Raw genomic sequence first — 42,881 nt, 5'->3', positions numbered from 1 at the left:
AACACCTCCGGTCACTCCGCCCGTGACGCCTCCGGTCACTCCGCCCGTGACGCCTGCTGATCCTGTTGCAGCCCAGCCGCTGCCGACCACGGGTAACGCGATTTCGTCAATCAATGGCCTTTCAGGTTATAGCGGCTTCTCTGCCGGCCTGCTTGACCTGTTCAACGCCTCAAAAACCATTACGACTCAGGCCGAGGCCAACCGGGTCGGTGAACAGCTGTCCCCTGCTCAGAACAGCATGGCGTCAGCGGCCACCTCGGCCGCCTCAATGGATGCGCTGGGCGTGGTGGGCACGCATCTCGATGGCCTGCGTATCAATCCGGGGGCCAGTGCACGCGGGATTGCCACGGGAGATGACAGTCTGGAGTGGGCGGTATGGGGTAAACCTTTCTACGGTAGCGCGCGACAGGGAATGGTCGATGACGTCAGTGGCTATCGTGCACACTATGCCGGCCTGGTGCTGGGCACAGATCGTCAGTTGCTGGATAGCTGGCGCGCCGGTGCAGCCCTGAGTTACAGTCGTACCTCGGTCAAAGGTGCGGACAACCTGAAGGGAAGTCACAGCGATGTGGACGCGTGGGGCGGGATTCTTTACGCCACCTATAGCGGTGACCCATGGTTTGTTAACCTCAGTACCAGCCTGACACGTCAGACCTATGACAGCCAGCGCGCCGTCGACTTTAGCGGCTTTAACGACAGTGCCAGTGGACACTTCCACGGGCAACAGATCGCCGTGAAGAGTGAAGCTGGTTATCCCTTCCTGCTGAGCGCAAACACGACCTTAACCCCGCTGGCCAGCCTGAGTTACAGCTATCTGCATCAGGATAGCTACCAGGAAAATAGTGGCAGCGGCAGTGCCCTGACGGTTGAGAGTGCACACAGTCAGTCAGTTGAGAGTAGCCTGGGGGCGAAGCTGTCACACAACTGGTCAACGGCTGCAGGCGATCTTTCACCGTTTGTTCAGTTGATGTGGACTCATCAATACGATCGTAGCCGCATGACCACGACATCAGGCTTCAGTGCAGACAGTTTGGGTGAAACCCGCTTTACCTCACAGGGTGCCAGCCCGGCGGCCGACAGCGCGGAAACCAGCGTGGGCGTCGCACTGGCCCATGACGATGATCTGACGCTGGAAGCCCGTTATGATTTGCAGACCGCCCCGCACTTCCAGGGTCAGACCGTCAGCCTGCAACTTCGTAAACTGTTCTGATTAGCCGATGAAACTTACGTTACCTCTGGCATCGGTGTGTTGCAGCCTGCTTCTTGCCGGCTGTACTTCACAGAACAGGTTAGCGACCGCCGATGCCATCGCGCATCAGGCGGGTTTGCAGCCGGGTGAGATCCACGCTGCGCCTTTTGTCCTGCGCTGGTGGGGGCGGATTAGCGATCCCCACCAGCCGGTTCATCTGTATATTGAAGGGGATGGATTTGCCTGGGTGACGCCCGGCCAGCCCTCGCGCGACCCTACCCCGCTGAACCCGGTTGCACTCAAGCTGGCCGCTGTGGATAACGCGGCAAACGTAGCCTACCTGGCACGCCCCTGCCAGTATATCCCCATGACCCGTAACCCTGCCTGTAATCAAAGCTGGTGGACTGACCGCCGTTTTGCTCCAGTGGTGATCGATACAATAAACAACGCCATCAGCCAGATACTGCGCTCGGCCCCCGGACAGTCGCTGGTTTTAGTGGGATATTCCGGCGGGGGGGGCATCGCAGCGCTGGTGGCTGCGCGGCGGAGTGACGTACTGTCGTTGCGCACCGTGGCAGGCAATCTGGATATGGATGAAGTTAACCGGCTTCATCATGTCAGTCCGATGCCGCTGTCGCTGAATGCCAGAGCCGTTGCCACCAGGCTGGCTACCCTGCCGCAGATCCATTACTCAGGCAACGACGATCGGGTTATCCCAGAAAGCGTGACTGAGGGCTACGTCAGTGCCAGCCACTCGACCTGTGTAAAGGGGATCAGCGTGCCGGGCATGACCCACGGAGGGGACTGGGACAGACTCTGGCCCACACTGTTAATGCAGCCGCCAGGCTGCGAATAGATAAAAAAAAGCCTGATGGCTAACCATCAGGCTTTTTTATTAACGCAGGGCGGGCAGATTAGTGCACTGTGCCTTCTGCTTTGCGCTTTTCAGCACTCAGGAAGTGGTAAGTGAGCTGGTTTTTGTCTTTATCCAGCGCTACCGACACTGACCCCCCGTCAACCAGTGAACCAAACAGCAGTTCATTAGCCAGCGGTTTTTTCAGGCTCTCCTGCACGGTACGGGCCATCGGGCGTGCGCCCATTGCCTTGTCGTACCCTTTTTCTGCCAGCCAGTCCCGGGCTTCATCACTGACTTCCAGCGAGACACCTTTTGCATCCAGCTGTGCCTGGAGTTCGACGATAAACTTGTCGACCACCTGGTGGATAACCACCTGATCCAGATGTTTGAACCAGATAATGTTATCCAGACGGTTACGGAATTCTGGTGTAAAGATCTTTTTGATCTCCTCCATGGCATCCGTACTGTTGTCCTGCTGGATCAGGCCGATAGATTTACGCTCCGTTTCCCGAACCCCGGCGTTAGTGGTCATCACGACCACCACATTACGGAAATCCGCTTTACGGCCGTTATTGTCGGTCAGCATACCGTTATCCATGACCTGCAACAGCAGATTGAAGACATCCGGATGTGCTTTTTCGATTTCATCCAGCAGCACGACCGCATGGGGATGTTTAATCACCGCATCGGTTAACAGCCCACCCTGGTCAAAGCCCACGTAACCCGGAGGCGCACCAATCAGGCGGCTAACCGTATGACGTTCCATGTACTCAGACATATCAAAACGTAGCAGCTCGATGCCCAGCGCTTTAGCCAGCTGAACGGTGACCTCGGTTTTACCCACGCCAGTCGGGCCGGCAAACAGGAAGGAACCGACCGGTTTGCGATCCTGTCCCAGGCCTGCACGGCTCATTTTAATGGCTTCAGTCAACACCTCAATGGCATTGTCCTGCCCGAAGACCAGCATCTTCAGACGATCGCCCAGCGTTTTCAGAGAGTCACGGTCAGAAGCCGACACGCTCTTCTCAGGGATCCGCGCAATACGAGCCACCACCGATTCAATGTCGGAAACGTTAACGGTTTTCTTGCGCTTGCTGACCGGCATCAGTCGTGAACGGGCACCGGCTTCGTCTATCACGTCAATAGCCTTGTCAGGAAGATGACGATCGTTGATGTATTTCACCGCCAGTTCCACCGCTGCGCGTACCGCTTTCGCCGTGTAACGGACGTCGTGATGCGCTTCGTACTTCGGTTTCAGGCCGTTAATGATCTGAACCGTTTCCTCTACGGTAGGTTCGGTAATATCAATTTTCTGGAAGCGACGCGCCAGCGCACGATCTTTTTCGAAAATATTACTGAATTCCTGGTAAGTGGTTGATCCCATCACCCGGATCTTGCCACCCGACAGCAGTGGTTTGATCAGATTCGCGGCATCCACCTGGCCACCCGATGCCGCACCTGCACCGATAATGGTATGGATCTCATCGATAAACAGAATGCTGCTGGTGTCCTGCTCAAGCTGTTTCAGCAGGGCTTTGAAGCGTTTTTCAAAATCGCCGCGGTATTTGGTGCCAGCCAGCAGTGAACCGATATCCAGCGAGTAGATGGTGCAGTCCTTCATCACTTCCGGGACATCGCCCTGCACGATACGCCAGGCAAGGCCTTCCGCAATCGCCGTTTTACCAACACCTGACTCCCCCACCAACAGCGGGTTATTTTTGCGACGGCGGCACAGCACCTGAACAGCACGTTCCAGCTCTTTATCACGGCCGATCAGCGGATCGATACCGCCTACGCGGGCAAGCTGGTTAAGGTTGGTGGTGAAGTTTTCCATACGATCCTCCCCGCCTGCCTGCTCTTCATTGACCGGATTTTCCGCACCCGATGCCGGACCCGGTTCATCTTTGCGCGTGCCATGAGAGATATAGTTCACCACATCAAGACGGCTGACTTCATGTTTACGCAGCAGATAAGCCGCCTGCGACTCCTGTTCGCTAAAGATGGCGACCAGTACATTTGCCCCCGCCACTTCGCTGCGGCCGGATGATTGCACGTGGAAGACAGCACGCTGCAGTACGCGCTGGAAACTGAGCGTCGGCTGTGTGTCGCGCTCCTCTTCACTCACCGGTAAGACCGGGGTGGTTTGTTCAATGAAGGCTTCGAGTTCCTGGCGCAAGGCCACGATATCCACCGTACAGGCTTCCAGTGCCTCTCTGGCCGACGGGTTACTGAGTAAAGCCAGTAACAAATGCTCGACGGTCATAAACTCATGTCGGTGCTCGCGCGCTCTGGCGAAAGCCATATTTAAACTGAGTTCCAGTTCTTGATTGAGCATAGGCACCTCCCCCATTAGATCGCCTTATTCAGGCTTTTTCCAGCGTACAAAGCAACGGATGCTCATTTTCCCTGGCATATTTGTTCACGTGAGCGACCTTGGTCTCTGCGACTTCCGCAGTAAATACACCACAAATCGCCTTTCCCTGGTAGTGAACCGCGAGCATCAGTTGCGTTGCACGTTCAACATCATAAGAAAAGAACTTTTGCAGAACGTCAATAACAAATTCCATAGGCGTATAATCGTCATTATTCAGAATAACTTTATACATCGAGGGTGGCTTGAGCTCCTCGCGGACTTTGTCGTCTGCAAGTTTTTCAAAATTCAGCCAATCGTTAGTCTTTCCCATACCTGTCCAGAGTGATCAACATGACTTACTTACGCCACACTACCATTATTCAGGTTAGGAATAACATGAACATAATGTTGTGCAGCGCGATTGAAATGGCGTACTGAAATCATCAATCGCGACCTTCATCACAAAATTTCCAATAGCGTTAACTGCTTCAAATTTTGATGATTTCATCTCCGTTTCCTCCCCTCGTTTGCTTGACCGTTGGAGCTAATTCTCTACAGTACAAGCACAGGCTGGATGCGATTTAACCAGCCATCAGGTCAAAAACCTGAACACCTCACTCAATTTTGAATGTCTTGCGAGGGATGTAGAAGCATGGAGACGGGTACTGTTAAGTGGTTTAATAACGCCAAAGGCTTCGGTTTCATCTGTCCGGTGGGCGGCGGCGAAGATATTTTCGCACACTACTCAACGATTAAGATGGACGGCTACAGAACGCTGAAAGCCGGGCAACAAGTCCAGTTTGATCTGCATCAGGGGCCAAAAGGCAATCATGCCAGCCTCATCGTCCCTGTGGAAGAGGCCATCGCCGTCAGCGCGTAATCCCCTTCCTTCATTCTGTACAACCCTACGATAAAATGCCAGCCAGCGATGCTGGCATTTTTATGCTTACGCCTGACGAATTATCTATATGGGTTGCGATACGCCTTTTTCAAGGCGCATTACCCGGCAACCCTTCAAATGCCTCTGCGCCGCGGCTAATCTGCGTTGCCCCGCGCCAGCCGCTGCACGCGTGAAAACATGCTGCGCAGCAGTTCAGGCACAGAATCCGTTCCCCGTGAGGCGGCCTCTGCTGCCACTGCAATCGCCAGCTCTGGCTTGGACGCATGCTGAATAGCTTTAGCAATAATGCGCCGCAGGTTGAGTGGTGTCCCCGCCGGCAACCCGGACATACGATGATAAACTGCTGCGAATCCCTGCTTGTACAGGAAATGCTCCATATCCAGTGCGGGTAATTGCGTCAGGTAATGATCTTCGTGCCGATCGCCTTGCTGTAACATGCCACGGGCCGTGGCGGCATACTTCCGGCCCGCATCGTCACCATCGGTCAGCACATGCCACGTAATCCCCATTCGCCGGGCAAATTTTAACAGCGGGCGTAAACCGGATTGGGCAAACTCAATCACCTTTATCCCTTCTGCGGCAAAGTGGTAGCCGCACTGCCTGGCCAGCTCGTTCATCACCCAGACTTCCGTCTCGCCTTCCACCAGCAGCCAGCAGCGGGCAAACAGCGAGGACGGGCGGTTAAAACGGATGTGGAAAGCAATACGGCGGCTGTCTTCAGCACTCATGCCTGACGGGCCAATGCGCCACGCAGCCACGCGTCCGGGCTCACGCACCAGACGGCATACCTGTTCTACCGGTACCTGTGACAGCAGTTCGCCAGAGTTGGTGGTCACCATTTTTTGCAGCGGAAGCAGGGACAGCAGCTCCCAGGCAACGGACAGCATGATGGGATGCAGCCGGGTCTCCGGATCTTCCAGCACCAGCAGCGGACGCGCCTGTGCATCCAGCTCCCGGGCATCCCGCGCCTGTACCAGCAGCGCAAACAGCCGCAGCAATATCAGCCGGCGGCTGCGGTCGCCGCCGGCAATCAGATGATTCATCTCACCCAGATGCCGCCAGCCGCTGCCTGACTCACGCTGCAGGTGAGAAACCCGGGTTCCCGGCAGTGAAGCCTGCGGTGACTGAACAGAAAAATAGTGTTCCACCAGTTGCCGGAGTGTGTTGACCCCTTCGCGCAGAGCACTGTCGGACAGATTTTGTGGGCCCGCCCCCCCCTCGCGCAGCAGATCTTCCATTATACTGGTCAGTTCGGCAAACGGCGCGGCGGGCAAGGTCGCTGCCGCGTCATGAGGTTGACGACGACTGAAACGCGCATCACGCAGGCGCAGTACCGGGTGCAGGCGGATAAGCGTTTTGATCGCCGCCAGCGCACGCTCATCCGTAAGCAGCGGCTGGCTGCAGGCATCAACAAACTGGCGGTGGGTGATCACCTCCCCGGCGTCAGGCTGATGTCCCGTCATTTTCAGCGTCAGACGCCGTAATCCGTCTTCACCACACCACCACAGCGGGGCGAAGACCTGATAGTGAAGGGCATCCGCCTCCCCCGCTTCGCGTTCACAGAAGGTAAACACCACCTGCAAATCCCGCTCGCGGCGCGCTGCATCGCCCTGTGCAAAATGAAAATCGTGGGGCCTGAAGGCATAAAGATCGGGCTGAGGTGCCAGCAGGAGAGTCAGCGCATCCAGCAGGCTGGATTTCCCCCAGGCATTTTCCCCGATCAGGACATTGGTTCCCTCCAGTGGCAGCGACAGCTGACTGATGCCACGAAAGCCGGTAACGGCCATATTTTCCAGAATCATCTTCGCCCCTGTTATCCCGGTTTTAATCAGAATGGTTGGCCAGTGGCTGTCGGTCAAGCTGCGGGGAAAAATCGTTTTTCAGGCCGTCCCCTTTGCGCCAGATCAAAGCCAGGTGGGTTAACGGCACAAGCCCCTTGTATCCGCCGCCGGGATCTCTTACATAAGATGCATATTAAATACATCTTATAAAAGGTGAGATCATGTTCTGTATTCAATGTGAGCAAACAATGCGTACACCAGCCGGTGACGGCTGTGCCTACGCGCAGGGGATGTGCGGTAAAACAGCGGAAACCTCTGATTTACAGGATCTGCTGGTCGCAGTCCTTCAGGGGCTTTCAGCCTGGGCGCTGCAGGCACGCAGTCTGGGTATTATCGACCATGAAGTGGACAGCTTTGCCCCGCGCGCGTTTTTTTCCACACTGACGAACGTCAACTTTGATTCACGGCGTATTGTGGATTATGCGGTTGAGGCCATTGCGCTACGCGATCGCCTGCAGCAGCGCTGTGCCGACGCGGGCGGCAGTCGGTTGCTGGATCATCCGCTGGCCTCACTGGCCCTGGCCAGCCACGAGATAGCCGGGTTGCAGCAACAGGCCGCGCAGTTCGCGTTGAATGTTGCCGGCGTCAACGCCGATATTCTCGGGCTGCGCCTGCTTTGTCTCTACGGGCTGAAAGGGGCTGCGGCGTATATGGAACATGCCCACGTCCACGGGCGCTTCGACAACGATATCTATGCTGAATATCATCAGATTATGGCCTGGCTGGGAACGCAGCCATCGGAGATGGCTGATCTGGTCAGCTGTGCCATGCAGATTGGCAAAATGAACTTCACCATCATGGGGATGCTCGATGAAGCGCAAACCACCGCATATGGCGATCCGCAGCCCGTCACCGTCAACGTCCGACCGGTGGCCGGTAAAGCCATTCTGATATCAGGCCACGACCTGAAAGATCTGCAGATCCTGCTGGAGCAGACCGCCGGCCGTGGCATTAACATTTTCACTCACGGCGAAATGCTGCCAGCACACGGTTACCCGGCGTTAAAAAAATATCCGCATCTGGCAGGCAATTACGGTAGCGGCTGGCAGAATCAGCAAGCGGAATTTGCCCGTTTTCCCGGCCCCATCGTGATGACCTCCAACTGTATTATCGATCCGCTGGTGGGCGATTATCAGCATCGTATCTGGACGCGCAGTATTGTCGGCTGGCCTGGCGTAAACCACCTTGAAGAGGATGACTTCTCGGCGGTGATTGACCAGGCAGAATCGATGCCGGGGTTCCCGTGGAGTGAAATTCCCCATGAAATCACCGTCGGTTTCGGCCGAAAAGTGCTGCTGGAGGCCTGCGACAGCGTCATTGACCTGGTCAGCCGTAAAAAGCTGCGCCATGTGTTTCTGGTGGGCGGTTGCGATGGCAGCCGCGACCAGCGCAGCTATTACACTGATATGGCGCTGGCGATCCCGGATGACTGTCTGATCCTGACGCTGGCCTGTGGAAAATACCGCTTTAACAAACTCGATTTTGGTCATATTGAGGGGCTGCCACGTCTGCTGGACGTTGGCCAGTGTAACGACAGTTATGCGGCCATTATGCTGGCGGTAAAACTGGCGGAGAAACTGAACTGCGGTGTGAACGACCTGCCGTTATCACTGTTGCTGTCCTGGTTTGAACAGAAAGCTATCGTGGTACTGCTCACGCTGCTCTCCCTCGGAGTAAAAAATATCCGTACCGGCCCGACGGCACCGGCGTTCCTCACCGACAATCTGATGGCGCTGCTGCAGAAAGAGTTCGGCATGATCCCGGTCAGCAGCGTGGAAAACGATCTGGCTGGCATTCTTGGCCACGCGGAGTAACTGATGAAATCACCGAATCTGTGCCCCTGGCGTATGCAGGTGCATCATGTGCAGCAGGAAACGCCGGACGTCTGGACGCTGGCGTTAATTAATCACGATTTTTATCGCTGGCAGGCAGGTCAGTTCGCGCTGGTCAGAATCGGCAACAGCGAGGAAATGCGCGCCTATACGTTGTCCTCCACCCCCGGGCAAAGCGCCTTGATCACGCTTACCGTGCGGCGCATTGAAAAGGGTAAAGGGTCGGACTGGCTGACCCGGCAGGTGCGCCCGGGCAATGATATCTGGCTGTCCGATCCACAGGGAGATTTCAGCTGTCAGCGCCACCCCGCCAGTCACTATCTGTTTCTCGCTGCGGGCTGCGGCATCACGCCGGTGATGTCGATGTGCCGCTGGCTGCAGGCGCAACGCCCCGGCTGCAGCGTGCAACTGATTTACAGTGTTCGTTCGCCGCAGGATGTGATTTTTGCCCGGGAACTGAGCGCCATGCAGCCGTGGTTAACACTGACTCTGTTTGCAGAACACGCCGCCACGGCAGAGATGCAGTCCGGGCGACTTGATCGTGCCCGCCTCGCAGCCCTGGTGCCAGATATGGCCCGGCGTACGGTGATGATCTGCGGCCCCCAGCCTTATATGAATGCCCTTCAGCAGGATGCGCAGGCGCTGGGGGCAAAAAAAATTCTGACTGAACAGTTTACGCCGGTGAGCGAAGCGCCGGTGGGATCCGCTCAGTTCACCCTGCGCAGCCCGGCGCTGATGCAGGGGGGCGCCTTTCCCGCCGGGTGGTCGCTGTTAACGGCCATGGAACAGCATCAGCAGCCGGTCGCCGCGGCCTGCCGTTCGGGTGTCTGTGGTTGCTGTAAAACCCGCGTTGCTGAAGGGAGCTACCACACCACCAGCGTTCAGACCCTGAGCGACAGTGAGATTGAGGCCGGCTTCGTGCTGGCCTGCAGCTGCTACCCACAAAGCGATATTGTCCTCGCCTGACGCCCTGCTCCCGTGTGAAATAAACGGTTTCACACGGGATTTCCCCGTTTCCTGCATCCTAAACTAAGCTTGTTTCAGCCAATTTGACCTTTCTGTTAAAGGACATCCCCACCACTGAGGAGAGAAGCATGAAGCAAACTGTTGCCGCGCTGGTAGCGAAAACACTGGAAAGTGCAGGCGTGAAACGTATCTGGGGGGTCACCGGCGACTCGCTCAACGGCTTGAGCGACAGCCTTAACCGTATGGATACAATCCGCTGGATGCCAACCCGTCATGAGGAAGTCGCCGCCTTTGCTGCGGGTGCGGAGGCACACCTGACCGGCGAGCTGGCGGTATGCGCCGGCTCCTGTGGCCCCGGTAACCTGCATCTGATTAACGGTCTGTTCGACTGCCACCGTAACCACGTGCCGGTACTGGCCATCGCCGCTCATATTCCTTCTGCAGAGATCGGCAGTAATTACTTTCAGGAAACTCATCCTCAGGAGCTGTTCCGTGAGTGCAGCCACTACTGCGAACTGGTTTCCAACCCCGAGCAACTGCCGCAGGTTCTCGGCATTGCCATGCGCAAAGCGATCCTGAACAAAGGGGTCTCTGTGGTGGTGCTGCCGGGCGATATTGCCCTGCAGATGGCCCCGGAAGGTGCAACGGCGGACTGGTATCCCCCACATCTGCCGCAGGTTCAGCCGGTCAGTGAGGAGCTGACGAAGCTGGCGTCGGTACTCAACGCGTCAGGTAATATTACTCTGCTGTGCGGTAGCGGCTGTGCCGGTGCCCACAGTGAGGTCGTGGCGCTGGCAGAAACCCTGAAGGCCCCCATCGTTCATGCCCTGCGCGGTAAAGAGCACATCGAATATGATAACCCTTACGATGTGGGCATGACCGGGCTGATCGGCTTCTCATCGGGTTATCACGCCATGATGAATGCCGATACGCTGCTGGTGCTGGGCAGCCAGTTCCCTTATCGTGCGTTTTATCCGGCCGATGCAAAAATTATTCAGATTGATATTAATCCAGGCAGCCTGGGCAGCCACTGTCATCTGGATATGGCGCTGGTCGGGGATATCAAATCGACGCTCAATGCCCTGCTGCCGCAGCTGACGGTCAAGACGGAGCGCGGCTTTCTGGACAAGGCGCTGGAACACTATGGAAAAGCGCGGAAAGAGCTCGATGACCTGGCGACGGCCAACGATAAACTGCCTGTTCATCCACAATATCTGGCGCAACAGATCAGCCGCTACGCCAGTGAGGATGCGATCTTTACCTGTGATGTGGGCACGCCGACCGTGTGGGCAGCCCGCTACCTGAAAATGAACGGCAAACGCCGCCTGCTCGGCTCCTTCAGCCACGGCTCGATGGCGAATGCCATGCCGCAGGCGATTGGAGCCCAGGCGATCGACCCCAACCGCCAGGTGATCGCCCTGTGCGGGGACGGTGGCTTCAGCATGCTGATGGGCGACTTCCTCTCACTGGCGCAGTTAAAACTGCCGGTGAAAATCGTGGTATTCAACAACAGCGTGCTGGGCTTTGTGGCCATGGAGATGAAATCCGGCGGTTATCTGACCGACGGTACCGATTTGGAAAATCCCAACTTCGCCGCCATTGCCAACGCCTGCGGGGTAAAAGGCATCCGCGTTGAGCAGGCATCCCTGCTGGACGATGCGCTGCAGGAGGCGCTGGCGCACGACGGCCCGGTGCTGGTGGACGTGGTCACCGCCAAAGAGGAGCTGGCCATGCCGCCGCAGATCAAACTGGAACAGGCCAAAGGCTTCAGCCTGTACATGATGCGCGCCATCATTAACGGCCGCGGTGATGAACTGGTTGATCTGGCTAAAACCAACTGGCTACGGTAAAAGAGTGAGAGGCTCTTTTTGACGGACGCTGCGGCGTCCGTTTTACCGTTGACAGGAGAACAAGCGTGATCGACCTGCGTAGTGATACCGTGACCCGCCCCACTCAGGCCATGCTGAGTGCGATGATGTCAGCCGAAACCGGAGACGATGTTTACGGCGACGATCCCACGGTCAATAAACTGGAAGCGGAAGTTGCCCGTCTGAGCGGTAAGCCCGCTGCCCTGTTCCTTCCCAGTGCAACCCAGGCCAACCTGGTCGCCCTGCTCTGCCACTGTCAGCGCGGCGAGGAATATATTGTTGGTCAGCTGGCACATAACTACAAATATGAAGCAGGTGGCGCTGCGGTGCTGGGGGGCATTCAGCCTCAGCCAATCCTCGCGGCCGCTGACGGCACGCTACCGCTGGACGTTGTGGCGCAGTTTATCAAGCCGGATGATGTACATTTCGCCATTACCCGCCTGTTAAGTCTGGAAAATACGCATAACGGTAAGGTGCTCCCGCTGGCGTATTTACAGCAGGCATGGGCGTTTACCCGTGAACGTCATCTGGCGCTACATATTGACGGTGCGCGCATTTTCAACGCGGCCGTCGCGCTGGACGTACCGCTGGAGGCCCTCGCCCGCTATGGTGATACGCTGACGGTCTGTCTGTCGAAAGGGCTGGGTGCTCCGGTGGGAGCCATGCTGTGCGGCAGTGAGGCGTTTATTCTGCGGGCCCGACGCTGGCGCAAGATGACCGGGGGCGGGATGCGCCAGGCGGGAATACTGGCGGCGGCGGGGCTGTATGCGCTGGAGCATCACGTGGCGCGCTTAAAAGATGACCATGATAACGCCGCGTGGCTGGCTGCTGCGCTGCGGGATATTGGCGTTGACGTTACCCGCCAGGATACCAACATGGTGTTCCTGCGCCTGCCGGAGGCACAGGTTGCCACGCTGGGCCCCTGGATGCGGGAACGCGGTATTCTTGTCAGCCCTGGCCCGGTGACGCGGCTGGTGACCCATCTGGACACCGATCGCCCTGCGCTGGAGCAGCTGGTCAGCCAGTGGCAGGCCTTTTTAGCCACATCGTAAACTATCCTGCACCATATTTTTCCACCAGCGCGGCGGCGATGGCTTCAGTTTCGGCATCGGCAATGCCACTGTAGTCAGCAGGACGAAAGTGCATCTGAAACGCCGCGATCAACGCCTGCTGCTGATACGGTTTCATCTGCGGCGTTACCTCGTAGCCATAGCTGGACAGCAGGCTCAACAGGCGGGTCTTATCCACCCGCTGCGCCGGCGGTCGTCCTGCCAGCCAGAACGTCACCCGGGCCGCATCAGGCCAGGCACCCACCCCCTGGCGGGCAAACGCTTCCCAGGGAAATTCCGGGCCGGGATCCTGCTTGCGCATCGGGGCGATATCGCTGTGTGCTACCACGTCCTGCGGCAGGATGCCGTAGCGCTGGATAATATCGCGCATCAGCGGAAGCAGCGCATCCATCTGCGACTGCGGGAAAGGCTGCCAGACGATCGCCCGCCCCTCGCGATGCCAGCCCTGATTCTCCAGCTCAATGCCGATTGAGGTATCATTCAGCCGGGTGGCACCGCGCCAGTAGCTCTCACCGGCGTGCCACGCCAGCATCGACTCCGGCACCAGACGCCACACCAGAGGCTGGCCGTCATATTTCGGCGGTTTTGCCGGCAGGAGATAGTGTGCACTGACGCTGCGATCGGTAAGCGTATTCAGCGAACGCGGAAAATCCCCGGCGGTGTAGTGGATAACCAGCACTTTCACGCGCGGCCGTGCGCCCCAGGCCTCCTGCCGCGTATCGACGGTGTACCCCTGTTGTGGCAGCAGCCCTTTTGGGGTAATAGAGGTATAAATAAAGACAGCCAGCAGCACCAGCAGCGGCCGGATAACAGCAACTGGACGCATCAGTGACGCAGTTTAACGGCAGTACCGCTGACGCTCACCATCAGCATACTGCTGTCTTTCCCTACGGTTTCATAATCAATGTCGATACCCACTACGGCATCCGCACCGAGGGATTTCGCCTGCGCTTCCAGTTCAGAAAAAGCAATCTCGCGGGCTTTGCGCAGCTCTTTCTCATAGGCTCCGGAGCGCCCACCGACGATATCGCGAATGCCGGCAAAAAAGTCGCGAAAAATATTGGCCCCGAGAATAGCTTCTCCAGTCACAACACCACAATATTCAGTAATGGGCTGGCCTTCCAGCGTCGGGGTAGTCGAAAATTTCATACAGCTCTCCATGTGTCATGTACGCTTCGTTCTTTTCACTCAACTGAGCGGCTATACTTAATGATAAAGCACACCCGCTGATAACAATAAGGAAATCAAAATGAAATACCAGCCCTTTGCTGTCGTGGTTCCCCTCGCACTCCTGCTGAGTGCCTGTACCACCGTCGAACCCGCTTATAAGGATATTGGTACCCGGGTAGGGCCATGTGTTGACGGCGGCCCGGACAGCGTAGCGCAACAGTTCTACGATTTACGCGATCAGCAGCCTTCTCAGGGCGTGCCGGATGCGCAACTGCTGGCAAAATACCGGCCTCTGCTCAGTAACAAACTCTATCAGTTGCTGCTCAAAGCACAGAATGAACCGAATAAAAACGCACAGCTGACGGGGGATATCTTCTCCAGCCAGCGCCAGGGGCCGACGGAAGCCAGCGTGGCGGACGCCTCGACCATTCCGAATACTGACGCACGCAATATTCCGCTGCGTGTAACCCTGCAGCGTGGCGACGTTCGCTGGCAGGATGAAGTTCATATGGTCCGTGAAGGCACCTGCTGGACGGTCAACGATGTGCGTTATCTCGGCAATAATCCCCATCTGTCGGGCGGTTCGCTGGGTCAGCTGCTGCAAAAATAAACCCTTTGTGCGTGCCGCGCATCAGCGGCACGATCTCGCGCACACATTTGCATAACAACATCGATACATCGAAGCCAAAACCGTTACATCACGCTATGTTGTGCTACTATTCAATCACCCTGCCCGCATAAATAAATTTTAACGCACAATGATTGCATAACTATGCTGTCGACGTTAAGATTCGCGGCATCAATTGCTATTCACTTTTTGCGCATGAGTATTCAACTAAACGGTATAAACTGCTATTACGGTGCCCATCAGGCGCTGTTCGACATTCAGCTGGCTTGCCCACAGGGTGAGACGCTGGTACTTCTGGGCCCGAGTGGCGCCGGGAAGAGCTCACTCCTGCGCGTGTTAAACCTGCTGGAGATGCCGCGTTCCGGCACGCTGGAGATTGCCGGTAATCGCTTTGACTTTACCCGCCCGCCTGGCGACGCCGCGATACGCGAACTGCGTCAAAATGTGGGTATGGTCTTTCAGCAGTACAATCTCTGGCCTCACCTGACGGTCGTTCAGAATCTGATCGAGGCGCCCTGCCGCGTGCTGGGTCTCAGCAAAGCACAGGCCCATGATCGTGCGGCCAGGCTGCTCGATCGCCTGCGTCTTACGGCTTTTGCTGACCGCTACCCGCTTCACCTTTCAGGCGGTCAGCAGCAGCGCGTGGCGATTGCCCGTGCGCTAATGATGGAACCGGCCGTTCTGCTGTTTGATGAACCGACCGCGGCGCTGGATCCGGAAATCACCGCCCAGATCGTCAGCATCATTCGTGAACTGGCGCAGACCCAAATTACCCAGGTGATCGTGACCCATGAAGTTGAGGTGGCGCGTAAGACGGCCAGCCGCGTGGTGTATATGGAGAACGGTTATATCGTCGAGCAGGGTGATGCCAGCCGCTTTACACAGCCGCAAACCGAGGCGTTTGCCCACTATCTTTCGCATTAATTGCAGGACATAACGATGAAAAAAATTGTCATTGCCGCGCTGTTAGCCGGCTTCAGCCTGAGCGCCAGCGCGACCCAGACCCTTCGTTTTGCCACCGAAGCGTCTTACCCTCCTTTTGAGTTCGTGGATTCTGATAATAAGATCCAGGGCTTTGACGTGGATCTGGCCAACGCGCTGTGCCGCGAGATCGGCGCCGAGTGTACCTTTACCAACCAGGCTTTTGACAGCCTGATCCCCAGCCTGAAATTCCGTCGTTTCGACGCCGTCATGGCGGGAATGGACATCACACCTGAGCGTGAAAAACAGGTGCTGTTCACTAAACCGTATTATGAAAATTCCGCCCTGTTTATCACTCAAAAAGATAAAGTGGCCAGCGTCGATGCGCTGAAAGGAAAACGTGTCGGTGTGCAAAACGGCACCACGCATCAGAAATACCTCGGTGAGAAACTGGCAGACATTAAGGTTGTCCCTTATGACAGCTATCAGAATGCGATCCTTGACCTGAAGAATGGCCGTATTGATGCCGTATTCGGTGATACTGCCGTGGTGAACGAATGGCTGAAGCAAAATCCGAATCTGGCCCCGCTGGGTGAGAAAGTAACGGATAAAGCCTACTTTGGTACTGGCCTGGGCATTGCAGTTCGCCAGGGCAATACGGAACTTCAGGGTAAATTCAACGCGGCGCTGGACAAGGTGAAAGCCAACGGCACCTATAAAACAATCTACAGCAAGTGGTTTGCGCAGTAATTAATGAACGAATTTTATACGCTTGCCAGCGCCGCCGGAATGACCGTCGGCCTGGCTGTTTGTGCGCTGGTCGCAGGGTTAATCCTGGCGATGATTTTCGCCGTCTGGGAATCGGCGCGCTGGCGTCCCCTCGCCTGGCTTGGCACCGGCCTGGTCACCCTTTTTCGTGGCCTGCCGGAAATTCTCGTGGTGCTGTTTGTCTACTATGGCGCTTCACAGCTGCTGCTCACACTCTCTGATGGCTTTACCCTCAATCTGGGTATCGTGCAGATCCCCATCCAGGTCGCCATTGAGAATTTTGACGTCAGCCCGTTCCTGTGTGGTGTGATCGCGCTGGCCGTGCTCTACGCCTCCTATGCCTCACAAACCCTGCGCGGCGCGCTAAAAGCCGTACCGTCAGGACAGTGGGAATCAGGCCAGGCGCTGGGGATGAAAAAAACCGCCATCTTCTTCCGACTGATTATGCCGCAGATGTGGCGCCACGCGCTGCCGGGTCTGGGCAATCAGTGGCTGGTGTTGCTGAAAGATACCGCGCTGGTATCGCTGATTAGCGTTAACGATATTATGTTACAGACCAAAAGTATCGCCACACGTACCCAGGAACCTTTTACCTGGTATGTCATTGCGGCGGGGATCTACCTGCTGATCACCCTCGTCAGCCAGGCGGTATTGAAACGGATTGAGCTGCGGACTACGCGTTTTGAACGGGGTGACTGCTGATGCTGAGTTATTTCCCTGAACTCCTGAAAGGTCTGAATACCAGCCTGCTGCTGACGGTGACGTCCCTGCTGCTGGCGCTGGTGCTGGCGCTGCTGTTTACCGTGATCCTGGCGCTGAAAGTGCCGGTGCTGAACCTGGTGACGCGGGGGTATATCACCCTGTTTACCGGAACGCCGCTGTTGGTGCAGATCTTCCTGATCTATTACGGTCCGGGTCAGTTCCCGGCGATTCAGAATATTCCCTGGCTGTGGGCTCTCCTTTCTGAGCCCTGGCTCTGTGCGCTGCTGGCGCTGTCACTCAACAGCGCGGCCTATACCACGCTGCTGTTTCACGGTGCGGTCCGTGCTATTCCCGCCGGGCAATGGCAGTCCTGCGCGGCACTGGGCATGAACCGCCGCGATCAGCTGCGCATTTTGCTGCCTTACGCTTTTAAACGTGCACTCTCTTCTTATTCCAACGAAGTGGTGCTGGTATTTAAAAGTACCTCGCTGGCCTACACCATTACGCTGATGGAAGTGATGGGACACGGGCAGTTGCTGTATGGCCGCACGTATGACATCGGGGTGTTCGCCGCAGCCGGGGTGATTTACCTCTGTGTGAACGGACTGCTGACCCTGATGATGCGCCTGATTGAGCGCCACGCCCTGGCGTTTGAACGGCGTAACTAAAACGGGCGAGTGCGTTGTCAGGCGCGGCCTCACCGGCAACGCAGAATAAAAAGCCCTCACCGCCTTTTAATCAGCCGATAGACCGGCCTGCCCGTCAGGGATACTGGTCAGGATAATGAGACCTTAAGGAATAAACTGATGAAAAAACTCGTTCTGGCAGCCCTGCTTGCCAGCGTTGCCTTTGGAACCCAGGCCGCAGATAAGATCCGTTTTGCCTCCTCGGCGACCTATCCTCCCTTTGAATCCCTGAACAGCGATAATCAGATTGTTGGCTTTGATATCGACCTGGCCAATGCGCTGTGTAAGCAGATGCAGGCGGAGTGCAGCTTTACCAATAATCCTTTTGACAGCCTGGTGCCTGCGCTGAAGTTCCGACGCTACGATGCGGTGATCTCCGGGATGGACATCACCGAAGAGCGCAGTAAGCAGGTCAGCTTTACGCAGCCGTATTACGCTAACTCAGCAATTATTATCGCCAAAAAGGGCCGCTTCACTCGCCTTGAGGAGCTGAAAGGAAAACGCGTCGGGATGGAAAACGGCACGACCCACCAGAAATATCTGCAGGATAAGCATCCTGAGATCACGGCGGTGGCCTACGACAGCTATCAGAACGCTATTCTTGATCTGAAAAATAACCGTCTGGATGGCATCCTGGGCGATACTGCTGTCGTCGGTGCCTGGCTGAAGACCAATCCTGACCTCAGCTCCGTCGGAGAACATATCACAGACAGCAGCTACTTTGGGACGGGTCTTGGCATTGCCGTGCGCAAAGATAATGAGGCGTTACTGAATAAGCTGAACACCGCTCTGGACGCGCTGAAAGCCGACGGGACGGTGGAGAAACTGAATAAGCAGTGGTTCCCTGAATAATCAGATGGACTGACAGGGGTCGCAGTTCCGTCCTCACTGGCTGGGTTCGCACCGTTGCAACGGCCGAACCCAGCCAGGGTTTTTCATCTGCGGTAATAACGTTTTTTCCGGTCGCACTGCCTGTTAACCGTTTACACCCGCTGTAACAGCGTCAGCACCTCGTAATGCGCGGTGTGTGGGAACATATCGAACATCTGCACCCTGACAATACGGTAAGCTGGCAGACGGCCTATATCCGTAGCCATCGTCTCTGCGTTGCAGCTGGAGTAGAGTATCCAGGGCGGCGCCATCTTATCCAGATAGTCACACAGATCCGCACCAATTCCCCGGCGCGGGGGATTGACCAGCACCAGCTCAGGCACACTGCCCTCTCCGGTGGCAAAAGCGGTGGAGTCCAGCGCCGCGAAGCTGACCTTTTCCAGCCCCATCTGCGCAGCAGAACGCTGAGCGCAGGCGATCGCCGCCTGACTGATCTCGATGCCAGTCAGCGTCATATCAGGTGTGGCGCAGTGCAGGCCAAACCCACCGACGCCGCAAAACAGATCCCACATCGTACTTACCTGCAGCGCGCTGACCCATTCACGGGCCGTCGCGTACAGCGCAGCGGCCACAGCGGGGTTGGTCTGGAAGAAGCTCTTAGGCAGGATGGACAGCGGGACATCGTTGAGCTGCTCGGCAAGCACCTGGTTTTCCGTCAGCGGGATCTCCTCTTCGCCTTCGAGAATGGCCATCGCCACGGGCTGTATATTGGCAGAGATCGCCACCAGCTGTGGCAATGCACGCTGGAGTTCAGGCAGCGCAGCGCGCAGCTGTGCCAGCTTGGTGGTCGAACGCAGTACAAAGCGCAGCATCAGCTGACCAGTATGATGACTTTCTGTGAGCAGAATATATTTCAGTTCACCACGCCGGCGCGCGACGTTGTAAGGCGTTAACCCGGCGCGGGCGATAAATGGGCGCAGTTCAGCAAATACGCTGGCAAAACTGTCAGGATAAAGCGGGCAGTCGGCCAGATCGACCGGCGTACCATCGCGGTGCAGCATACCCAGTAGCGGACGTTCCACGCTGCCGCTGACCACCATTTTGGCCTTATTGCGGAATTTTTGCTGCGCCGACACCGCAGGGGGCAGCCATTGTCCCACCGGATGCGCTTCCAGCAGCTGCTGCAGGTGAGACTGTTTTTGGGCAAGCTGCCGGGGATAAGGCGTTTCCAGCCACTGGCAGGAACGGCAGCGGCCGGCGTCGTAAAGCGCGCAATACATGATGAAAGCCTGATAAGGGAAGCGAAATGCAGGGGCGCAGTATAGCAGCGAGGGGTTACCGATAAAACTGCCGGCTGCTCTGTGGCACGAACAGCAGCAGCAGGATCAGCATATCAGGGAGTTTTTGCCCCAGCAGGGACTGAATGATCTGGCGGCCACTGTCCCGATTGATACTGAATATTTCCGGATAGATCCAGCCCATCGATGCGATAAACATATAAACCACCACCACCAGCTGCGCCAGCAGAAACCCCCAGCGTCCCCAGCTACGTCCGCGCATCAGCGCAATCGCACAGCGCAGTTCAATAAAAAAAATCAGCTGGCTGGCAATAAAAATCAGCGTGGAATCCCAGGCCTGTGCGCTGCGGTGAATAAAATTCATCAGTTCCAGAAATCCCAGCTCGTTGAACAGCAGCATCACGCCCAGACAGCGGGTGGCAATAATGGCAATACCGGCAATCCACACCGGGACCGGGACAGGCCCCGCATCGCGCAACAGGATCTTATCCTCTCTCAGCAGTGCTGACATTTTTCTCTCCCGCTCTGCCGGAGGTATGCCCTGAAGGCGAACAGCTGACCCGTTTTGGTGTTTTACAATTGCGCTCACCAGAATATTCCCACTAGAAAGAGAAAAAAGTGTCTTTTAAATTCACTGTGCCAATAAATAATAGCCTGATAACGGGATGACGTTCGCCAGATTAACCGACGACACGACTTGTTATCTTAAAGATTAATTTCTTTAATACATCCTGGCATGATATCTGCCGTACTGATCCGGCAGATCACTGTTTATCGGCAGTCACCCCCCTTATTTTTAGCCTGGGTAACAGAATAATTCCACTGCCGGGAGCGAAAAGCACCCGCAGGCTATTTTGCCTGATTGTTGATAGCCGTGAGGAAGTTAATCGCTGTGCCTGCAAATAAAATTAGCGCATCCGCTGAAGAGCACGCAACCGGCTCATCGGCCTGCCGCTAAGGGTTGTCAGCCAGATGTATTTTTCCGGTGAGGGTTTGCACAATAGCGCTAAGCAGCCTGACGCCTGTCGCAAAATAAATCTCAGCTTAGGATGATGAATAATCCCTTCCCGGGTGTTGCGGCGGCTCTGCGTAAAGATTCCCTCTTTTTAATGGGATCCCGGTACAGTTAAGGCAATGCCTGCCTGGCGTCTCTGACGTAGCGACGACATAATGGCCGCTGCGGATATTGCCCCGCATGATGAATGCCTCAGTGGCGATGTGAGTAATGAGAGTCATTGCGTAACACAAGCTGAACGGAGTGAAATAACGTGTCAAAAGTATTAGAACATTACCACTACCTTCATGAGATCCCGGAGCTGGGTTTCCAGGAGTTTAAAACTTCGGCCTATATCAGCCAGCAGCTTAAGGCCGCCGGATACGCAGTACAGGATAATTTTAATGCTACTACCGGTATCGTAGCGGTACTGGACAGCGGTATACCGGGCCCGACTCTGGCATTACGCGCAGATATGGATGCGCTGGGGCATATCATTGACGGCGTCCCCTGCGCCCGCCATACCTGTGGTCATGATGGCCACTCCGCCGTTGTGCTGACGGCCGCGCAGGAGCTGATGGCCGAACAGGCCATTAAAAAAGGCCGTCTCAAACTGATTTTCCAGCCTGCAGAAGAACTGGGCACGGGCGCACTGGCGATGATTGCCGGCGGCGCGATCGATGATGTGGATATGATCCTTGGTTTCCACGTGCGCCCGGCGCAGGAGTGTGCCGTCGGCACGGCGATCCCGGCCGTGTACTATTCCGCCTGCGTGACCGTCGAGGCGATCATTCACGGTCAGACGGCGCATGGCGCCCGCCCGCACCTCGGCGTCAACGCCCTGGATGCCGGCGTCAGCGCGGTACAGGCGGTTAACGCCATCCATCTGGCAGCGGACAGCATGTGGAGCGTCAAAGCCACCCGCTTCCTCTGCGATGCGGGCGTGACCAATTCCATCCCGGATGAAGCGCGGGTGGTGTTCGATCTGCGCACGGCAACAAACGAGGATATGGTGACGTTGCAGGATCGCGTGCGTCGGGCGATTGAGCACAGCGTGGCGGCCTTTGGTGCGCAGGCGGAGGTGCAGATCCTAAAGGCGATGCCTGCGGCAGAGATTGATGACGAGATGAGCGCATTGATCGCCGGGGCTATTGTTGAGGTGCTGGGTAAGGAGGCGCTGATGGCTCCCCGCGCCACGCCGGGCAGTGAAGATTTCTTCCACTACCCGGTGGAGCGTCCATCGGTGAAAGCCGGATTCTGGGGGCTTGGCACCGGGTTACTCCCCGGGCTGCACCATCCTGATATGCACTTTGATCTGAATTCACTGCCGGTGGGGATTAACATTTTCAAAGCCTGCGTGAAGAAGGTTCTGGGATAATTCGCCCCGGAACACAGCGCTTACTGGCCGCAACCCAGGATCAGCCACAGCGGTGTGCCCTGCAGGGTACGCCCTTTTGGTTCGGTCGCCCCCTGCAGATAATGCACGCCGGGTGTGATGCAGACCTTTTGTGTCGCATCGCCCCCGTTACCGCAATGATTAATGCCCGCTGCGCGCCCGCTGAATATCCTTCAGCCGCTGCTTCTCTTTACCCGCCATCAATCGCCAGGCAATAAACCCGACAATCCCGACCACCAGCAGGATCAGCGTTGCCAGCGCGTTAATCTCCGGGTTAATGCCACGGCGAACGGTGGCAAAAATCTGCATCGGTAAGGTATTGGCCCCCGGCCCGGTCACAAAGTTGGAGATCACCAGGTCATCCAGCGACAGGGTGAAGGCCAGCAGCCAGCCGGTGACAATCGCCGGGGCGATCATGGGTACGGTGATGACAAAGAACACCTTCAGCGGCGTGGCCCCTAAATCCATCGCGGCTTCTTCGATGGAGCGATCCAGCTCGCGCAGGCGAGAATTGATCACCACCGCAACGTAGGCAGTACAGAACGTCACATGCGCCAGCCAGATGGTCAGCATTCCACGCTCGGCAGGCCAGCCAAAGGCATTGCTCATCGCCACAAACAGCAGCAGCAGTGACAACCCGGTGATCACATCCGGCATCACCAGCGGTGCGGTGAGGATAAAGGCAAAACCGGTGGAGCCCTTAAAGCGCCCGAAGCGCACAATCACCATGGCCGCAATCGTTCCCAGGATCACCGCCGCCGTGGCCGATAACCCGGCCAGAGAGAGGCTAAGGGTGACGGCGCGGACCATCGCATCATCATTAAACAGCACGTGATACCAGTGCAGGGAGAAGCTCTCCCACGCCGCCAGTTGTGATGAGTTAAAGGAGTACACCACCAGCAGCAGCATCGGCGCGTAAAGAAACACGAAACAGACCACGAGAATGGCCGTACGCCATTTTGAGCGAATAACCGGTAACTGACTCACGCTTTTTCCCCCATCTCTTTGTTCTGATGTTTATGGAACCAGATAATGGGCAGGATCAGGATCAGCAGAATAATCACCGCCAGCGCCGAAGCCACCGGCCAGTCATGGTTATTAAAGAACTCCATCCACACCACGCGCCCGATCATAATACTGTCAGGGCCGCCCAGCAGCTCAGGGATCACGTACTCCCCCACTGCCGGAATAAACACCAGCATCGATCCGGCAATAATCCCGCCTTTGGTCAGTGGCACAATGACACTCCAGAAGGTTTTTAGCGGGCGGGCACCCAGGTCGAGCGATGCTTCCACCAGTGAGTAATCAATCCGCGTCAGGGCGGTGTAGATCGGCAGCACCATAAACGGCAGATAGCAGTACACAATCCCGATATAAACCGCCAGGTCGGTGTAAAGAATGGTGAGGGGGTGATCGGTGATCCCCGTCCACATCAGGAACCGGTTTAGTAAGCCGTTATTATTGAGGATGCCCATCCAGGCGTACACCCGCACCAGGAACGAGGTCCACGAGGGCAGGATCACCAGCAACAGAAGAATATTGCGCGTTGAGGGCGATGCATGCGCTACGGCCCAGGCCAGCGGATAACCAATCAACAGGCAGGCAATGGTGGCAATCCCGGCCACCTTCAGCGAGTGCAGATAGGCGAGGATATACAGCGGATCGTCGGTCAGCGTCAGGTAATTGCCGAAGTTCAGCGCCATGGTCAGCTGGCCGTCGGCCCAGCTTAACAGGTCGGTATACGGCGGGCTGGCACGGGCGATATCAGCAAAGCTGATCTTCAGAACAATCAGAAACGGCAGTAGAAACAGCAGTGCCAGCCAGAGGTAAGGCAGCCCGATAATCAGTTTACGTCCGTGTGCCGTTTGCAGGCGCGTCAGCAGCCCTTTAAAGCCGGTTTGCTGGCCGCTTGGCGGTTTAGTCTTACGTTCAGAATATGGGTTCATGATTTACACCGTTAAGACCACACAGCTATCGGCATCCCAGCAGAGACGCACTTCGTCACCCCAGGTCGGGGTATCCTTACGAAAGCGATAGGCGTTTTGCAACTGGGCGCTGATCATCTGTCCACTGCGCAGGCGAACGTGATAAATCGACAGATCACCGAGGTAGGCGATATGCACGACTTCCCCGACCGCAAAGTTACAGCCATCCGCCGGAACCGCTTCGCACAGCATGACTTTTTCCGGACGCAGCGCCACGGAAACCGGTACGCCATCGACCACCGAGACATCCGAGGCGACTTTCAGCGGATGGACAAGCCCCGGGCAGTCGATAATCAGCCCATCGTCCTGACGGTCACGCAGCAGGCCTTCGAAGAGATTAACCGACCCGATGAATTCAGCGCTGAAGCGCGTGGTCGGATGCTCATAAATCTCTTCCGGCTCGCCCATCTGCACGAATTTGCCCCGGTTCATGATCGCAATACGGCCAGCCATAGTCATCGCTTCTTCCTGATCGTGGGTCACCATGACGCAGGTCGCCCCGACACGCTCAAGAATATCCACCACTTCATGCTGCATACGGTCACGCAGCTTTTTGTCCAGCGCACCCATCGGTTCGTCGAGCAGCAGCAGCTTCGGGCGTTTGGCCAGGCTACGGGCCAGCGCCACGCGCTGACGCTGACCGCCGGAAAGCTGGTGCGGCTTGCGTCTGGCATATTCCTGCATATGAACCAGAGCAAGCATTTCCGCCACGCGTTCAGCAATCACCTCTTTCGATAAGCGGTCCTGCTTCAGGCCGAACGCAATGTTCTGCTCTACCGTCATATGGGGAAACAGCGCGTAGGACTGGAACATCATATTGATCGGACGCTGATACGGCGGCACATGGGAGAGATCCAGGCCATCCAGCACAATCTGCCCCTGGGTAGGCGATTCGAAGCCAGCCAGCATGCGCAGTAGCGTTGACTTACCGCAGCCAGAGGGGCCAAGCAGAGCAAATATCTCGCCTTTATAAATGGTGAGGTTCACATCATCCACTGCGTGCTGACCGTCGAACGATTTGGTCAGGTTACGGATTTCCAGCAGCGGCGTTAGCGCCTTATCTGCTTTGCTTTCAGGACGGGGGATTGCGTCGTTCACGACCATGATACTCCGGCGCTAAAAAGGGGGGAACGGTGCGGTGCCCCACCCCTAAAAATGACAAAACAGAGGCCGGTAATCGCGCCTCTGCTGCTTAACAAGTGTAAAACGAGGGTGCGTTACTTACCGCTTTTAACTTTAGTCCATGCACGCGTACGCACACGGTCAAGTTTTGGCTCCTGCACCTTCAGGGTAAACAGTTTTGCCATGGTGTCTGCCGTCGGATAAATCCCCGGGTTATCACGGATGGCCGGATCGACAAACGGCAGGGACGCTTTGACGCCGCTGGCGTAGAACACTGTATTGGATATCTGGGCCATCACTTTTGGCTCCATCAGATAGTTAATAAACTGATAGGCCTCATCGACGTTTTTCGCATCTTTAGGGATAGCCAGCATATCGAAGAACGCCAGCGCCCCCTGTTTGGGAATGCTGTAGGCAATATTCACGCCGTTCTTGGCTTCGACAGCACGATTTTTTGCCTGCAGGATATCCCCGGCCCAGCCAATAGCCACGCAGGTGTTTCCGTTCGCCAAATCGTTAATGTACTGAGATGAGTGGAAGTAGCGAATGCTGGGGCGCAGTTTCAACAGCAGGTCAGTCGCTGCGGTATAATCTTTCGGATCGCTGCTATTAGGATCTTTGCCCATATAGTTCAGCACGGTAGCAAAGATTTCTTCCGGTGCATCCAGGAAGGATACGCCACAGCTTTTCAGTTTTTCCAGGTTTTCCGGCTTCAGTACCAGATCCCAGCTGTCGACAGGGGCATCTTTGCCCAGCGCCGCTTTCACTTTTTCAACGTTGTAGCCGATGCCCGTGGTGGCCCACAGGTAAGGAATGGCGTATTTGTTGCCCGGATCGTGCTGCTCAAGCTTTTTCATCAAATCCGGATCAAGGTTTTTATAATTTGGCAGTTTGCTTCTGTCCAGCGGCTGGAACACGCCTGACTGAAGCTGTCGCGCCAGGAAGCTGGAGGAAGGAACGACGACATCATAACCGGTATTACCGGCCATCATTTTGCCTTCCAGCACTTCGTTGGAGTCGAAGACGTCATACACCACTTTAATACCGGTTTGCTTTTCAAAATCCGCTACGGTATTGGGCGCAATATAATCAGACCAGTTATAAACGTGCAGCGTCTTATCTGCAGCCAGTGAACCCGCAGAGACCGCCATCAGCGCGCCCGCAACCACAGCTGACAACCATTTTTTACGTTGGTTGAACATTTTCCATCCTCCTGAACAGAGATAAACTAATGCCGGGCAGGCGAACCGGTGAACACCTGCCTCTTAATACAGGTTAGTACCTTAAGAGAACCAGAGTGAATCAATATTCATTCTGTTGTTAATACTAAAAACCTATATATCTGGGGACGTTGCACGCTTGATGCAGCCACGCAAGAATAGCCCCACTATCAGGCCCAGACCAGCCCCCAGGGTAAAAAACGCCTTTTATCGATTTTTTATGCATGTTTCCTCTCTGTGATATGCCATTCATGGCATAAACAGCGACTAATATCTGGCAATAAAGGGCATAGTGCAGAATAAAAAGCCGTGTGGATACTCAGGGATAAGGTGATAAAAGCAGCGTTTGCGGCAAAAAAGGATGGGAACGTTTTGGCGGGATGAAAACAGGCGGGAGATAGCTCCGCCTGCTGGCAAAAATGAAGGTAAAAAAGGAGGGGTTAATGCAGCACGGAATGGCCATCAGCCATGAGTGTCCGGTCCTCATCTTCCCCGATCATCAGCAAATGATTGGCAAAGGCTTCCATGACAATCATGGAGATCTGTTCTTCGCTCTGCTTCATAAAATGGACAAACTGGCTGTAGGTCAGCCCCGCCGTTGTACTCACTGACTGGCAAACGATCAGTTTTGGCAGGTTATCGTCCTGAATATCCAGGAACGCCTTTACCGTCAGGGAGCTGGCGTTGATTTGCGACAGGTCCGCAAGCAGTGGGATCAGCGCCGTAGGTTTCACCTCGGCAAGCGCCGAAAACAGGATCACGTTGTCCACCAGATCCAGTTTGGCGTCAAACACCCCGTCAAAATTCTGCATATGCGGCAGATGAAGTGCCTGGCATGAATCACACTCAAACCAGGTAATGCTTTGCTGATCCAGCCAACGTCGCAATACGTCGAGATCCGGAACGACGAGTGAATCCATATTGTTTGTCTCTTGCCGCAATAAAATTGCGTTCTAGCTTACGGAAAAACGCCGCTAAAAACCATAATTACGACAGAAATATGACGCCAGTGACTGCTTTTAAGGATTAACCCAGAGGGGGGCCCCATGGGCAGCCCCCCTCACTGCAGAAAGCTGTCGGGCGTAGCAATAACGAAATAAAAGACCTTAGCGGGGCGATGCCTGAGCTGCAATTGTCAGGTTAATCGCAACCCGGTCATCCACGATACCCACCAGGTGATCAACGTTAAATGCGCTGCGGGAAATGGCCGTTGAGGCATGAAGGGCGAGGGTCTGCATACCCGGCGATAATATCCCATGATTATCCAGCGAGGCCTCCATCACTACCGGACGACGCACATCTTTCACTGACAGCATGCCAAAAATTCTGAACTGCCCCTGTCCCAGTGCTACCACCCGAATGCTGGTAAAGCGTATCCAGGGGTAGTGTGCCGCATCAAAAAACAGCGCCCCTTTAAGCTGGCTGGTCAGCAGGATATTGGACGCCACCAGCGTGGCCACCGGGATTTTCACTTCGATGTGATCCTGCCAGTCGGCAGCAGGATCCAGTGTGACCGTCCCGGTCACTCCCTGAAGTCGGGCCTGTGAGAAGGCGTGGCCGAACGCGCGCCATGACAAACCAATCGCCGTTTTATCCGTTGAAATAGCATAGGTTGCTGGCGCCGCGTACAGCGCCGTACTCATCAGCAATAAAAAACTCAGTAAATACACAGGGCGAGTCATCGGTGAACCTCCGTTTAGCAGTCATAGCGTAAACACCTGACCACGCCATTCTATTCACCGATTTATGCGCATGGTGCTGCAGCGCCGGGTTGCCCGGCGCTAACGATGCCCTTTATCCGCCGGTTTTCAGGCAAAAACCGGGCTGGGCCTGCGCCTCAATCCATCCGATCATCTTAGCGGCTATATTCAGTCCCGTGGTCTTTTCAATCCCCTCCAGTCCGGGAGACGCATTCACTTCCATCACCAGCGGACCACGGTGAGCGCGCAGAATGTCCACACCAGCCACATCCAGTCCCAGCGTCGCGGCAGCTTTGATCGCTATCGCGCGTTCAGCAGCGCTGATCGTTACCCGCCGGGCCTGGCCGCCGCGATGCAGATTCGAACGGAAATCGCCCTCTTTCGCCTCGCGTTCAATCGCCCCCACCACCTCTCCGCCAATCACCAGGCAGCGGACGTCGCAACCCCGTGCTTCTTTGATAAACTCCTGCACCAGAATGTGCGCATTCAGGCCGCGAAATGCATCGATCACGCTTTCAGCAGCCTGACGGGTTTCAGCCAGTACCACACCAATCCCCTGCGTGCCCTCTACCAGCTTGACCACCAGCGGTGCGCCGCCCACCATTTCGATCAAATCCCGGGTATCGTCCGGTGAGTGAGCAAAGCCAGTGACCGGCATGGCAATCCCTGCCCTCGCCAGCAGTTGCAGTGAGCGCAGTTTGTCCCGCGCCCGGGCAATTGCCAGTGATTCATTGAGCGGATAACTGCCGCACATTTCGAACTGACGCAGCACGGCCGTGGCATAAAACGTGGTGGCGGATCCAATACGCGGGATCACCGCATCAAAGTGCGCCAGCTGACGCCCCTGATAATGAATCGCCGACGACCCCGGATTGATATTCATATAGCAGGAAAGCGGATCAATGACCTCAACGCTGTGCCCGCGTGCCCGCGCGGCCTCCAGCAAACGCTTACATGAGTAAAGCGAACCATCACGGGAAAGAATGGCAATTTTCACCAGAAGCCTCCGGGGCGAAAGGGTTAGCGCGTTGCCCATCCCTGCTGATGCAGGTAGTCAAGGATAAACGGACGGCTCTCTTTAATGATGGTTTTCTGGATATGCTCACTCCAGCTTTCCGAGCGGCGATTGCTGTCGCGTGACTCATAATAGGCCACCAGCTCGCGGTCATATTCCGCCAGCAGCGCAGGGTCAAGCGGCTGATAATGGTTTTCGTGCACCAGCATGGCCGCTGGCATACGTGGTTTGGTATCCGGATCCTGTTCAGGGCTGCCCAGGCACATGCCAAACAGCGGCAGCACAAACTTCGGCAGGCCAAGCAGTTCAGTCACCTCTGCAATATTGTTACGAATACCGCCAATATAGCAGCCGCCAAAGCCCAGCGACTCCGCCGCTACCATCGCATTCTGCGCCATCAGCGCCGTATCCACACAGCCCAGCAGCAGTTGCTCTGCAAGCCCCAGTTGCGCTTCCGGACAGATCTGCTGATTGCGGTTAAAATCGGCACAAAAGATCCAAAACTCCGCGGCCTGAGCCACATATTTCTGGCCACCGCTGAGGGTGACCAGCGTGTTACGCATCTCCGGATCGGTAATACGGATAATGGATGAACACTGTAAAAAACTGGAGGTGGAGGCCGACTGAGCAGCATCCAGAATCGCTGCACGTTGCTCTGCAGTGATCGCCTGGTCGCTGAAGGCACGAATTGAACGGTGCGAACACATTAGCTTAATGGTCGGCGTCATGGGAATCTCCTGGTTTGGGCTTCTCACGCGAAGATCGCGTGTTAAAAAGGTCGGGCGCCATGACCCTGGCCGTCCGCCACATCATGACTGTGGCAGCAGGCAGCATCAGGGCGATACCGGCAAAAATCATCACTGTCGCGGCAAGTTTACCGGTAAATAGCGACGGCAAGGGTAGCATTTCATGTAACGTCAGGTAAGAGAGGATGAGCAGCGCCATGCCAAGGACTTCAAGAACCAGCACCGGCCGGGGAAGTTGACTGAATGCACGCATAACGGCTCTCCTGCTGACGGCATTATTCTGAATGAGTGAGGATATTAAAGCGCAGAATGTGCGTTTATGCATAGGTGCAGCGAATCAGACTAACAGGTAATTCCTTCTTCCTTTCAGCCCGGGATGCGGGCATCATAAGCGCCAATAAGCCATGATATGTGACATGTATCACATAAAAGTTCTGACCCTTTGAGGAGAAACCTATGTTTGCAGTGATTTTTGGACGTCCTGCCTGCCCGTACTGTGTTCGCGCGAAAGAGCTGGCTGAAAAACTGACGGAAGAACGTGATGACTTTAATTTCCGCTATGTGGATATTCACGCTGAAGGGATCACCAAGGCTGACTTAGAGAAGACCGTGGGCAAACCGGTAGAAACCGTGCCGCAGATCTTCCTGGATCAGACACACATCGGTGGCTGTACAGAATTCGAAGCTTATGCGAAAGAGAATCTGGGCCTGTTCCAGTAAATTCCCCTCTTGTTACGCCCCCGCAGCGGCCGATTCTTTTGCAATCGGCCCGCATTGCAGTCAGTAAGCTATAAGCGCTCTTTCCTGTCCTGTTGCTGCTGATGCATCTCCATCAGCGTCCGCCACAGCATCACCGCTAAAGTGCCCGAGCCGCACCAGAATACGGCGCTGGCAATAAAGGCAATCTCCTGACCCAGCCCCACACTGTTAAAGCCATCTGACTGCATCAGTAGCAGACAGGGGGGTGATGCCAGAGCGATGGCGACGGCCATCACCGTTAGCGGGGCCTCGCGGGAGGTCAATGCAGCCAGGGCGCCAGGTAAGACAAACAGCAGCAGCCCGAGCTGAGCATGTCCACTGTAACCTGCGGGTAGCGGATAGCGTACGGCGATATAGATTGCACCGTAGAGTGCGCTGCAGGCGATCAGACCTGTCCAACGGATACCTTTTATCCACACAAGAATTTTCTCCGGGTCATGATTAACCCAATTCAATTCATTTCGACGCGTCAATGAGTCAGCCCACTGACAGTGAGCAGCCGCTTTTATCCTGAATATTTTCCAAAAACAAAACCCGTAACAAATAAGCCAGCCAGGTGCTGGCTGTCATGCCACATAGCGACTAAAATGAGTCGCGCTTTATCTGACTGTCGGCTAAGACTTCTCTTAACAGGCAACAGCAGTGGCTATTGTTACGCCATGAAATTTAGCGCATAAACCCCCTCCTATCAATAGGTTACTGGTAAACAAGAAGTTAAACCGTGAATATAAACGTCGCAGATTTGTTAAGTGGAAATTACATTCTGTTATTATTTGTCGTACTGGCGCTGGGGTTATGTTTAGGCAAACTTCGGTTAGGTTCTGTTCAACTCGGTAATTCTATTGGCGTTTTAGTTGTTTCTTTACTGCTCGGCCAGCAGCATTTCTCCATTAATACCGACGCCCTTAATTTAGGCTTTATGTTATTTATTTTTTGCGTTGGCGTAGAAGCGGGCCCCAATTTTTTCTCTATTTTCTTTCGCGACGGAAAAAACTATCTGATGCTGGCCATTGTGATGGTCACCAGCGCGATGATCCTCGCTCTGTGTCTGGGCAAACTGTTCGGCTGGGATATTGGCCTGACGGCCGGGATGCTGGCAGGTTCAATGACCTCAACACCGGTACTGGTCGGGGCCGGAGATACCCTGCGTCAGACACTGACTAACGGCCAGAGCCTGAGCCAGGCACAGGACCATCTGAGCCTCGGCTACGCGCTGACCTATCTGATTGGTCTGGTCAGCTTGATTTTTGGCGCGCGCTATCTGCCTAAATTACAGCACCAGGATTTGCCCACCAGCGCCCAGCAGATTGCCCGGGAGCGCGGTCTGGATCCGGACAGTCAGCGGAAAGTCTATCTGCCAGTGATCCGCGCCTACCGCGTTGGACCGGAGCTGGTGGCCTGGATTGATGGCAAAAATCTGCGTGAGCTTGGTATCTACCGGCAGACAGGTTGTTATATTGAGCGTATTCGTCGCAACGGCATTCTGGCCAACCCGGATGGCGATGCGGTACTGCAGCCTGGAGATGAAATTTCGCTGGTGGGCTATCCTGATGCCCATTCCCGGCTCGACCCCAGCTTCCGCAACGGGAAAGAGGTTTTTGACCGTGACTTGCTGGATATGCGCATCGTCAATGAAGAGATCGTGGTCAAGAATAACAATGCGGTGAATAAACGTCTGAGCCAGCTGAAGCTGACCGATCATGGCTGCTTCCTTAACCGGGTGATCCGCAGCCAGATTGAAATGCCGATCGACGACAGCATTATTCTCAATAAAGGCGACGTCCTGCACATCAGCGGTGAAGCACGCCGCGTGAAGGCGGTGGCTGACCGTATTGGTTTTATCTCCATTCACAGCCAGATGACCGATCTGCTGGCATTCTGCGCTTTCTTTATCATCGGTCTGATGATCGGCATGATCACCTTCCAGTTCAGCAGCTTTAACTTTGGCATTGGTAATGCGGCCGGGCTGTTGTTTGCCGGGATCATGCTGGGCTTCCTGCGCGCTAATCATCCAACATTTGGCTATATTCCCCAGGGCGCACTGACCATGGTCAAAGAGTTTGGTCTGATGGTCTTTATGGCGGGCGTAGGGCTGAGCGCCGGTAGCGGTATCACTAAAGGATTGGGTGAAACCGGGCTGCTGATGCTGGGTGCCGGTCTGATCGTCAGCCTGGTGCCGGTGATTATCTGTTTCCTGTTCGGTGCATGGGTGCTGAAAATGAATCGCGCGCTGCTGTTCGGCGCCATTATGGGCGCACGTACCTGTGCTCCGGCGATGGAGATCATCAGCGACACCGCACGCAGTAATATCCCGGCACTCGGCTATGCAGGAACCTATGCTATTGCTAACGTTTTACTGACACTGGCAGGTACGCTGATTGTGATAATCTGGCCGATCCTGGGCGGTTAAAAAAATTAATCGATTTCGCAGAACTTTTTTTGTGGGCTGAAGTCTTAATTAGTGCCACTGCTTTTCTTTGAAATCCCCTGATTGTGGAGCCCGTTAATCTTATGATTATCGGGTTTTTTTCTTTTCTGCCTCCTCGTAAACCGCCCTGTCAGCCTTAAGGCTTCCTTAAGCCCTCCCCGGCAAACTGACTGCCTGGACTCTGGTCAGATAGCTAAACCTTCATGAAATCATCATCAATTCTCAACAAAAGCCAAACGAGCCATGCAATTAAGAGCGAAACTCTTTACCCCTTACCTGCTGGCTTTTACCTTAAGCAATTCGTGCTGTTAATTCTCAGTGCGATGCTGTTTATCTGGCTGTCGCGCAGTGAACGCTGGGATATGGCAATAACGCGGATGTGGTTCGATCCGCTGACCGGACAGTTTCCGTGGAAGGATAATGTCTGGCTTGATGTGATCAACCACCGGCTGCTGAAGCAGGGCGTGATCGCCATGGGCGTTCTGCTGCTGCTGGCCGGGTTTATCCGCCGTCAGCCGCGCTGGGTGCTGGTGGCCCTGCTGATGGGTATCGGCCCGCTGGTGGTGGGCGTGCTGAAAGCCACCAGCGCTCACTCCTGCCCGTGGGATCTGGTGGAGTTTGGCGGGAAGGCTGTCTCTTATCCTTTGTTCGGTGCGGTGCCGATCAACAGTGGGCCGGGGCACTGCTTCCCGGGCGGGCATGCCTCCAGCGGCTTTAGTGCACTGGCGCTGTTTTTTCTTTTTTACCCGCGTCGGCCGCGCCTGGCATGGGTTTGCTGGTGGTCAGCCCTGATTCTCGGCATGGTCATGGGTTTTGGCCAGATTATGCGCGGCGCCCACTTCCTTTCTCACAACTTGTGGGCGGCGTGGTGGGTCTGGCTGACGCAATGTGTGATTTTTGGGTGCGTAACGTACCTGCTGAAAAGACGAGGATATATTGATGATGGAAGAGTTAAACCGGGTGCTGTTTCTTTGGGTTAACGCCAGCACGGATTCACCCGAGTGGCTGATTACCCTGGCGACGTTTATTGCCCGCGATCTCATTGCCATTGTGCCCCTGCTGATTGTCGGCCTGTGGCTGTGGGGGCCGCGCAGCCAGCTCACCTCCCAGCGCGTGCTGGTGGTTAAAACGGGTGTCGCTCTGCTTTGTGCGCTGGCAATCTCCTGGTGTCTTGCCCATCTGTTCCCCCATCCGCGTCCTTTCGCTATTGGGCTGGGTAATCAGTTTCTGTCGCATGCGCCTGATGACTCTTATCCCAGCGATCATGGCACGGTTATTTTTACCTTTGCCATCGCCTTTATTTGCTGGCACCGGATGTGGTCAGGTGCCATTTTACTGGTCACTGGTGCGGCTATCGCCTGGTCGCGAGTCTACCTTGGCATACACTGGCCGCTGGATATGCTCGGCGGTATGCTGGTCGGGCTGCTCTCGTGCCTGTTTGCGCAAATTCTCTGGCAGTTCTGCGGCGGCGCGTTGCTGCCCCGACTCTCTTCGCTTTATCGCACCGTCTTTGCCTTTCCCATCAGTAAAGGTTGGGTTCGCGATTAATATTTAATTAGGGCCTGATTATTCAGGCCCTTTTTGCATTGATGCAGATCATCGTACCTTCTTTTAAAACACGAAAACTTTGCTGTTATTTCAGACAGCGGGGGCGTTATTTATTGCGCAACACGCGCTTTAATCACGCCCGTTATTTTACCTGTTGCGCAATAGCTCCCAGCCGGAAAAAACCCACCCCATCAGAAAAACACAACCCACTGATAAATAGTGTTATTTAATAAAAACCGCCGTTATTATAAGCAGAGCAGCTCACTACTTACCCAGTTAAAAAACAAAAAAAGCAGTGTAAATGGCTGTTTAAACAGCGGTAATCTGGTGATTAACACCCTTAAAAAACACACCCGCAGACATTCCCTCTAAAAAAGGTAGTGAAAGTGTGATTACGATCACCGGTAACCACAAAGACAGTGCTTTCATCTATTTTTTCTGGTGGTAAAGTGTGCGCCATTAAAACAGAGTAATTAATTAAAGCCGTAATCAGAGGCTAATTCTGTAGAGGCGAATGAAATACGATTTAGTTAATTGTTTTTACCTTTTAACCCTGGAGAAATCATGGACACATCCCAAACGGCGGTGTTGAGCCCCGAAGCAACACAGGATGCCAGCGTCTGGCGTAAAACTGACACCATGTGGATGCTCGGCCTGTACGGCACGGCTATCGGTGCCGGCGTGCTGTTTCTGCCGATCAATGCCGGCATTGGCGGGTTGATCCCGCTGATCATCATGGCGGTACTGGCCTTCCCGATGACTTTTTTTGCTCACCGTGGTTTGTGCCGTTTTGTGCTTTCAGGCCGTCAGCCGGGCGAAGATATCACTGAAGTGGTTGAAGAACATTTTGGTGTGGGGGCCGGTAAACTGATTACGCTGCTCTACTTCTTTGCCATCTACCCAATCCTGCTGGTCTACAGCGTGGCGATCACCAATACCGTTGAAAGCTTTATGACCCATCAACTGCATCTGCAGGCACCGCCACGCGCCCTGCTGGCGCTGATTCTGATTGTCGGGCTGATGACTATTGTGCGTTTTGGCAAAGAGATTATCGTCAAAACCATGAGCGTACTGGTGTATCCGTTTGTGCTGGTGCTGATGGTGCTGGCGCTCTATCTGATCCCGCACTGGAGCAGCGCGATTTTTGATAACGTCAGCATGAGCGGAACCGGAAAAGGGCTGATGATGACCCTGTGGCTGGCTATTCCGGTCATGGTTTTTTCCTTCAACCACTCCCCGATTATCTCCGCCTTTGCCGTGGCCAAGCGCGAAGAGTATGGCGACCAGGCAGAGCCTAAATGCTCACGCATTCTGGCACGCAGCCATGTGATGATGGTGCTCACCGTGATGTTCTTCGTGTTCAGTTGCGTACTGAGCCTGACGCCGGCCAACCTGGCGGAAGCCAAAGCGCAGAACATCTCTATCCTCTCTTACCTGGCCAACCATTTTGATACCCCGCTGATGGCGTGGCTGGCCCCCGTCATTGCAATGGTGGCCATTACGAAATCCTTCCTGGGTCACTACCTTGGCGCACGTGAAGGCTTTAACGGTACCGTTAACAAAATGCTGCGCAGTCGTGGAAAATCCATCGCCGAACATAAACTGAATCGCTTTACAGCGCTGTTTATGCTGGTAACGACCTGGATTGTCGCCACGCTGGATCCGAGTATTCTGGGTCTGATTGAAAGCCTGGGCGGCCCGATCATTGCCGTCCTGCTGTTCCTGATGCCGATGTATGCCATCAACAAAGTGCCGGCAATGCGCAAATACAGCGGTAAACTGAGTAATGTCTTTGTGGTGCTGGTTGGCCTGGTGGCGATTTCAGCCGTCGCTTACGACCTGTTCTGATGCGGTGGGCCGACCGGTAAACGGGTCGGCCCCTTACTGATTAAGCGAACCAACTGCCAAACCAGCCGTTCATTTTCATCATGATGTAGTCCCAGATACGCCCAAAGAAGCCTGCCTCTTTCACCTCATCTAATACCACCAGCGGCCGCTGCGCGATGGATTTTCCGTCCAGCTGGAAGTCGATGGTCCCTACCACCTGATTTTTTGCCAGCGGTGCCGTCAGCTGCGGCTGGGCAAGCGTAAAGCTGGCCTTGAGATTTTTCAGCTGGCCTTTGGGCAGGGTGATCGCCGCATCTTTCGCCACACCCAGATTGACCTCTTTCCGGTCACCGAACCAGACGCGCTGGGTAGCAAACGCATTCCCTGCCTTAATCGGTGTCACCGTCTCGTAAAAACGAAAGCCCCATGTCAGCAGTTTTTCACTTTCCCGGAAGCGGATGGCGTCGGTGGCCGCGCCCAGCACCACCGAGATCAGCCGCTGATCGCCGTCAACGGCTGAGGCCACAAGGTTATTTCCTGCGCCGGACGTGTGTCCGGTCTTGATACCATCGACCTGAAGATTGGTGCTCCACAGCAACCGGTTACGGTTGTACTGGCGGATCTTATTGAACGTGAATTCTTTCTCTTTGTGCAGCGCATACTCCTCCGGCACATCGCGGATCAGCGCCTGCCCAATCAGCGCCATGTCGCGTGCGGTACTGTACTGTCCGGAAGAATCCAGCCCGTGCACCGTTTTGAAGTGGGTGTTTTTCAGCCCCAGCGCCTGCACATAATTGTTCATCAGGCCGACAAAGGAGTCCTGGCTCCCTGCCACATGGTCGGCAAGCGCAATACTGGCATCATTACCTGACTGAATAACGATGCCTTTGTTGAGTTCCGACACAGGAATGCGATCGCCCGGCTTAAGAAACATCAGCGATGATCCCTGTAAAATCGGGTTTCCGGTGGCCCAGGCGTCCTTCCCGACAGTGACCATATCATCTTTGCTGATCTTGCCCGCTTTCAGCGCCTGACCGGTCACATAGCTGGCCATCATTTTGGTCAGACTTGCAGGATCAAGACGCTCATCAGCATTCGATTCGGCCAGCACCTTTCCACTGTGATAATCCATCAGCACCCAGGCCTTCGCTTCTATCTGCGGGGCAGCGGGAGCCTGCTCAGCATAAGCAGTAGACAGCGAGAGCAGTATTAATGTGGTGGGGGTAGCCAGTGCAAAAACACGGGAAGGAAGGGACGTATTTTTCATGGGGTGACCGCTTATCCATTTGAAAGGCAATTATAAAAGTGAAACCAGGCGTTTAACTGCCCTACACTAAGGCGTTATACCCAGAAAATGAACAACTTAACCGTAAAGTTTCTTAGAGTTTATTCAATCTGGCAGATTTTTCCTGTCTCACTGGCTGATTTTTCGTCATTTTTTCTGCGATTAAAACGGGCGAAAATCCGAATTTGCCGCGAACAGTTAAGCCTGTCACAAAAATCCGCTACTCTGGGCCGCCACTGCCAGAGGAGTATGATGATGGATTTAGCGCTGTTCGATCTCGACGAAACACTGATTTGCGAAGACAGCACCGGCCTGTGGCTGCGCTGGCTGGTTGCGCAGGGGTTTGCCCCCGCCGGACTGATCGATGAGGAGCGGGCCCTGATGGAGCAGTACTATCAGGGAACGTTGTCCATGGAGGAGTATATGCACACCACACTGTCACCGCTGAACGGTATGGCTGCCTCCACGGTGTCTGGGTGGATCCGCCGCTTTATCCAGCGCGATATCCTGCCCCGCGTCTACCCTGCCGCGCGGGAACGCATGGCGTGGCACCGGCAGCGGGGAGATACCATTCTGGTGATTTCAGCCAGCGGCGAGCATCTGGTCGCACCGATAGCCGAACAGCTGGGGGCATGTGGGGCACTGGCGATAGGCGTAGAAGTTATCGATGACCGCTACAGTGGGCAGATCTATGGCACGCTGACCTATAAAGAAGGCAAGGTCGCACGGATAAAAGAGTGGCAGGCAGCGCAGAAAGCAGCGCCCTTTTCCCATAGGTGGGCTTACAGTGACTCAATCAATGATGTTGCCATGCTGGAATATGCGGATCGCGCGGCTGTGATTAATCCCGCCGCTGCGCTGGAGCGACTGGCACAGCAGCGCGGCTGGGACATTTGCCACTGGGCCAGATAGCCCACAGGGCTGACCCCAACAGGTCAGCCCCGACCTGATCAGGGCTGCAGCCCTACCCTGAGCAGCTTGCCGTTACTCTCATCGGTCAGCACATACAGCCAGCCGTCCGGCCCGCTGCGCACGTCACGAATACGCTCGCCACGATCGGTCAGCAACCGCGCCTGTTCTTCAACCCGGTCACCGTTCACCCGCAGCTGGATCAGGTTCTTTTCTTTCAGCGCGCCGATAAACAGAGCGTCTTTCCACTGCGGAAAACGGCTGCCGCTGTAGAATGCCATGCCGCTGATCGCCGGGGAGACCTTCCAGTATAAAACCGGCTGTTCCGTGCCCGCCACCCGTCCTCCTTTCGAACCGGGTACCTTCTCACCGCTGTAATCAATGCCCCATGTCGCCAGCGGCCAGCCGTAATTCTTACCCTTGCGCGGAATGTTGATTTCATCGCCGCCACGCGGCCCGTGCTCACTTTCCCAGATTTCACCGCTGGCGGGGTTCATAGCCAGCCCCTGTGGGTTACGCATTCCCCAGCTCCAGATCTCTGAACGCGCTCCCGCTTTATGTGCCAGTGGATTATCGGCCGGTACGGAACCATCGGCATTCAGGCGAATAATTTTCCCCTGAAGCGCTGACAGATCCTGCGCTTTTTCCGCCTGGAAATTATCACCAAAGGCGATAAACAGGTGGCCGCTACGGTCAAAGGCCATCCTGGTACCCAGATTCGCCCCGGTTGACACGCCCTGCTGGCGCAGGACTTCACGGAAATCGGTTAAGCGAAGATAATCATCACTCAGGCGGGCATAGCCTACGGCGGCCCCGGCACGACCATCATGCCCGGCTACGGTATAACTGAGCCAGACACGTCGGCTGCTGGTAAAGTCCGGGGCCAGCACCACATCCAGTAATCCCCCCTGGCGCTGCGACCAGACGTCAGGCACGCCGGCGATCGCTGGCGACAGGCCCTTCCCCGCCTGCCAGCGCCGCAGCTGGCCGGATCGCTCGGTGATCAGCAGTCCCTGATCTTCGGGTAAAAAGGCCAGCGACCACGGATGGTCAAGCCTGTCCTGCAGTACCTCTACCTGAACCTTATTCGCCAGCACAAAAGGGCTGAGTAATAACGCCGGAAGGAACGCGAATGCCGCCAGGTAATGCCTCATCGTAATTGCTCCTTGTAACCATTTGTTAAATAAATTTAGCTAAGTTGTCAGTAATTGCCGAATTATCTGGCGCACTGCGCTATATTTCTCCGGCTGTGACCTGCAATACCTTCATTCAATACGACAAGGGATAGTTCTGATGACTTCACGATTAACACAGACAGGCTTCGCACGTTTTCTGCTGTTGCCTTTTATCATGCTGGCTTTACTGCTGACGCTGAGCGGCTGTGGCGACAAAGAGCCTGAACAGCGCAAGGCTTTTATTGAGTTCCTGCAAACCCGCGTGCTGGCGAAATCTCAACTGGCTGTTCCGCAGCTGACCGACGATGAGAAGAAGGCCTTCGGTCCTTATGCCAGTGACTATGCGATCCTGACCGATTATCACCAGGGAATGAGTGAGATATTTAACGCGTCGCTGGTGCCTGTTTTTTCCAGCCTGAACCACGTGGGTTCGGTCACAACGCTGATAGCTAAACGCGATGAAATGAGCAAAATGGCCGCTGACAGTAAAGCATGGGAGCCTGCGCTTGCCAAACAACGCGCGGAGGCTGATGCGAAACACCAGGCGCTGAAGCAGCCGGAAGATCTGAAAGCGGTCTACGATCAGGTGTATACCAAACTGGTAGCACAGCCTGATGACGTGGCGCGCCAGATCGCCACGCTGGTGCCGGAAACGCTGGCTCTGGTAGTCAGTCAGGTCGATCTGCTGAAACAGCAGGGTGATAAGGTGAAGATTATCGGTAACAGCGTTCAGTTCACCGATCAGAAGGCACTGGATCAGTACAACGCCATTCAGCAAAAATTACAGCCGTTGGTGACTGAGCTGTCGAATACGGTGAGTAAATTAGAAAATATGATGCGTTAACGGTTAAACGGTGGCGACCGCAACAGCGGTCGCCACTGACCCGATGCCTTATTCTGCGGGCAGTGCGACCACGTCACGAACCATTTCGTCAATAGCACTTTTCAGCTCGGCCTGGTTAATCGGCGCGCTGCTGTTTGCCACCGTTTTACCATAAGCTTTACGCACCACTTCCATCACCGGTTTCCCGGTTTTCGCATCCAGAAGCTCGGCCTCGAGGAACAGCACGCTGTTCTGCGTCCGGTGGCCGGATGCGGCCATGGTGCTGGCTACCACTGCGGCCACCGGAACCACTTCATAGATTTTCATGTCCTGATTTTCCGCGTTCACTGCCGTGATGGCGGTCTTCATCACCAGCGTACCGGGTTCAGGCTGACTCACCAGCGGCTTGCGCTGCGCAACTGCGGCTTTAAGCTGGGTATCAAGGTACGTGCGAATCTGGTCGAGTGTAGCCTGGCTGACCCGGTTATTGGGCTTTGCGGCAGGATAGTAAACGACCGGGGTGTAATAGATCCCGCGATAGTCGGACAGCTTGTCATCCGGCGAAATCCAGCGCAGCGTTTGATGGCCGCTGGGCGATTCGGACGGCTTCAGTTTTGAGTAATCCGGTAAAAAACCGGAATATTGAGTAGTATCAGCCACTTTAGACGAACAGCCCGCCAGCACTAAACACAACGTTGCCAGCCCGGCGACCAGAGGTAAACGTGCAGAATGCATTGCCATATCCTTACAGGGTGAAGGTTATTCAAGCATAGAGCGCCTGTCATCAATCACCAGACAATGTGCACAATATTTGTTCAGGCTGCACTGAGGGCTAGGTTTTTAGCTTCGGATCCAGCGCATCACGCAGGCCATCTCCCAGCAGATTAAAAGCCAGCACGGTAAGGAAGATTGCCAGACTGGGGAAAATCGCCACATGCGGAGCCATCACCATATCGGCCTGCGCCTCATTGAGCATGGCGCCCCACTCCGGCGTCGGGGGCTGTGCACCCAGTCCAAGGAACGACAGACTGGCCGCAGAAATAATGGAGGTACCAATACGCATGGTGAAATACACCACGATCGATGACAGCGTTCCGGGCAGGATGTGGCGCAGGATAATCGTCAGATCTGACGCGCCAATGCTGCGCGCCGATTCAATGTAAGTCAGGTGCTTGAGGACCAGCGTATTCCCCCGCACCAGCCGGGCAAAAGCCGGAATACTGAAGATCGCCACAGCGAGAATCACGTTCGACATGCCGTTGCCCATCACCGCTACAACGGCTATCGCCAGCAGGATCCCGGGAAACGCAAACAGCACGTCACAAATGCGCATGATGATGCGATCCCACCAGCCTTCGTAATAGCCCGCCAGCAGTCCCAGCAATGTGCCAATCGCCGCACCGACTGCCACGGAGAAAAATCCCGCCACCAGAGAGAGCCGGCTACCCAGCAGCACGCGGCTGAAAATATCCCGCCCCAGCGCATCGACCCCAAACCAGTGGATCAGCGACGGCCCTTCATTCAGCCTGTCGTAATCAAAAAAGTTTTCCGCATCAAAGGGCGCAAGTAGCGGAGCAAACAGCGCCGTCAGGATCAGGAGCAGCACAAAAACGGCGGCGACCATCGCCACGTGCTGACGGCGGAATCGTCGCCAGAACTCCCGCCACGGCGTACGGACGCGATGGGGGCTGACACCCGGCAGCGCAGAGAGGACGGCGTTACGTCGCCAGTTAATCATCGTGCATCCTTACTTATAGCGAATGGCGGGGTTGATAGCCGCATACAGCATATCAACGACCAGGTTAATCAAGATAAATTCCAGCGAAAACAGCAGCACCTCGGCCTGGATCACCGGATAGTCGCGCATGGCCACCGAATCCACCAGCAGTCGCCCCAGACCCGGCCAGTTGAAGACCACTTCAACCACGATCGATCCGCCAAGCAGGAAGCCAAACTGAAGCCCCATCATGGTCACCACCGGGATCATCGCGTTTCTCAGTCCGTGTTTAATCACCACCACCGATTCACGTACGCCTTTGGCACGCGCGGTACGCATGTAATCTTCCTGC

Annotated in this window: 43 protein-coding genes (1 of these 43 running past the window's edge); 21 read left to right on the top strand and 22 right to left on the bottom strand. The window is 55.4% G+C overall.

Annotated elements, in window-relative coordinates; translation table 11 throughout:
• Together EPE01S_RS15315 and EPE01S_RS15310 are read left to right on the top strand one after the other, a co-directional pair.
• Positions 1 to 1,210, top strand: a 1,210-nt coding sequence (locus EPE01S_RS15315) for an autotransporter outer membrane beta-barrel domain-containing protein (protein WP_157076022.1), incomplete at its 5' end; no start/stop codon positions are given.
• A 7-nt stretch (positions 1,211 to 1,217) separates the two neighbouring features.
• Positions 1,218 to 2,045 carry an alpha/beta fold hydrolase gene (locus tag EPE01S_RS15310; RefSeq protein WP_062746727.1) on the top strand — a complete coding sequence of 276 codons (828 nt, stop codon included), beginning with the start codon at positions 1,218 to 1,220 and terminating at the stop codon, positions 2,043 to 2,045.
• Between the two features lie 58 nt (positions 2,046 to 2,103).
• Here the strand turns inward: EPE01S_RS15310 and clpA are convergent, their stop codons facing one another.
• The gene (gene clpA, locus EPE01S_RS15305; RefSeq protein ID WP_062746752.1) at positions 2,104 to 4,380 is read right to left on the bottom strand and encodes an ATP-dependent Clp protease ATP-binding subunit ClpA; all 2,277 of its coding nucleotides are present in this window, start codon (positions 4,378 to 4,380) and stop codon (positions 2,104 to 2,106) included.
• A 28-nt stretch (positions 4,381 to 4,408) separates the two neighbouring features.
• A complete protein-coding gene (gene clpS / locus EPE01S_RS15300) occupies positions 4,409 to 4,729 on the bottom strand; it encodes an ATP-dependent Clp protease adapter ClpS (protein ID WP_062746725.1) in 321 nt (106 codons plus the stop codon).
• Between the two features lie 321 nt (positions 4,730 to 5,050).
• Here clpS and cspD point away from each other — a divergent pair, with 321 nt between their 5' ends.
• On the top strand, positions 5,051 to 5,278 hold the full coding sequence (gene cspD, locus EPE01S_RS15295) for a cold shock-like protein CspD (RefSeq protein WP_062746723.1): 228 nt from the start codon (positions 5,051 to 5,053) through the stop codon (positions 5,276 to 5,278).
• 155 nt (positions 5,279 to 5,433) lie between these two features.
• Here cspD and EPE01S_RS15290 read toward each other — a convergent pair whose 3' ends face one another.
• Positions 5,434 to 7,101 (bottom strand): ATP-dependent nuclease, encoded by a 1,668-nt coding sequence (locus tag EPE01S_RS15290; protein ID WP_062746720.1) that lies wholly within the window; start codon positions 7,099 to 7,101, stop codon positions 5,434 to 5,436.
• Between the two features lie 200 nt (positions 7,102 to 7,301).
• Between EPE01S_RS15290 and hcp the strand changes: the two genes are divergently transcribed.
• The 4 genes from hcp to ltaE all read left to right on the top strand — a co-directional run bounded on the left by hcp (position 7,302) and on the right by ltaE (position 12,858).
• Complete coding sequence (hcp, locus tag EPE01S_RS15285) at positions 7,302 to 8,954, top strand: hydroxylamine reductase (protein ID WP_062746718.1); 1,653 nt, start codon at positions 7,302 to 7,304, stop codon at positions 8,952 to 8,954.
• A gap of 3 nt (positions 8,955 to 8,957) precedes the next feature.
• Complete coding sequence (hcr, locus tag EPE01S_RS15280; protein ID WP_062746715.1) at positions 8,958 to 9,938, top strand: NADH oxidoreductase; 981 nt, start codon at positions 8,958 to 8,960, stop codon at positions 9,936 to 9,938.
• A 128-nt stretch (positions 9,939 to 10,066) separates the two neighbouring features.
• Positions 10,067 to 11,788 carry a ubiquinone-dependent pyruvate dehydrogenase gene (gene poxB, locus EPE01S_RS15275; protein ID WP_062746712.1) on the top strand — a complete coding sequence of 574 codons (1,722 nt, stop codon included), beginning with the start codon at positions 10,067 to 10,069 and terminating at the stop codon, positions 11,786 to 11,788.
• 65 nt (positions 11,789 to 11,853) lie between these two features.
• Positions 11,854 to 12,858, top strand: coding sequence for a low-specificity L-threonine aldolase (ltaE, locus tag EPE01S_RS15270; RefSeq protein WP_062746709.1), 1,005 nt, complete (start codon positions 11,854 to 11,856; stop codon positions 12,856 to 12,858).
• A gap of 1 nt (position 12,859) precedes the next feature.
• Here the strand turns inward: ltaE and EPE01S_RS15265 are convergent, their stop codons facing one another.
• Positions 12,860 to 13,702 carry an N-acetylmuramoyl-L-alanine amidase gene (locus EPE01S_RS15265; RefSeq protein WP_062746707.1) on the bottom strand — a complete coding sequence of 281 codons (843 nt, stop codon included), beginning with the start codon at positions 13,700 to 13,702 and terminating at the stop codon, positions 12,860 to 12,862.
• On the bottom strand, positions 13,702 to 14,025 hold the full coding sequence (locus tag EPE01S_RS15260) for a heavy metal-binding domain-containing protein (protein ID WP_062746704.1): 324 nt from the start codon (positions 14,023 to 14,025) through the stop codon (positions 13,702 to 13,704). Before EPE01S_RS15260 ends, EPE01S_RS15265 begins: the two co-directional genes overlap by 1 nt.
• A gap of 100 nt (positions 14,026 to 14,125) precedes the next feature.
• On the opposite strand from EPE01S_RS15260, the gene EPE01S_RS15255 reads away from it, so the two are divergent.
• The 6 genes from EPE01S_RS15255 to EPE01S_RS15230 all read left to right on the top strand — a co-directional run bounded on the left by EPE01S_RS15255 (position 14,126) and on the right by EPE01S_RS15230 (position 18,603).
• A complete protein-coding gene (locus EPE01S_RS15255; RefSeq protein WP_062746702.1) occupies positions 14,126 to 14,656 on the top strand; it encodes a lipoprotein in 531 nt (176 codons plus the stop codon).
• A gap of 213 nt (positions 14,657 to 14,869) precedes the next feature.
• A complete protein-coding gene (gene artP, locus EPE01S_RS15250; RefSeq protein ID WP_118664364.1) occupies positions 14,870 to 15,598 on the top strand; it encodes an arginine ABC transporter ATP-binding protein ArtP in 729 nt (242 codons plus the stop codon).
• A gap of 15 nt (positions 15,599 to 15,613) precedes the next feature.
• A complete protein-coding gene (gene artJ / locus EPE01S_RS15245; protein WP_062746700.1) occupies positions 15,614 to 16,345 on the top strand; it encodes an arginine ABC transporter substrate-binding protein in 732 nt (243 codons plus the stop codon).
• Positions 16,346 to 16,348: 3 nt separating this feature from the next.
• Complete coding sequence (artQ, locus tag EPE01S_RS15240; RefSeq protein ID WP_062746698.1) at positions 16,349 to 17,065, top strand: arginine ABC transporter permease ArtQ; 717 nt, start codon at positions 16,349 to 16,351, stop codon at positions 17,063 to 17,065.
• Positions 17,065 to 17,733, top strand: a complete 669-nt coding sequence (artM, locus tag EPE01S_RS15235; protein ID WP_062746696.1) for an arginine ABC transporter permease ArtM — start codon at positions 17,065 to 17,067, stop codon at positions 17,731 to 17,733. The genes artQ and artM overlap by 1 nt, the downstream gene beginning before the upstream one ends.
• 138 nt (positions 17,734 to 17,871) lie before the next feature.
• Positions 17,872 to 18,603, top strand: a complete 732-nt coding sequence (locus EPE01S_RS15230; RefSeq protein WP_062746694.1) for an arginine ABC transporter substrate-binding protein — start codon at positions 17,872 to 17,874, stop codon at positions 18,601 to 18,603.
• 131 nt (positions 18,604 to 18,734) lie between these two features.
• Here the strand turns inward: EPE01S_RS15230 and rlmC are convergent, their stop codons facing one another.
• The gene (gene rlmC, locus EPE01S_RS15225; RefSeq protein WP_062746691.1) at positions 18,735 to 19,862 is read right to left on the bottom strand and encodes a 23S rRNA (uracil(747)-C(5))-methyltransferase RlmC; all 1,128 of its coding nucleotides are present in this window, start codon (positions 19,860 to 19,862) and stop codon (positions 18,735 to 18,737) included.
• A 55-nt stretch (positions 19,863 to 19,917) separates the two neighbouring features.
• A complete protein-coding gene (locus EPE01S_RS15220; protein ID WP_062746689.1) occupies positions 19,918 to 20,391 on the bottom strand; it encodes a YbjO family protein in 474 nt (157 codons plus the stop codon).
• A 757-nt stretch (positions 20,392 to 21,148) separates the two neighbouring features.
• On the opposite strand from EPE01S_RS15220, the gene EPE01S_RS15215 reads away from it, so the two are divergent.
• Entirely contained in the window at positions 21,149 to 22,252 is a 1,104-nt protein-coding gene (locus EPE01S_RS15215; protein ID WP_062746687.1) for an amidohydrolase, read from the top strand.
• 159 nt (positions 22,253 to 22,411) lie between these two features.
• Here EPE01S_RS15215 and potI read toward each other — a convergent pair whose 3' ends face one another.
• The 9 genes from potI to EPE01S_RS15170 form a co-directional block, all read right to left on the bottom strand.
• A complete protein-coding gene (gene potI, locus EPE01S_RS15210; protein ID WP_062746685.1) occupies positions 22,412 to 23,257 on the bottom strand; it encodes a putrescine ABC transporter permease PotI in 846 nt (281 codons plus the stop codon).
• Positions 23,254 to 24,216 (bottom strand): putrescine ABC transporter permease PotH, encoded by a 963-nt coding sequence (gene potH / locus EPE01S_RS15205; protein ID WP_062746683.1) that lies wholly within the window; start codon positions 24,214 to 24,216, stop codon positions 23,254 to 23,256. The genes potI and potH overlap by 4 nt, the downstream gene beginning before the upstream one ends.
• Positions 24,217 to 24,219: 3 nt before the next feature.
• Complete coding sequence (gene potG, locus EPE01S_RS15200) at positions 24,220 to 25,353, bottom strand: putrescine ABC transporter ATP-binding subunit PotG (RefSeq protein WP_205423298.1); 1,134 nt, start codon at positions 25,351 to 25,353, stop codon at positions 24,220 to 24,222.
• A gap of 119 nt (positions 25,354 to 25,472) precedes the next feature.
• Positions 25,473 to 26,579, bottom strand: coding sequence for a spermidine/putrescine ABC transporter substrate-binding protein PotF (gene potF, locus EPE01S_RS15195; protein WP_062746679.1), 1,107 nt, complete (start codon positions 26,577 to 26,579; stop codon positions 25,473 to 25,475).
• Positions 26,580 to 27,037: 458 nt separating this feature from the next.
• Entirely contained in the window at positions 27,038 to 27,517 is a 480-nt protein-coding gene (locus tag EPE01S_RS15190) for a YbjN domain-containing protein (protein ID WP_062746677.1), read from the bottom strand.
• Between the two features lie 186 nt (positions 27,518 to 27,703).
• Positions 27,704 to 28,279 carry a YceI family protein gene (locus tag EPE01S_RS15185; protein ID WP_062746675.1) on the bottom strand — a complete coding sequence of 192 codons (576 nt, stop codon included), beginning with the start codon at positions 28,277 to 28,279 and terminating at the stop codon, positions 27,704 to 27,706.
• 112 nt (positions 28,280 to 28,391) lie between these two features.
• Entirely contained in the window at positions 28,392 to 29,294 is a 903-nt protein-coding gene (rimK, locus tag EPE01S_RS15180; RefSeq protein WP_062746674.1) for a 30S ribosomal protein S6--L-glutamate ligase, read from the bottom strand.
• A 23-nt stretch (positions 29,295 to 29,317) separates the two neighbouring features.
• Positions 29,318 to 30,040 (bottom strand): oxygen-insensitive NADPH nitroreductase, encoded by a 723-nt coding sequence (gene nfsA / locus EPE01S_RS15175; RefSeq protein ID WP_062746672.1) that lies wholly within the window; start codon positions 30,038 to 30,040, stop codon positions 29,318 to 29,320.
• On the bottom strand, positions 30,024 to 30,311 hold the full coding sequence (locus EPE01S_RS15170; RefSeq protein ID WP_062746670.1) for a YbjC family protein: 288 nt from the start codon (positions 30,309 to 30,311) through the stop codon (positions 30,024 to 30,026). Before EPE01S_RS15170 ends, nfsA begins: the two co-directional genes overlap by 17 nt.
• A 203-nt stretch (positions 30,312 to 30,514) precedes the next feature.
• Here EPE01S_RS15170 and EPE01S_RS15165 point away from each other — a divergent pair, with 203 nt between their 5' ends.
• Positions 30,515 to 30,778, top strand: a complete 264-nt coding sequence (locus tag EPE01S_RS15165; protein WP_062746668.1) for a GrxA family glutaredoxin — start codon at positions 30,515 to 30,517, stop codon at positions 30,776 to 30,778.
• A gap of 68 nt (positions 30,779 to 30,846) precedes the next feature.
• On the opposite strand, the gene ybjM is transcribed toward EPE01S_RS15165, so the two are convergent.
• Positions 30,847 to 31,236, bottom strand: a complete 390-nt coding sequence (gene ybjM, locus EPE01S_RS15160; RefSeq protein ID WP_062746666.1) for an inner membrane protein YbjM — start codon at positions 31,234 to 31,236, stop codon at positions 30,847 to 30,849.
• Between the two features lie 302 nt (positions 31,237 to 31,538).
• On the opposite strand from ybjM, the gene EPE01S_RS15155 reads away from it, so the two are divergent.
• The 4 genes from EPE01S_RS15155 (at position 31,539) to EPE01S_RS15140 (ending at position 36,641) form a co-directional block, all read left to right on the top strand.
• Positions 31,539 to 33,227: an aspartate:alanine antiporter gene (locus EPE01S_RS15155; protein WP_062746664.1), complete on the top strand. Its 1,689-nt coding sequence runs from the start codon at positions 31,539 to 31,541 to the stop codon at positions 33,225 to 33,227.
• A 221-nt stretch (positions 33,228 to 33,448) separates the two neighbouring features.
• Positions 33,449 to 34,225 carry a phosphatase PAP2 family protein gene (locus EPE01S_RS15150; protein WP_062746662.1) on the top strand — a complete coding sequence of 259 codons (777 nt, stop codon included), beginning with the start codon at positions 33,449 to 33,451 and terminating at the stop codon, positions 34,223 to 34,225.
• On the top strand, positions 34,188 to 34,793 hold the full coding sequence (ybjG, locus tag EPE01S_RS15145) for an undecaprenyl-diphosphate phosphatase (RefSeq protein ID WP_062746748.1): 606 nt from the start codon (positions 34,188 to 34,190) through the stop codon (positions 34,791 to 34,793). Before EPE01S_RS15150 ends, ybjG begins: the two co-directional genes overlap by 38 nt.
• Before the next feature lie 564 nt (positions 34,794 to 35,357).
• Positions 35,358 to 36,641, top strand: coding sequence for an HAAAP family serine/threonine permease (locus EPE01S_RS15140; RefSeq protein ID WP_062746660.1), 1,284 nt, complete (start codon positions 35,358 to 35,360; stop codon positions 36,639 to 36,641).
• Between the two features lie 40 nt (positions 36,642 to 36,681).
• Here EPE01S_RS15140 and EPE01S_RS15135 read toward each other — a convergent pair whose 3' ends face one another.
• Positions 36,682 to 37,887: a serine hydrolase gene (locus EPE01S_RS15135; protein WP_062746658.1), complete on the bottom strand. Its 1,206-nt coding sequence runs from the start codon at positions 37,885 to 37,887 to the stop codon at positions 36,682 to 36,684.
• A 273-nt stretch (positions 37,888 to 38,160) separates the two neighbouring features.
• Between EPE01S_RS15135 and EPE01S_RS15130 the strand changes: the two genes are divergently transcribed.
• Positions 38,161 to 38,817, top strand: coding sequence for an HAD family hydrolase (locus EPE01S_RS15130; protein ID WP_062746657.1), 657 nt, complete (start codon positions 38,161 to 38,163; stop codon positions 38,815 to 38,817).
• A 38-nt stretch (positions 38,818 to 38,855) separates the two neighbouring features.
• On the opposite strand, the gene EPE01S_RS15125 is transcribed toward EPE01S_RS15130, so the two are convergent.
• Positions 38,856 to 39,968, bottom strand: coding sequence for a PQQ-dependent sugar dehydrogenase (locus EPE01S_RS15125; protein ID WP_062746655.1), 1,113 nt, complete (start codon positions 39,966 to 39,968; stop codon positions 38,856 to 38,858).
• 139 nt (positions 39,969 to 40,107) lie between these two features.
• Between EPE01S_RS15125 and EPE01S_RS15120 the strand changes: the two genes are divergently transcribed.
• Positions 40,108 to 40,833 (top strand): DUF3053 domain-containing protein, encoded by a 726-nt coding sequence (locus EPE01S_RS15120; RefSeq protein WP_062746653.1) that lies wholly within the window; start codon positions 40,108 to 40,110, stop codon positions 40,831 to 40,833.
• Positions 40,834 to 40,881: 48 nt separating this feature from the next.
• Here EPE01S_RS15120 and EPE01S_RS15115 read toward each other — a convergent pair whose 3' ends face one another.
• The 3 genes from EPE01S_RS15115 to gsiC form a co-directional block, all read right to left on the bottom strand.
• Positions 40,882 to 41,547, bottom strand: coding sequence for a DUF3313 domain-containing protein (locus tag EPE01S_RS15115; RefSeq protein WP_062746650.1), 666 nt, complete (start codon positions 41,545 to 41,547; stop codon positions 40,882 to 40,884).
• 97 nt (positions 41,548 to 41,644) lie between these two features.
• Positions 41,645 to 42,550, bottom strand: a complete 906-nt coding sequence (gene gsiD / locus EPE01S_RS15110; RefSeq protein WP_062746648.1) for a glutathione ABC transporter permease GsiD — start codon at positions 42,548 to 42,550, stop codon at positions 41,645 to 41,647.
• Between the two features lie 9 nt (positions 42,551 to 42,559).
• Positions 42,560 to 42,881: the 3' end of a glutathione ABC transporter permease GsiC gene (gene gsiC / locus EPE01S_RS15105; RefSeq protein ID WP_062746646.1), read on the bottom strand. It continues 599 nt past the right edge of the window; only the last 322 of its 921 coding nucleotides appear in the window; its start codon lies beyond the right edge, outside the window; it ends in the stop codon at positions 42,560 to 42,562.

Source organism: Erwinia persicina NBRC 102418, assembly GCF_001571305.1.
GTDB lineage: Bacteria > Pseudomonadota > Gammaproteobacteria > Enterobacterales > Enterobacteriaceae > Erwinia > Erwinia persicina.
Note: the sequence above shows the minus strand (reverse complement) of the source record. Positions and strands in the feature narration are given on the sequence as shown.

Excerpts from the sequence above, each read along its gene's own strand:
- EPE01S_RS15310 (WP_062746727.1), top strand. The coding sequence starts at position 1,218 with ATGAAACTTACGTTACCTCTGGCATCGGTGTGTTGCAGCCTGCTTCTT.
- clpA (WP_062746752.1), bottom strand. The coding sequence starts at position 4,380 with ATGCTCAATCAAGAACTGGAACTCAGTTTAAATATGGCTTTCGCCAGA.
- clpS (WP_062746725.1), bottom strand. The coding sequence starts at position 4,729 with ATGGGAAAGACTAACGATTGGCTGAATTTTGAAAAACTTGCAGACGAC.
- cspD (WP_062746723.1), top strand. The coding sequence starts at position 5,051 with ATGGAGACGGGTACTGTTAAGTGGTTTAATAACGCCAAAGGCTTCGGT.
- EPE01S_RS15290 (WP_062746720.1), bottom strand. The coding sequence starts at position 7,101 with ATGATTCTGGAAAATATGGCCGTTACCGGCTTTCGTGGCATCAGTCAG.
- hcp (WP_062746718.1), top strand. The coding sequence starts at position 7,302 with ATGTTCTGTATTCAATGTGAGCAAACAATGCGTACACCAGCCGGTGAC.
- hcr (WP_062746715.1), top strand. The coding sequence starts at position 8,958 with ATGAAATCACCGAATCTGTGCCCCTGGCGTATGCAGGTGCATCATGTG.
- poxB (WP_062746712.1), top strand. The coding sequence starts at position 10,067 with ATGAAGCAAACTGTTGCCGCGCTGGTAGCGAAAACACTGGAAAGTGCA.
- EPE01S_RS15265 (WP_062746707.1), bottom strand. The coding sequence starts at position 13,702 with ATGCGTCCAGTTGCTGTTATCCGGCCGCTGCTGGTGCTGCTGGCTGTC.
- EPE01S_RS15260 (WP_062746704.1), bottom strand. The coding sequence starts at position 14,025 with ATGAAATTTTCGACTACCCCGACGCTGGAAGGCCAGCCCATTACTGAA.
- EPE01S_RS15255 (WP_062746702.1), top strand. The coding sequence starts at position 14,126 with ATGAAATACCAGCCCTTTGCTGTCGTGGTTCCCCTCGCACTCCTGCTG.
- artP (WP_118664364.1), top strand. The coding sequence starts at position 14,870 with ATGAGTATTCAACTAAACGGTATAAACTGCTATTACGGTGCCCATCAG.
- artJ (WP_062746700.1), top strand. The coding sequence starts at position 15,614 with ATGAAAAAAATTGTCATTGCCGCGCTGTTAGCCGGCTTCAGCCTGAGC.
- artQ (WP_062746698.1), top strand. The coding sequence starts at position 16,349 with ATGAACGAATTTTATACGCTTGCCAGCGCCGCCGGAATGACCGTCGGC.
- artM (WP_062746696.1), top strand. The coding sequence starts at position 17,065 with ATGCTGAGTTATTTCCCTGAACTCCTGAAAGGTCTGAATACCAGCCTG.
- EPE01S_RS15230 (WP_062746694.1), top strand. The coding sequence starts at position 17,872 with ATGAAAAAACTCGTTCTGGCAGCCCTGCTTGCCAGCGTTGCCTTTGGA.
- rlmC (WP_062746691.1), bottom strand. The coding sequence starts at position 19,862 with ATGTATTGCGCGCTTTACGACGCCGGCCGCTGCCGTTCCTGCCAGTGG.
- EPE01S_RS15220 (WP_062746689.1), bottom strand. The coding sequence starts at position 20,391 with ATGTCAGCACTGCTGAGAGAGGATAAGATCCTGTTGCGCGATGCGGGG.
- potH (WP_062746683.1), bottom strand. The coding sequence starts at position 24,216 with ATGAACCCATATTCTGAACGTAAGACTAAACCGCCAAGCGGCCAGCAA.
- potF (WP_062746679.1), bottom strand. The coding sequence starts at position 26,579 with ATGTTCAACCAACGTAAAAAATGGTTGTCAGCTGTGGTTGCGGGCGCG.
- EPE01S_RS15190 (WP_062746677.1), bottom strand. The coding sequence starts at position 27,517 with ATGGATTCACTCGTCGTTCCGGATCTCGACGTATTGCGACGTTGGCTG.
- EPE01S_RS15185 (WP_062746675.1), bottom strand. The coding sequence starts at position 28,279 with ATGACTCGCCCTGTGTATTTACTGAGTTTTTTATTGCTGATGAGTACG.
- nfsA (WP_062746672.1), bottom strand. The coding sequence starts at position 30,040 with ATGACGCCGACCATTAAGCTAATGTGTTCGCACCGTTCAATTCGTGCC.
- EPE01S_RS15170 (WP_062746670.1), bottom strand. The coding sequence starts at position 30,311 with ATGCGTGCATTCAGTCAACTTCCCCGGCCGGTGCTGGTTCTTGAAGTC.
- EPE01S_RS15165 (WP_062746668.1), top strand. The coding sequence starts at position 30,515 with ATGTTTGCAGTGATTTTTGGACGTCCTGCCTGCCCGTACTGTGTTCGC.
- EPE01S_RS15150 (WP_062746662.1), top strand. The coding sequence starts at position 33,449 with ATGAAATCATCATCAATTCTCAACAAAAGCCAAACGAGCCATGCAATT.
- ybjG (WP_062746748.1), top strand. The coding sequence starts at position 34,188 with ATGGAAGAGTTAAACCGGGTGCTGTTTCTTTGGGTTAACGCCAGCACG.
- EPE01S_RS15140 (WP_062746660.1), top strand. The coding sequence starts at position 35,358 with ATGGACACATCCCAAACGGCGGTGTTGAGCCCCGAAGCAACACAGGAT.
- EPE01S_RS15135 (WP_062746658.1), bottom strand. The coding sequence starts at position 37,887 with ATGAAAAATACGTCCCTTCCTTCCCGTGTTTTTGCACTGGCTACCCCC.
- EPE01S_RS15130 (WP_062746657.1), top strand. The coding sequence starts at position 38,161 with ATGGATTTAGCGCTGTTCGATCTCGACGAAACACTGATTTGCGAAGAC.
- EPE01S_RS15125 (WP_062746655.1), bottom strand. The coding sequence starts at position 39,968 with ATGAGGCATTACCTGGCGGCATTCGCGTTCCTTCCGGCGTTATTACTC.
- EPE01S_RS15120 (WP_062746653.1), top strand. The coding sequence starts at position 40,108 with ATGACTTCACGATTAACACAGACAGGCTTCGCACGTTTTCTGCTGTTG.
- EPE01S_RS15115 (WP_062746650.1), bottom strand. The coding sequence starts at position 41,547 with ATGCATTCTGCACGTTTACCTCTGGTCGCCGGGCTGGCAACGTTGTGT.
- gsiD (WP_062746648.1), bottom strand. The coding sequence starts at position 42,550 with ATGATTAACTGGCGACGTAACGCCGTCCTCTCTGCGCTGCCGGGTGTC.